Genomic DNA, 56,119 nt, shown 5'->3' with positions numbered 1-56,119 from the left:
GTCGGCCTGCACCTGGATCCGCGCCTGGATCTGCACCTGCCACTGGTCAGGCACGGTATCCCTGCGGCTCCGGATGCTGTCGAGCAGCGCCTGCGGCGACGGTGCCGTTTGGAGGATCTCGCGGTACTCCCCGTGGTCGGGGAACCCGTCACGGCACTCGGCCGCGCACACGATCGTCCCACCCGGGCGCACCACCTGGGCGGCAGCGGACATGCCCTTCACGGCCTGATAGAGATTCTGGTCGAGCGGATAGCCGGAGTTGGTGGTCACCACGACGTCGGCCGGCGCGTCGACCTCGCGCATGCTCAGCCGGCGGGCGTGGGACCGGGCGGCCGCGTGCATCTCGGCCAGGGCGCCGCCGTATGCCGCGACGATGCCCTTGTCGCGGTTGAGGATGACGTCCAAGGCGAAGTCGACTCCCGTCTCCGCCGCGATCGCGCGGATGTCGTCGTGCACCGGATTGCCCTCGCAGACTCCCCACCGTGCGTCCGGATGGCCGATCCGACGCGCGTCGTGCAGCACCATCACGGTCTCCAGCGCGGCCAGCCCGGGCGCGGCGAGTTTGGGTCCGCCGGAGAAGCCGGCGAAGAAGTGCGGTTCGACGAACCCGGTCGTGATGCGAACGCCGGCGTCCATCCACTCCCGGTTGAGCCAGACCGGTACGCCGTCGCCGCGCACACCGCACCACAGAAGCGTGCTCCGGTCCCGGGCGTCGTGGTTGACGACGCGGACCTGTCGCGGGATTTCGTCGCCGAGCATCTCCCGGATCTCCTCGGCCGTGTTTCCACGGTGGGTGCCCGTCGCGACGAGCACGACGACGTCGCGCAGCGGCACGAGCCCCTCGATCTCGTCGAGGATCGCCTGCACCATGGCTTGCCGGGGCTGCGGGCGGGTCAGGTCACACATCGATATCGCCACCGAGCCGCGGCCTCGGACGCGCTCTCGCAGGGGCGGGCCGGCGACGGGGCGGCGTAGCGCGTCGCGGAGCACGGCTTCCTGGTCGTCGGCCGCCCGCTCGAAGAGCGGCTCGATGACGGTCGCGTCGACCGGGACGTCGATGTCGAGCCCGTGCTCGCCGTAGGCGATACGAACGCGACGGGTGACGGCCGTCACCGGCGCTTGCCGCCGGCCGTGGCGGCAGCCAGGACGTAGTCGACGAGCAGCGCGATGTACTCGTCCGGGTTGTCGACCAGCTTCTGCCGATTGGCGCGGCTGCTGGAGCCCATCCGCATCATCATGGCGCCGCTGAGCATCTCGACGAGCAGGGTCGTGGAGGTGCCCGGCGGCACCTCGCCGCTGGCGACGGCCTTGCCGACCATCCCGCGGACCACGTCGAGAAGCGGGCCCCGAACCCGGGTCGAGTAGAGGTCCCCGAGGGCCGGCAGCTTGACCTGGTCCATCTGTAGCCGGAGGTACGCCGCGCCGGGGGTGTCGCCCCACCACTCGAGCTGTTCGCGGGCGATCCGGGTCAGGGCCTCGCGCAAAGTGGCGGCGTCGCCGACCACGGCGGCGGTGTCCATGCCGCGGATGGCCTCGATGACGAGATCCTCGCGGGTCGCCCAGCGTCGGTAGACCGCCGACTTGCCGACCCCGGCGCGCTTGGCGATCGCGTCGAACTGAAACCCGGCCCAGCCCTCCTCTGCGTAGATCTGCGTCGCCGCATCGCGGATCGCCCGGTCCACCCGCGGGTCGCGGGGCCGGCCCCCTGCCGGCCGCTGCCGCTGCGGCGGCTTCGACGAGACGTCCTCCTCAGGCGGCCCGTCGGAGTCCACGCCGTCGGCAGGCTGCTCCGGCTCGGGCGCCGGGGCCTCGTACGGCACCCGCTCGGGAGCCGCGCTGAACTGCACGGCGAGCGGAGACTCCTCGCGGGACATGGTGGTGCTCACCTTCTCGTGTCGAACGTTCAGCGCAACGGGACGGGCGGCGCGTCGAGGCGCGGCGCGGACCCCGGCGTGGTCATGTACCGGGCGGCGAAGCGCCAGCCGGCGTCGGTGTGACGAATCCTGTCGTGGTATCGGAACGTGCCTCCGAGGATGAACCCGTCGGGTCCCGGCAGGAGGGTGAACATGTCGGCCCACGCGTGTGCCGAGCCCGTGTCCACGAGGTCAACGACAGCAGGACCGGTCAGGTGCTTGCCGGGCGGGGTGGGCTGGATCGCCGCGACACCGCGGGCGATCTCTTCCGGCCCGTGCAGTGTCGTAGCGCCGAAGCACATGACCGCATCCTCGAGGAACAGGGCGGCCAGCGCGTCGTAGCGCTGGTCGTCCAAGAGGAAGCTGTAGACGGTCACCAGCCGCTGGATCTCCTCGAGATCAGACACCGGCAACTCCAGCGGTCTCGGCGAGCTCCGGCATGTCATCGAGGAGCAGCGACACGATCCGGCCTCGGTGCTCCTGCGGGCTCCCGAGGATCTCGCGGCTGCTGGCAGCACGCCGGTAGTACAGGTGAGCATGGTGCTCCCACGTGAAGCCGATGCCGCCGTGCACCTGGATGTGCTCGGTTGCCGCCTTCACGAACGCGTCGGAGGCGAACGCCTTGGCGGTGCTGGCCGCAACCGCCCGTTGGGCCGGGTCGACGAAGGCCCGCGCGGCCTCGGAGCTTGCTGACAGCGAACGCTCCACGTCGAGCGTCATGTCCGCGAGCTTGTGCTTGATCACCTGGAACGTCGCGATCGGCCGGCCGAACTGATGGCGCAGGCCGGTGTAGGAGAGCGCGGACTCCAACAGCGCCTCCATCGCGCCGCTCTGCTCGGCGGCCAGCGCCACCACGGCCGCGTCGAGAGCTTTCCGCAGCTGCTCGATGACGTCCTGCCCGGGCGCCGATAGCAGCCGGCCCGTGCATCCGTGGAACCGAACGGCAGCCACCCGGCGAGTGAGGTCGAGGGTCTCGAGCCGTTCGATCTCGACGCGCGGATCGTCGGCCGCGACCGAGACGAGGGCGAGTCCGTCCCCGGTGCGAACGACTACCAGCAGCACGTCGGCGACGAGTGCGTCGAGGACGTAATGCTTGGTGCCCTCCAACACGACCTCGCCGCCGCGCACGGTCGCCGGCAACCGGACGTCGTCGAGATTCCAGCTGCCGGACTCCTCGCAGATGGCGGGCGCGGCCACGAGCTCACCGGCCGCCAGCGCCGGGAGCAGGTGCCGGCGGGCCTCGTCGGTCGCCGCCTCGATCACCAGCGGCGTGGCCATTGCCGCGGAGGCGAAGAACGGGCCCGTCAGCAGGACCCGGCCGGCCTCGTGGAAGACCACGCGCAGGTCGTTCATGTCGCCGCCCGCACCGCCGTACTCCTCGGGCACGACGAGCGCGTGCAGACCCATCTCGGCCATCAGCTGCCAGAGGTCCTCGGAGTAGCCGCGCTCACTGTCGATGGCTGCACGCCGGCGATCCTCGTCCATGTGGGCGTCGAACAGGCTGCGTACCGCGGAGCGGAGCGCCTTCTGCTCCTCGGTCAGCGTGACAGGGATGTACATGTCGCTCCAGGAGGGTGTGGAGATCGGAAGAGAGCCGGTCAGCGGTCGCGTGGCATCCCGAGCAGGCGCTCGGCAACGACGTTCTTCTGGATCTCGGTCGTACCGCCGGCGATGCCCGGCTTCGGGAACTGCAGGACCTCGCGCATCCGCCGGGCAACCTGCCCGTCGTCGGGGCGCCAGGCGACACCCTCCATGCCCTCGATCTTGAGGGTCGCCTCCGCGACGGCCCGGGCGGCCATCGCGGTGCCCATCTTGCCGAGGGAACCGGCGGGGCCCTGGAGCTCGCCGCTCTCCAGCCCCTCCCGCATCCGGCGGCCCGTGATGTCGAGAATTCGCTGCTGCACGAAGACCTCGGCCAGGGTGTCGCGGACGTCCGTGCGGTCGAGCACCCCGCGGGCCCGCGCGAGCGCCACGAGTGCACCGAAGGCGTCGACGTCCATCCGGGCCCCGGCCGTGCCGGCGCTGAGCGCGATCCGCTCGTGACGCAGCATCGTGGTGAGCACGGTCCAGCCCTCGTTCTCCCGGCCGACGAGGTTGGCGACCGGAACCCGGGCCTCGTTCAGGAAGACCTCGTTGAAGGGCGCGTCGCCGGTCATGTCACGTAGCGGGCGGATGTCCACCCCAGGCTCCGAGAGGGGCACGATCAGCATGCTGAGCCCGCCGTGCCGAGGCCGCCCGGGGTCGGTGCGCACCAGCGCGAGCGCGTAGTCGGCCTCGACCGCGTCCGAAGTCCAGATCTTCTGGCCGTCGAGCACGAAGTCGTCGCCGTCGCGGATCGCCCGCACGCTCACCGCCGCGAGGTCGGAGCCCGCCCCAGGCTCGGAGAGCAGTTGCGTCCAGACCTCGTCGCCGCGCAGCATCCGGCTGATGTGCCTCGCCTGCTGCTCCGGTGTGCCGTGGTCGGCCATCGTGGGCGCACAGATGCCGACCGTCACCGACGAGTCCGGGATGGCCCATTCGAACCCGGCGACCTCGCGGTTGAAGACGGTCTGGTAAGTCGTGGGCAGGCTCCGGCCGCCCAGCTCGATCGGCCAGGTCATACCGAAGAGGCCCGCGTCGTACATGGCCGCGTGGGTCGCTGCACGGTCGGCGAACGTCGTGGCCGAGGGGGCGAGGTTCTCCGTCGCCGATCGCAGCCATCGGCGCAGCCGGGCCCCGAACTCCTCTGGGGTCTCGACGGGATGCCGGTCCTGGGCGACGTCTTCGGTCAGGGTCATACGAGGCTCCTCGAGCTGGTGGGATCGGAGCGGACCTCGTCCGCGTCGAGCGCTCCCGAACGCAGCTCCGCACGCAGTGCCGGCTTGTCGGGCTTGCCCGAGCCGAGCCAGGGGATGCGGTCCGTCGCGGTGACGAACCATCGGGTCGGGACCTTGTACGGCGCGAGCTCTCGTCGGGCCGCCGAGACGACGAGGGCCCGCTCGAAGTCGTGCCCGTCCTCCGTCACGACGACCGCGACGACCTCCTCGCCCCGGTCGGCGCTCTCCAGCCCGACGACGATGCCGTGTTTGATCTCGGGCAGCGCCTCGAGGGCGAGCTCGACCTCGCGCGGGGCGACGTTGGCGCCAGCCGTCTTGATCATTTCGGAGAAGCGGCCGACGTAGAACGGTGTTGGGTACCCGTCGAGCAGATAGGCGCGGTCCCCGGTGGCGTACCACCCGTCGGGGTCGAGCACCTCATGCCGCTCGTGGTTGTAGTAACCATTCATCAGGCCGGGACCGCGGACGTGCAGCTCGCCCTCGGTCCCGGCGGCGACCCGCTCCCCGGTCGTCGGGTCCACCACCCGGGTCTCGACGCCGGCGAATGTGCCCATCGTCTCGCTCATCCCGCGGTGCCGCGGCACGCCAGGGACCGGGACGTCTATCAGGGCGATCTCAGCAGGGCCCTCGAGCAGGTGCGGCAGCGACCGGAGGTCGCGGGTGGCGAAGTCGGGATGCGAGCGCATGGACTGGGTGACGGTCGACCAACCCATCAGGTGGGACGCCCGTTCCTGCTCGACCATCCGCAGCCCCTCGCCCGGTTCGACCCGGGGCATCGTCAAGAGGGTGGCAGGCGCCAGGACGGCCGACACCACGGTCAACACCCCGCCGACCCAGAAGAACGGCATCGCGCAGAGCACGCGCGCCGGATCACCCGAGGAGGTCACCCGGAAGTCGTCGCGGATCGGCACGCAGCCGCGTAGGACCGACCCGTGAGTGTGGACGACGCCCTTCGGTTCCGCGGTCGAGCCGGAGGTGTGCACGACGACTGCGAGGTCCGCGGGCACGACCGCCTGCTCGGCCGTCTCGACGAGGTGTCGCCCGGGCCCCGGGGCGGCATCGAGGTCGAGGAGTGAGGCCCAGGTCGGGGCCGTGTCCCCGGTCAGCCACACCCGCCGCAGGTATGGCGCGTCCTCGATCGCCAGCTCGGGCGAGCCGGAAGCGCCGATCGCGGGCAGTGCCTCGGCGAGTTCGTCGGCTACGCGCCGGCCGAGGAACGAGCCGGCCGCCAGCAGTGTGTCGACGTTGCCGCGCCGCACCAGCGCCCCCAGCTCGGCCGGCGTCGACAGCGTGCTCAACGGCATCGCCAGCGCGCCGATCCTCACGGCCGCGAGGAAGCACACCACCCACTCGTGGCCATAGGTGAAGAACAACCCGACCCGGGTTCCCTTGCCGACGCCCGCGGCCAGCAGGCGGCCGGCCAGGTTTCGGGACGCGGCGTCCACCTCGGTGAAGGTCATGCGCCGCTCCTGGCTCACGACCATCTCGAGGTCTCCGTGCGCAGCTACCGCGGAGCGCATCGCTTCGCCGAGGGTGAGACTCGCGGCGTCTGGGTTCGGTTGCCCCATGGTCAGCTCGTCGCCGTCCGGTCGGCCGCGCGGACGGTGCCCTTCTCTGCGGGCACGATCGGCAGTGCGTCGCGCCACTCGGGCATCCCGACCTCGGGGGTCGCGACGACGGAGCGGTCGGAGGTCATCGTCATCCAGTGGGCGTGCGCGACCTCGTGGATCGAGAAGCAGGAGGCGAGCGCGTTGGAGAAGCCCATCTGGTCGACGGTCTGGTTCACAGACTCTTTGATCAGCAGCGCGGTCATCGTCTGCACCGAGGCGATGCGGCGGGCGAACTCCAGGGTCCGATCCTCGAGCTCGTCGACGGGGAAGACCTTGCTGACCATGCCGAGGCGATGCGCCTCGTCGGCGTCGATGGAGTCGCCGGTGAGCAACAACTCCTTGGCCTTGCGCGGCCCGAACTCCCAGGGATGAGCGAAGTACTCCACGCCGCACATGCCGAGCCGGGTGCCGACCACGTCGGCGAAGTCGGTGTCGTCGGCCGCCACGATGAGGTCACAGCACCAGGCCAGCATCAGCCCCGCGGCGTACACCTGGCCCTGCACCGACGCGATCGTGATCTTGCGCAGGTCGCGCCAGCGCTTGGTGTTCTGGAAGAAGTGGTGCCACTCCTGCAACATCATCCGCTCGACGGGCCCACGGGTGCCGCCGTTGATGCCGAATGACGGGTGCTGGTCGGGACCGGGGGTCTCCTCGGCGACCGCGGCCGACGAGCCGAGGTCGTGGCCGGCGGAGAAGGTCGGGCCGGCACCGCGGAGCACCACGACGCGGACCTGGTCGTCTTCCTCGGCGCGCAGGAACGCGTCGTGGAGCTCCACGAGCAGCCCGCGGTTCTGGGCATTGCGCTGGCGCGGACGGTTCAGCGTGATCAGGGCGATCGTGCCGTCGTCCACAGTGTCGTAGGCGACGTACTTCGCGTCGGCCCGGTTGCTGTCGGTCATCGTGTCCCTCACTTGATGGCGAGCGGGGTGATCGGGGAACCGACCGATCCCGTGATGGTCAGGGGTGGCGCGGTGAGGAAGAACTCGTAGACACCGTCGGCGGCGCAGTCGGCCGCGAGCGCGTCGAGGTCCCACATCTCGCCGATGTAGATGCCGGCGTAGGCCAGCAGGATCACGTGCAGGGGAGCGACCACGTCGGGGGCCTCATAGGGCAGTGCCTCGATCCCCCAGGTGTCAGTCGCGACCGCGACCACGTCGCGGGGGCAGAGGAAGTCGGCGGTGCTCACACCCAGCCCAGGCGCCGGGCCACCGGAGAAGTCGCCCCAGGCGCCGCGGCGCTGCGTCATCTGGCCCGTCCGCACGAGGACGAAGTCGCCGGTGCCCACCTGGACGCCCTGTGCCTGCGCGCACGCCTCGAGGTGCTCGCGCTGGATGCTCTCGCCCGGCTCGAGCTCGCGGCCGACGAAACGGCCGACGTCGAGGAGCACCCCGCGGCCGGCGGCCCGGTCGGTCAGGTTCGTGATGCTGTTGTGGCGGGCACCCGTCACCGCGCCGACCGAGGAGAAGTCCCGGCCGTTGTAGGCCTGTCCGTCGTAGAAGATGTGGCAGAGCGCATCCCACTGCGTCGAGCACTGCAGTGCCATGTACACGGCGTCGTCGGAGAACCGGACCAGGCCGCCGTCGTCGAACATCTCCTCCGCCGGCGTCCGGAGCATCACGTGCTGCGGGTTTACCCGGCCGCCTGCGCCGAGCTGTGGTCCGTCGCCCTCGAGGGGAAGCGCCAACGGGAACACCGCACCCCGGCGCACCAGGCCGGCCGCGTGACGGACTGTCTCCTGGGTGACGTGATTGGCCGCGCCGAGCTCGTCGTCGGCGCCCCACCGGCCCCATGTCGAGTAGCGCCGGGCGAGCTCCTCCACGCTGGCTCGGGTGTGTGCACGCGGCTCCAGGCGCGCCTGCTGCAGGTCGGTGGTCATGGCCGGCCCGTTCACGCGTGCTCGGCGACGCGGCCGCCGGCGCCCACCGGGATCAGTTCACAGTCGCCGGCGTCGAAGGACCAGTACATCGCGATGTGCTCGGGCCGCTCGTAGGGAAACAGGACGGTGTGGCCGTCGGCGGCCGTGTACCAGTTCTCGCACTGCTTGGAACCCCACGTCGTGTGTGGAGCAGGAGCACGTACCCAGGACAGGTAGGTCTCCATCGCCTCGACGGTCGGCATCACGGCGACCTTGTGCTGCACCATGTAGTCGACGGCCTTCATGATGAAGCCGATCATGTCCTCGGTCGCGAGCGGTGTGTGGATGTTGTTGACCGGCGCGTAGGGCCCGTGGACGACGAAAAGGTTCGGGAAGCCGGGCATCATCATTCCGCGATAGGAACGCGGGTTGCCGTCCCAGAGCTCGCTGAGCTCCTCGGGACCGGTGCCGTAGATCTTGATCGGCTTGAAGTAGCCGTGTGTGTCGTAGCCGGTCGCCCAGGCGATGACGTCGAGCTCGTGCATCGTGCCGTCGTCGGTGACGAGGCCGCGCTCCTCGACGTGGTCGATCGAGCCGCGCACGATGGTGACGTTGCGACGCTGGATCGTGTCGTAGTAGCCCGGCGCCAGCGGGATGCGCTTGCAGCCGGGCAGGTCGCGCGGCCTCATCTTGGCCGCCAGTTCGGGGTCGCGGATCGACGCCAGGTCGGCCTGGAACGCCTGGATCGCCTCCTCCCGGCCGATACCGCGGTGCAGCCGCCAGTCGGTGCCGTACTTGGCCGCCCGCACGTTGGAGGTGAACCGTTCCAGGCGCTTCTTCTGCACCCAGCGACCGACAGCGGGTACCCGGTCGAAGAGCCGGCGGACCACCTGCGGGTTCTCGGGGTTCTTCACCGACCACACCCACTGCGGGGTGCGGATGAACTGGGTGACGTCGAGACCGCGCCTGCCCAGTGCGGTGGTGATCTGGATGCCGCTCGATCCGGTGCCGACCACCCCGATCCGCTTGCCCTCCAGCTTTACCGAGTGGTCCCACTTCGAGGTATGGAACCACGGGCCGGCGAAGTCCTCGATCCCCTTGACGTCGGGCATGGTCGGGACCCGGATGAACCCGGTCGCGACCACCAGGACATCGGCGACGGCGGAGGAACCGTCCGCGAACTCGATGGACCACCGACCGCCCTGCCAGCGGCACTCGGACACCTCGGTGTTGAACCGGATGTTGCGGCGCAGGCCGTACTTGTCCGCCACGCCGACGAGGTAGTCCTGGATTTCCCCGCCCGGGGCGAACTGGCGGCTCCAGTCGTACTTCTCCTCGAAGGGGAGGTTGTACCAGCCGCCCGGACTGTCCACGCCGATTCCGGGATAGGTGTTGTCGCGCCACGTGCCGCCCACCTCGGACGCCTTCTCGTATACGACGTGGTTGATCCCGCGGTCCTGGCAGACCTTGGACATGAACAGGCCCGACAGGCCGGCGCCGATGACCGCGATCGTCGGACGGGTTGTGGTGCGCGCGGGCTGCCCTGTGGTCATGGTGTGGGTACCTCCCGGAGTTCCTGCTGGGTCGGACTGGGACTGTCGACGATCCGGCGAGACGCCCTTCCGGGCGGGACGCAGGTGCGGGTGACACGGACGCCGGAGATTCGGACGTCCGCTTCCGTATCTGGCCGGAGGCTGTGACCGGTCAGTTGCGGACCAGTCAGTACCGTAACAGTGGCGCCGATCACCGACAAGCGGCTCGACATCTGAGAACTGGTCGACATCTCGGTGAAAGGGCTGCTCATCAGCGGCGTTATGGTCCACGTCTCGCCACGGACCGTTGCTAGTGACATGGGCCACTGATACGGTACCGACCCGTCCGCAACTCTCGAACCCACGCGCGCCACGGCCCCGTCCGCGTGCCGCCCGATCGGTTTCCAGTTCTCGCCGACACACCCGGTGAAGGGTGTTCGGTCGACCTCGTGCCCCTCCGGCCGCGACCTGCGCTCTGACCGGAGCTGCAAGAAAGGCAGGCCTCATGACGAGCGACGATGCACCTCCCCGGACGACCCCCGTCGTGACCCTCCGCGGATTGCGCAAGTCGTTCGGCCCCAACGCCGTCCTCGTCGGGCTCGACCTGACGATCCGCGAGGGCGAGTTCGTCGGTCTGATGGGCCCCAACGGCGCCGGCAAGAGCACGCTGATCAAGATTCTCGATGGCGTCCACGCCGCTGACGAGGGTGCGATCGAGTTCCGTGGCCGCCCCGTCGGCTCGTTCACGACACTGCCCGAGGTCGGCTTCGTCCACCAGGACCTCGGCATCGTCGACGACCTCACGGTCGTCGAGAACCTGCGCCTCGGGCTGCCCCCGCTACGACGCGCCGGCCCCCTGCTGGACCTGGGTGCGGAGCGTGGAGCGGCGTCCGAGGCCCTGCGACGGGTCGCCCTCGACGTGCCGCTGGATCTTCCCGCCCGTGAGCTCTCCGCGGGGGAGAAGGCGCTCCTCGCCGTCGCACGACTGCTGAGCACAGGCGCGCGGTTCCTGGTCATCGACGAGGCGACCTCGACGCTGCCCCCGAACGACGCCCGCCGGTTCATCGCGACCCTGAAGGACCTGACGAGCGACGGTGCGACGGTCCTCTTCGTATCCCACAAGCTCTCGGAGGTCCGCAGCTGCTGCGACCGTGTGGTGCTCCTCCTCGACGGCGCGATCGCCTTCGACGAGGAGTTGGACCCGGACAACGAAGGTCAGCTCGCCGAGATCCTCGGCCATCAGACGGCCGCACCCTCGGACACCGCCCGGGTCCGCCGTGCGGCGGACGGCCGGGCGGTCTTTGCTCTCGATCGGGCCTTTGTCGGCCAGGTGGGACCCGTCGACCTGCACGTCGAGCGGGGCGAGGTCGTGGGCCTGACGGGCCTGGTCGGCTCCGGCTTGCACGACGTGGCCTATCTCGCCGCCGGAATCGCCCGCCCGCGCTCGGGCGCGCGGACGTTCCACGGCCGAAGGTTGGCGATCGTCGCGCCTCAGCGCGAGACCGAGGGCACCATCGCCGACATCTCGGTGTCGGAGAACCTCACCCTCTCGGCCCTGCCACAGTGGCGCAGGCGGGGGCTGCTCTCGCTGCGTCGGGAGCGACGCGACGTCGAACACCAGGTCGATGCCCTCAACGTGCAGCCCCCGGACCCGGACCTGCCCCTCGGCGCCCTCTCCGGCGGCAACCAGCAAAAGGTCCTTTTCGGGCGGGCGCTCGTGACCGGTGCCGACTTCCTGATCATCTGCGAGCCGACCCGGGGCGTCGACATCGCGACCAGGCACGAGCTCTACCGGGTCATCCATGAACTCGCCGCCGGTGGCGTCGCGATCCTTGTCGTCACCTCCGACGCCGAGGACCTGTTCGCGGTCTGCGACCGGGTCGGCGTCCTGCACGAGGGCAGTGTCCGCGGACCGTGGCCCCGCAGCGAGCTCGACGCTGAGTCCATGGCACTCGTCCTCTGAGAACTGACCAGCCAAGGAGTTCCTCAATGTCCGCGACACTCGCGGTGACGCAACAACGCGCCGGTTCCGGCGCGAACCGGCTCGGCCTGTCGAACTTCCTGCGGTCGAGCATCACGTTCATCGTGTTCCTCGTGCTCTTCGCCGTGCTGAGCCTGTGGCTCGGCGGCTCGTTCCTGAGTGCGCAGGACCGCATCTTCGACCTCCACCAGAACGTGCCGCTGCTGGTGCTCGGCCTGGCCGCCGTGACGATCCTCAGCGTCAACCAGTTCGACCTGTCCATCGGTGGGATGGCGACCCTCACCGCGTACCTGAGCGCGGGGCTCTACGCCGACAACGGGTTTCCGATGTGGTTGGCCATCGTCGCCAGCCTCGCGGTGGGCGTGGTCGGCGGGTTGGTCAACGCCCTGCTCGTGGTGAAGATGCGGATCAACGCGTTCATCGCGACGATCGGCACCGGCGGCGTCTTCCTCGGCGCGTCCCGGGTGTACGGGAACGGCACGGTGCTCGTTCCGGACGAGGGTCTCCCGGGCTGGTTCGCCGGGCGCGAGTCGTTCGGGAGCTTCTCGTCGAAGGTGCCCGCCGTCGTGATGTGGGTGGTGCTCGCGCTGCTCCTCGTCGGTGCCGTCGCGTACGTGGTCCGCACCCTCCGGGCGCCGGCCGCGACCCCATCGCTCAGGTCGATCCGGGTCGCCTGTGTTGTTGTCGGCGCCGCCGTCGCGATCGCGATCTGGCCCACGATCACGGGTCTGGTGCCCCTTACTGTCGCGTTCGTCCTGTTGGTGGCAATCGTGATGTGGCTGATGTTCACCCGCACCGTCTTCGGGCGGTATCTGTACGCCACCGGCGGGAACCCGCGGGCCGCCCGGTTGGCCGGAGTCAAGGTGGAGCGTCAGACCACGATGGCGTTCGTCATCACCGGCCTGCTCGCGTCGGTCGCCGGCGTGGTCCTCGCCGCCAACCAGGGCTCGGTCGCGGTCGACGTCGCGCAGCCGATGCTGCTGCCGGCCTACGCCGCGGCCTTCCTCTCGACCGTCCTGCTCTCCACCGGCCGGCTGCACGTCTGGGGTTGCATCCTGGGCGGTCTGTTCGTGGTCTGGATCCGCCAGGCACTGATCATCGGCGGGGTCCCCTTCACCTGGGCCGAGGTCGTGAACGGCGGCGTGCTCGTCGCCGCCGTCGCCGCCTCGCGCCTACTCACGTCCAAGGACCGGCGTTGACCGGGCAACTCGCACCGACACACCATCGAAGGAGTCTCAACCGATGAACCATCCACGCGCCCGAATCGCGGCGGCGGTGTTCGCCACCGCCGGGATGCTCCTGCTGAGCGCATGCGGCTCCGGCGACCGGTCGGCCGCCGGTGACGCAACCGCCACCTCGGCGGCCGACCCTGCCAAGGCCGAGATCGTCGCCGCGGCCCAGCAGCGGATCGACCAGGCCCTGCGCACCACCGCCGACGACATCCAGAAGCCGCCGACCGAACCGTTCGACCCGGGCACGAAGAAAGTCATGGTGATCAGCTGCTCGCAAGCCGCCGCGGCGTGTGCCGCGGAGTCCGCAGCGGTCGTCGAGGCCGCGGAGCTGGCCGGCTGGACGCCCTCGCCCATCCTCGACTCCGAGTTCCGGGCGGACAAGGTGGCCGGCTTCGTGAACGAGGCCATCAATCAGAAGTACGACGCGATCGTCTACGCGAGCGCGAACCCGAACGACATCGTCGACACGGCCAGGGCCGCGGCCGACGCCGGTATCGTCCAGGTCGCCTTCAACAACCCGGTCGGCGACGCCCTGAAGGACGCCGTCATCCAGGTCACCCCGGACAACGTGCAGCGTGGTCATCTGATCGGCGACTGGATCATCACGCAGTCGAACTGCAAGGGCACGGTGCAGGTCTACGACGACCCGGCGTACCCCGTCAGCACACTGCAGGTCCACTCGGTTGTCGAGCAGCTCCAGCAGTGCGGCGACAGCATCGAGATGGACTCGACCGACATCGCGACCTCGGACCTGGCCAAGCCCGGCCCGCCCTTCTGGACCGCTGCGCTCGCGCAGAACCCGCGCGGCTCGATGGACTTCGCGGTTACGCCCTACGACTCGGTGTCGGCCCCGATGGCCCGCACGGCTGCCGACCAGGGCCGGGAGGACGTCAAGATCACTGGATTCGACGGTGCTCCGGAGAACGTCAAGCTGATCGCCAGCGGTGAGCAGGCCGTCTCCGTCACCTCGCCGTTCGGCTACCTCGGCTACGTCGCGATCGACCAGGCCGCTCGCAGGATGGCCGGCCTCCCGCTCTACGACGCGACTGCCGTCCCGGCACGTCTGGTCACCGCCGATAACGCTGCCTCGTTCCCGAACTTCTGGGAGCCGGAGGGATTCGACTACAAGGCAATGTTCGCCGGCATCTGGGGCAAGAAGTAAGACTTCAGGGTCAGCGCGGGCCTCGTCTGAAGATCGGGGCCCGCGCACCCCGGGAGGAGGGCCCGCGCAGCCCGGGTACGGATCCGCGACGCGGTGCCGGAGCTGTTCGCGGAGGGCGGGGTGGCGGGCCACCCCGCCTCCGGACCTGCGGAGCCGATGGTCCCCCGATCGGCCGGGGCAGCTGTCCACCGCCGCACCCTTCGGTCGACCGACCGCGGGCGGCGCCGGGGGACGGCACGGTGGTCGTAGCGGCAGCAGCCGCAACCACCGCGCCGGGGGACGCACCGCGACCCGGCGCCTCGAACCAGGAGTCGTCATGCGCATGATCACCACGTTCGGTGCCGCCACGGTGATGGCGGCCGCGCTGCTCGGGACGGCCGGGGTGTCCGCGGCCGCTGCCGCGCCCTCGACCGACGCCACAGGCGTCTCCCGGACGGCCGGGGTGGTCGACGGGAACGCGTCGTCGCGGGCCGTCTACCACCGGACCTTCACCGTGATCAACAACAGCAGCTACACGCTCGCGCTGGCGGGTTACGACCTCACCCATCCGGACGACGAACTCCCGTTCCCCGACGCGGTCGTGCATCCCCAGGAGGAGATCGCCTTCAACGTCACCTACCGGTTCCTGGAGCAGCGGGAGGTGGGGGTGTACTTCACGGTGATGGATCCGGCGGGCTCCATGGTGGGTGTCTACCACCCGGTGCTGAGGGTGGACGGCGGCGCGGGACTGGCGGGCGTCGAGGTGCGGGAGATCCCCGATCAGCTCGGCTGGCTCCCGCCGAGCAACGTGGTCGGGGAGCCCGAGATCACGGAGGTGTTCGACCGGGTCCCGTGGACGCCGCCGACGGACGCGCAGCGTCTCTGACCCGGTGGGCAGGGGCGGGGGGTGCGCCTGCGGCGCGGTCGGGCCGGAGCGCTGCGACGGCGGCGTGCAGGTCCGTCGCGGTGAGGGGGGCGGCGTCGGAGCCGAGGGCGCGCAGCAGCTCCCGTACCGCCGGCGCCCAGGCCGGTCCCAGCCGTGCCGACCGCAGGAGCTCGACGTCGGTGAGGGCGGCGTCGGCGGTCGTCGTGTGGACGCGGCCGTCGTGCACCACGGCGACCTCCTGCGCCCAGCGGTAGGCGAGGTCGACGTCGTGGGTCGACAGGACGATGGTGGTCCCGGCGCGGTGCAGGTCGTCGAGGGTGGCGACGAGCTCCTCGACGCCTTCGGGGTCGAGGCCGGCGGTGGGTTCGTCGAGGATCAGCACGCCCGGGCGCATGGCGACGGCCCCGGCGATCGCGACGCGCTTCTTCTGTCCGAAGGACAGCAGGTGGGTGGGGCGGTCGGCGAGGTTCGCGACGCCGAGCGCGGTGAGCGCGGTGTCGACGCGCTGCTCGACGTCGGCGCGCGGCAGCCCGAGGTTGAGCGGGCCGAAGGACACGTCCTGGGCGACGTCGGCGGCGAAGAGCTGGTCGTCGGGGTCCTGCAGGACGAGCTGGACGCGTTCACGCAGCCGGGTCAGGTCGGCGCGCTTGCGTCGCAGGGGGGTGCCGTCGACGATCACGGCGCCGTCGGTGGGTTCGAGGAGGCCGAGCAGGAGCCGGAACAGGGTGGTCTTGCCGCCGCCGTTGGGGCCGAGCACGGCGAGGCGGCGGTTCTCGTGGATCTCGAGGTCGGCCCCGACGAGGACGGGCCGGCCGGGTTCGTAGGAGAAGACGAGGCCGGCGGCCTGCAGTACGGGGGTGGCCATCAGGGTGCCAGGAGCAGGGTCGAGGCGACGATCGCGGCGAGCAGCGCGGTCGTCGCGATCAGGAACGGTGGCGAGATCGGGCGGGCCGGGACGAGGACGTGCAGCGCGCCGTTGTAGCCGCGGGACGCGAGGCCGTGTTCGAGGCGGCGGGCCCGGTCGAAGGCGCGGACGAAGACGGCGGCGCCCTGGCCGGTGAGGGACCGGAAGGTCGTCGGCCAGGTGCGGAAGCCGAGCCGGCCGGCCTGGGCGTCGCGGATGACCCGGATCGATTCCAGGAGCAGGAACAGCATGCGGTACATGAGCGACGCGATCTCCGTGACGGCGGGCGGGACGCCGAGTTTCTCGAGCCGGGGCAGGAGGTCGGCGAGTGGTGTCGTCGCCGCGAACAGCAGCAGGCACAGCAGTGCGGCGACGGCGCGGCCGCCGAGCTCGAGGGCTCTGGGCCAGCCGGTGGGGTCCCACGCGATCCAGGGTTGCCCGCCGATGGCGACGAGCAGTGGCAGCATGCCGGTGACGACGAACCCGAGCGGTACCCGCACGGCCCGCCACAGCGCCCGCGGTGCGAGCCCGGCCGGGCCGAGCACGAGGACGAGCGCGGCGACGCCGACGATCGCGGCGCCGGGCCAGGTCGGCAGGGCGACGGCGAGCACGAGCAGGCCCAGCGACAGCAGGGCCTTCTCGCCGGGGTGGCGGGTGCGCCAGCGGTTGGTGTAGGCGGCCGCGTCGAGCGGCAGCATCAGGAGTCGCGGGCGTCGACCGGCTGTGGACGGTCGGACTCACCCTCCGCCGCCGCGGCGGCGGCAGCGGCCTCGCGGGCGAAGCGGCGCTTCGTCCTGGCGACGCCGAAGTAGTAGCAGACGACGCCGGCGCCGATCGCGGCCTGCAGCGCGAACAGCCCCGACTCGATCTCGCCCGACGGCGGCTCGTACAGGGAGCTGAACCACGGCTCGTAGTCCGGGTGCGACTCGGTGATGGACTCTTCGGCGATGCCGTCGGCACCTCCGAACTCGCCTTCGATGAACAGCACCGGGATGGCGGCGAGGGCCACCACGGCCACGACGATGAGCCAGTTGAGCAGCGTCGACCGCTTCACGCGTCGACCTCCTTCGAGGCGGCGGGGGTGGCCGCGGGCAGGATGCGGAGGCGGCGCAGCTCGTCGGGGCTGATGCGGACGAGCAGGCGCACGACGAGCAGCGTCAGGAGACCTTCGCTGATCGCGAGCGGGATCTGGGTGATGGCGAAGATGGAGCCGAACTTGACGATCGCGCCGCCGATGCCGGACGCGGCGTCGGGGAACGCGAGGGCGAGCTGGACGCTGGTCACGCAGTAGGTGGCGAGGTCGCCGAGCGCCGCGGCGAGGAAGACGCCGAGGCCGAGGCCGCCGCCGAGGCGGCGGGTCAGCCGGTAGACGCCGTAGGCGACCCAGGGACCGATGATCGCCATCGAGAAGACGTTGGCGCCCAGGGTGGTGAGCCCGCCGTGGGCGAGCAGCACGGCCTGGAAGAACAGGACGATCGTCCCGAGCAGGGCCATGACGGGTGGTCGGAACAGGACCGCGCCGAGGCCGGTGCCGGTGGGGTGCGAGCAGGAGCCGGTGACCGACGGGATCTTCAGTGCGGAGAGGACGAAGCTGAACGCTCCGGCGGCGCCGAGCAGCAGCTTGGTGTCGGGCTCCTCGCGGACCTGCCGGACCACGGCTCGGGCGCCGTGGATCACGAACGGTGCGGCCGCCACTCCCCAGGCCGCTGCGTGCAGCGGCGGCAGATAACCCTCGGCGATGTGCACTACTGGTCTCCCAACGGGCAGAGCAAGGACGGGCGGGACCGTAAGGCGTGATACTTGCTGAGGTCAATACTTGACTATGTGCTCAATGGTGTGGTGGTCAGGCCAGTGATCGGCTCACGGGTGACGGTGGTCTCGCGGGCGTCAGGATCGCGTCAAGACCGCCGGTGAGGGCGTCAAGGTCGCGTCGGGAAACCGCTGCGGACCGCCGGCCGGACCGACACTCGGCGACGTCTGCGCCAGAGGGTCTGGCGAGGGTGTCCGAGGGAGTTGTCCGGTGGCCGATGTGCTGTACGCACTGCTGCTGGTGGGCGGGTTCGTCGTCCTGGTGCTGTGCCTGCGCGGTCTGGAGCGGCTGTGAGCACCGCCGACGTCGTGACGAACGTGGTGGGCGGCGTCGTCGCGCTCGCGCTGCTCGTGTACCTGCTGGTCGCGCTGCTGCGGCCGGAGAGGTACTGACGTGCGTCCCGACGTGCGCGGCCCCGCGGAGGGACTGTCATGAACGACACCCTCGCCGGTCTGCTCCAGGTCGCCCTGCTGCTGGTCCTGCTCGCGGCCTGTCGGGCTCCGCTGGGGGACTGGATGGCGACGGTCTTCACCACGCAGCGGCACTGGCGGGTCGAGGCGTTGATCTACCGGGTGGTGCGGGTCGACCCGTCGTCCGGGCAGCGGTGGCCCGTCTACGCCGCCGGCGTGCTGGGCTTCTCGTTCGTCTCGATCGTGCTGCTCTACCTGCTGCAACGGCTCCAGCCGCTGCTGCCCGCATCGTTCGACCGCGGCTCGGTGGGTCCGGCGACAGCGTTCAACACGGCGATCTCGTTCGTCACCAATACGAACTGGCAGTCCTACGTCCCCGAGCAGACGCTGGGCAACACCGTGCAGATGGCGGGCCTCACGGTGCAGAACGTGCTGTCGGCGGCGGTCGGCATCGCGGTGGCCGTGGCGCTGGTCAGGGGGTTCGTCGCGAGCAACACCGACCGGATCGGCAACTTCTGGGTCGACCTGACCCGCGCGGTCGTCCGCATCATGCTGCCGTTCGCGTTCGTCGCCGCCGTCCTGCTGCTGGTGATGGGTGTGACGATGTCGCTGCGCTCCGGTGCGGACGTGGGTGGCACCACGTTCCCGCTGGCTCCCACCGCCTCCCAGGAGGCGGTCAAGCAGCTCGGCACCAACGGCGGCGGCATCTTCAACGCCAACTCGGCGCACCCGTTCGAGAACCCGAACGCACTGTCGAACCTGTTCGAGATCTTCCTGATGCTGGTCATCCCAGTGTCGCTGACCCGCACGTTCGGCACGATGGTCGGCAACCGCCGGCAGGGCTCGGTCCTGCTGGCCGTCATGGGCGGCCTGTGGGCGATCATGCTGACGCTCGCCTGGCTCGCGGAGACGCACCCCACCGGCGCGGCGGGGATCGCGGCCGGAGCGATGGAGGGCAAGGAGACCCGCTTCGGGATCCCGTCGTCGATCCTGTTCGGGGTGTCGACGACCGGCACCTCCACCGGCGCGGTCAACTCCTTGCACGACAGCTGGTCGGGCGGCGCGGGCGGCGTGACGTTGCTCGACATGCTGCTCGGCGAGGTCGCGCCGGGTGGCGTGGGCGCCGGGCTCTACGGGCTGCTGGTGCTCGCGATCATCGCCGTGTTCCTGGCGGGGCTGATGGTCGGCCGCACCCCCGAGTACCTGGGCAAGAAGCTCGGCCGACGCGAGGTCACCGCCGCCGCGGTGTCGATCCTCGTGATGCCGACGGTCGTCCTCGTCGGCGCCGGCCTCGCGATCGCCCTGCCCGGCACCCTCGACGCGCTCAACAACGACAGTGCGCACGGCTTCTCCGAGGTCCTGTACGCCTACGCGAGCGCCGCCAACAACAACGGCTCCGCGTTCGCCGGGATGACCGTGACCAGCGACTTCTTCCAGTCGACGCTCGGGATCGCGATGCTGCTCGGCCGGTTCGTGCCGATCCTGGCGGTCCTCGCCCTCGCCGGTTCCCTCGCGCGGCAACGCCGCGTCGAGACGGACCCCGGGACCCTCGCGACCGACAAACCGCTGTTCGGTGTGCTCGTCGCCGGGACCGTCGTCCTCGTCGCCGCACTCACCTTCTTCCCGGCGCTCGCGCTCGGGCCCATCGCGGAGGCACTGGCATGACGACCACCCTGGAGAGACCCGCATCGGTGGACGCGGGGGCGTTCAGCCCGCGCAGCCTGTGGACCTCGGTCCCCGACGCGTTCGGAAAGCTCGACCCCCGCACCCAGCTGCGCAACCCGGTCGTGTTCGTCGTGTGGACCGGTTCGGTGCTGGTCACGCTCGACGCGATCTGGCAGCCGACGCTGTTCGGCTGGCTGATCGCCGGCTGGCTGTGGTTCACCGTGCTCTTCGCGAACCTCGCCGAGGCCGTCGCCGAGGGCCGGGGCAAGGCACAGGCCGAGTCGCTGCGGAAGACCAAGCGCGACACCGTCGCCCGGATGGTCGACGGCACCACCCGCGGCGCGTCGCAGCTCGCGGTCGGGGACCGGGTCGTCGTCAAGGCGGGCGAGACCATCCCCGGCGACGGCGACGTCGTCGAGGGCATCGCGACCGTCGACGAGTCGGCCATCACCGGCGAGTCGGCACCCGTCGTCCGGGAGGCCGGCGGCGACCGCTCCAGCGTCACCGGCGGGACGACCGTGCTGTCGGACCGCATCGTCGTCGAGATCACGACGAAGCCGGGGGAGTCGTTCGTCGACCGCATGATCGCGCTGGTCGAAGGGGCGTCGCGGCAGAAGACACCCAACGAGATCGCGTTGACGATCCTGCTGTCCGCCTTGACGATCATCTTCCTGCTGGCCGTCGTGGCGTTGCAGCCGATGAGCGCCTACGCGGGCGGGCCGCAGAGCGTCGTCGTCCTGGTGGCGCTGCTGGTGTGCCTCATCCCGACGACGATCGGTGCCCTGCTCTCGGCGATCGGCATCGCGGGCATGGACCGGCTCGTGCAGCGCAACGTCCTCGCCACATCGGGTCGCGCCGTCGAGGCCGCGGGCGACATCGACACCCTGCTGCTCGACAAGACGGGCACGATCACCTTCGGCAACCGGCAGGCCACCGAGCTGATCCCGGACGACGGGGTGTCGGTCACGGAGCTCGCGTCGGTGGCCCGGCTGTCGAGCCTCGCCGACCAGACCCCCGAAGGGCGCAGCGTCGTCGATCTCTGCGTGCGGGAGTTCGCGCTGCCCCGCGAGGCGTCGGCGGAGGAAGCGCGGGCCCAGTTCGTGCCCTTCACCGCCCAGACCCGGACGTCCGGGATCGACATCGGCGGGCGCCGGATCCGCAAGGGAGCGGTCACCGTCCCGGACCCCGTCACCGACGCCATCTCCGACGAGGGCGGCACCCCGCTCGTCGTCACCGAGAACGACCGCGTGCTCGGCGTCATCCGGCTCTCCGACGTCGTCAAACCGGGTATCGCGGACCGCTTCGCCGAGCTGCGGGCCATGGGGATCCGGACGGTCATGGTCACCGGCGACAACCCCCGCACCGCCCGCGCCATCGCCGCGCAGGCCGGCGTCGACGACTACATCGCCGAGGCCACGCCCGAGGACAAGATGGCCTACATCCAGCGGGAGCAGGAGGGCGGCCGGCTCGTCGCGATGACCGGCGACGGCACCAACGACGCGCCCGCGCTCGCGCAGGCCGACGTCGGCGTCGCCATGAACACGGGGACGGCCGCGGCCAAGGAGGCCGGCAACATGGTCGACCTCGACTCCGACCCGACGAAGCTGATCGAGATCGTCGAGATCGGGAAGCAGCTGCTCATCACCCGCGGTGCGCTGACGACGTTCTCGGTGGCCAACGACCTCGCGAAGTACTTCGCGATCCTGCCGGCGATGTTCGCGACGCTCTACCCGTCGCTGGGCGCGCTGGACGTGATGGGGCTGCACTCGCCGCAGTCGGCGATCCTGTCCGCGGTGATCTTCAACGCGCTGATCATCGTCGCGCTGATCCCGCTGGCCCTGCGCGGCGTGCGCTACCGGCCCACCTCCGCCGACCGGCTGCTGCGGCGCAACCTGCTCGTCTACGGACTCGGCGGCGTCGTGCTGCCGTTCGTCGGCATCTTCCTCATCGACCTGCTCGTCCGACTGATCCCGGGAATGTGACGTGTTCACCACGCTGCGCAGGCAGGCCGGCACCGGCCTCGCCGTGCTGATCGTCTTCACCGTGCTCTGCGGCCTCGTGTACCCGCTGCTCGTGTGGGGGGTGTCCCGGATTCCGGGGCTGTCCGCCACGGCCGAGGGGCAGGGCCCGGTCCCGGTGGTCGCCGTCGACCCCGTGGCCGCCGACGCCGCCGCCGACCCGTACTTCCACACCCGGCCCTCGGTGGCGTCGCTTCCCGCGTCCGGCGGGTCGAACAAGGCGCAGGACTCCGTCGACCTCCTGACGGTGGTGTCGCAACGCCGCGCGCTCATCGCCCAGCGCGAGGACGTCGCCCCCGCCGCGGTGCCCGCCGACGCGGTCGCGGCGTCGGCGTCCGGCCTCGACCCCGACATCAGCCCCGGCTACGCGGCGCTGCAGACCGTGCGGGTCGTGCGGGTGACCGGCCTGTCGGAGAACCGGGTTCAGCAGCTCGTCGCCGACGCGACGGACGGGCGGATACTCGGCTTCCTCGGCGAGCCCACGGTGAACGTGCCGGAGCTCAACGCCGCGATCGCGGCAGCGACGACGTCACGACAGGAGTGAGGATGACCGGGCCTCGCACACCGGGGGAGCTGCGCATCCACCTGGGCGCGGCGCCGGGCGTCGGCAAGACCTACGCCATGGTGTGCGAGGCCAGGCGCCGACGCGACCGCGGCACCGACATCGTCGTCGGCGTCGTCGAGACCCACGGCCGGGCGCGGACCGCCGAGCTGCTCGACGGGCTCGAGGTCCTGCCGCGGCGCGACACCCGCGTCGGTGGGGAGCTCGACGTCGCGGCCGTCCTCGACCGGCGCCCCGAGGTCGTCCTGATCGACGAGCTCGCCCACACCAACGCCCCCGGCAGCGTGCACGAGAAACGCTGGCAGGACGTCGAGACCATCCTCGCCGCCGGGATCGACGTCCTGTCCACTGTCAACATCCAGCACCTGGAGTCGCTCAACGACGTCGTCGAACGGATCACCGGCGTCCGCCAGCACGAGACCGTGCCCGACGAGTTCGTGCGCCGCGCCGAGCAGATCGAGCTCGTCGACATCACCCCGGAGGCGCTGCGGCGTAGGATCGCGCACGGCAACGTCTACGCCGCCGAGAAGGTCGACGCCGCGCTCGCCAGCTGGTTCCAGGTCGGCAACCTCATCGCGCTGCGCGAGCTGGCGCTGCTGTGGGTGGCCGACGAGGTCGACGTCGCCCTGCAGCGCTACCGCAGTGACAACCACATCCGCGAGACCTGGGAGACCCGCGAACGGGTCGTCGTCGCGCTCACCGGCGGACCCGAGTCGGAGACCGTCCTGCGCCGCGCCACCCGCATCGCGAAACGCGCAGGTCAGGCCGATCTCCTCGCCGTGCACGTGCTGCGCGGCGACGGCCTGGCCGGAGCCCCCGTCGGGGCCAGCACCGCGCTGCGGCGCCTCGCCGACGACGTCAGCGCCAGCTTCCACACCGTCGTCGGCGACTCCGGGGCCGCCGGGGTCGCCGACGCGCTGCTGGAGTTCGCCCGCGGCGCCAACGCCACCCAGCTGGTGCTCGGGACGTCGCGACGCTCCCGCTTCGCCCGGCTCTTCGACGCCGGCATCGGCGCCCACGTCGTCGCCGAGTCCGGGTCGATCGACATCCACATGGTCACCCACGGCGCCGCCGGGTCCGCCCTGCGCGTGCCACGCGTGCGCACTGCCCTGCCGACGAACCGGCGGCTCCTCGGCTGGGTGCTGGGCGTCGTCGGGCCGGTGGTCGCGACCGTCCTCGGCGCCACCCTCGGCGAGGTCATCGGCCTGTCGACCGACGTCGTGCTGTTCTTCCTGGCGACGATCGTCGCCGCCCTGGTCGGTGGCCTCGGGCCGGCCCTGCTCGCGGCGCTGCTCGGCGGCCTGCTGCTGAACTTCTTCCTCACCCCGCCGCGGTACTCGCTGACGATCAACGAGCCCGAGAACGCGGTCACCCTCGTCGTCATGCTGGTCGTCGCGGTGCTGGTCGCGCTCGTCGTCGACCGGGCCGCCCGCCGCGGCGAACAGGCCGCCCGCGCCCGGACCGAGGCGGCGCTGCTGGCCTCGTTCGCGCGCACCGTCCTGACCAGGGCAGACCCGGTGCCGCGACTCCTGGCCCAGGTGCGCGAGACGTTCGGGCTCGGCAGCGTCGCGCTGCTGGAACGCGACGGCGGTGACTGGCGGCGGGTCGCCGTCTCCGGGCCGCCCGACTGCGCCCGCCCCGAGGACGCGGACGTCGACGTCCAGGTCGAGTACGGGCTGCACCTCGTCGGGACCGGACGCTCCCTGCCCGCCTACGACCGTCGGCTGCTGGAGACCGTCGGCGGCCAGGCCCTGCTCGCCCTGCGCAGCCAGCGCTCGGACGAACAGGCCCGCCGCGCCCAGCGGCGCGCGGAGGCCAACGAGACCCGAAGCGCCCTGCTCTCGGCCGTCGGCCACGACCTGCGCACCCCGCTGACCTCGATCAAGGCTGCCGTCGGGAGCCTGCGCGACGCGTCGCTGCCGCTCTCCGGCGACGACCGGACCGAGCTCCTGGCGACCGTCGAGGAGTCGGCCGACCGGCTCACCGGACTCGTCGACAACCTCCTCGACTCGTCCCGGCTCGCCGCCGGCGCCGTCGACCCCCTGCTCGAACCCATCGGCTACGACGAGGTCGCCGCCCGCGCCCTGCTCGGGCTCACCGAGGCCGAGCGGGTCGTCGTCGAGCTGGCGGAGGACCTGCCCGACGTCGTCGCCGACGTCGGCCTGCTGGAACGCGTCGTCGCCAACCTCGTCGACAACGCGCTGCGCCACGGCCGCGGCGCCCCGGTCGTGCTGCGGGCCAGCGTCCACGACGGCCGCGCCGAGCTGCGCGTCGTCGACTCCGGCCCCGGCGTCCCGAAGAAGCAGCAGGACAAGCTGTTCGCGCCGTTCCAGCGGCTCGGCGACCGGCACGCGACCGGTGTCGGCCTCGGCCTGTCGGTGGCCCGGGGCCTCACCGAGGTCATGGGCGGCAGGCTGACCGCCGAGGACACCCCCGGCGGCGGCGTCACGATGGCGATCTCACTGCCGGCCGCCGGATGCCCTGTGAGTGGCGATAGTCGCTATAGCGACTATCGCCACTCACAGGGCAGTTCCAGCACGGTCACGGTCAGGGGCGGGCCTCGAAGACGTTGTTGAACGGCGTCTCGGCAACCCGCCGGAACCGGGTGAACCCCGCGTCCCGGGTGACCGCGGCGATCGCGGCCTCGCCCGCCTGGGCCCCGAGCGAGTAGCCGCCCGGCTGCGAGAGCCCGTTCGGGACGCACAGGAAGCTGGAGAACGAGTAGTACACCCGGCCGACCGGGTTCAGGTTGCCCTCCACGGTGTCGGTCGCGGCCGGCTCCACGATCATCCAGGTGCCGTCCGGCTCCAACGCCTCCCGGACGTGGCGGGCCGCGCCGACGGGATCACCCATGTCGTGCAGGCAGTCGAACGTCGTCACCAGGTCGAAGCCGGTCCCGGTGAACGACTGCGCCGCCGCCACCTCGAACGACACCCGCCCCGCGACGCCCGCGTCCGCCGCCCGCTTGCGCGCCTGCTCGATCGACCCCGCGTGGTAGTCCGACGCCGCGACCGTCGACCGCGGGTACTCGGCGGCCATCAGGACACTGGAGGCGCCCAGCCCGCAGCCGACGTCGGCGATCCGCGCGCCCGCCGTGAGCTTCCCGACGACGCCGTCGAGCGCGGGCAGCCAGCTCCCGACCAGGTTGGCGACGTACCCGGGCCGGAAGAACAGCTCGCAGCCGTCGAACACGTCGTCGTCGTGGGTGTTCCAGCCGACCCCGGCGCCGCTGCGGAACGCCTCGGTGATCCGCGGTTCGGCCTTCAGCGCGCCGAGGGCCAGGACGAACGCGCCCGGCAGGTACACCGGTCCGTCGGGGTTCGCGAGGGCGAACTCCTGCTCCTCGGTCATGGCGAACCTGCCGGCGTCCGCGTCGTAGGTGAGGTAGCCGCCGGCGGCCTGCCCGCGCAGCCATTCGGCGAGGTAGCGGGGGTGGCAGCCGGTCCGGTCGGCGAGCTCGTCGGCGGTGGCGGGGCCGTCGGCCAGAGCCCGGTAGAGCCCGAGCCGGTGCCCGACGACGACGTTTCCCGCCGCCATCGTCGCGCCCAGGTCACCGGCGAACCTGAAGACGAAATCCATCAGTTTGTCCTGGTCGAGTGCCATCGACGTGCCCCCTGTCGTATCGGTCGTGTGCCGGGGAAGCGTCCGGACGGTGGTTGCGCCGGGATTGCAATGGGCCTGCAATGGCCGCGCCGACACTGGCACCGGGAGGTGGGCGATGCGCGCGCTGCAACCCGACATCGCGGGGTTCGTCGAGCGGGACGGCTACCGGCTGGGCTACGAGGTGTTCGGCGCGAAGTCGGCCGGACCGACCGTCTTCCTCGTTCCGCCCTGCCCGATCGTCGACTCACGCCTCTGGAAGGCCCAGGTGCCGTTCCTGGCGCGCCACCACCGGGTCGTGACGGTCGACCCACTGGGCAACGGGCGCTCCGACCGGTGCACCGACCCCGCGCGGCTCGGTCTCGACGCCCTCGTCGCGGACCTGGTCGCGGTGCTCGACACCGCCGACGTCGAGCAGGCGGTCCTGGTCGGGCACTGCTCGGCGGCATGGCGGTGCATCGTCGCCGCGGCCCGGCACCCGGAGCGGGTGCTCAGGGTCGTCGCGATCTGCCCGAACCCGGTCGCGCTCGCGCCCGGGCTGCCCGCCCGCTCCGTCCACGACCACCGGGCACCGCTGGACACCGACGACGGATGGGCGAAGGACAACTGGCACTACTGGCGACGTGACCTGCGCGGATTCCTCGAGTTCTTCTTCGGGGAGCTGCTCGTCGAGCCGCATTCGACCAAGGTGTGGGAGGACGGCGTCGAGTGGGGGCTCGGGACCTCGGCCGAGGTGCTGATCGTGGTGGGCCGGGCCCCGGGCGCGCTCGACCTCGCCGCGACCCGTGCGGTGGCGCGGTCCGTCGAGTGCCCGGTGCTGGTGATCACCGCGACCGAGGACCGCTGCGTGCCGCCCGAGCGCGGCGAACGGCTCGCCGAGCTCGTCGACGGGCAGCTGCTCGTCCTCGACGGTGCCGGGCACCTGCCGATGGCGCGGGAACCCGTCGTCGTGAACACGGCCATCCGGGGGTTCGCGGCCCGCTTCGAGCCACCGCAGCCGGTCCGGCGGTGGCGGCGCCCGCTCGACCGGCCGAAACGCGCCCTCCTGGTGTGCTCGCCGATCGGTCTCGGGCACGTCCGCCGCGACCTCGCGATCGCCGCCGAGCTGCGCCGTGCCCGGCCCGGCCTGCAGATCGACTGGCTCGCCCAACCACCGGTCGCCGGCGTCGTCGCCGAGGCAGGGGAACGCGTGCACCCGGCGAGCGCGTGGCTCGCGGGGGAGTCCGCGCACATCGAGGCCGAGGCCGGCGAGCACGACCTGCGCGTCTTCGAGGCGGTGCGCCGGATGGACGAGATCCTCGTCGCCAACTTCATGGTCTTCGCCGACGTCGTCCGCGACGACCCCTACGACCTGTGGATCGCCGACGAGGGCTGGGAGGTCGACCACTTCCTGCACGAGAACCCCGAGCTCAAGACGGCCGCCTACGCCTGGCTGACCGACTTCGTCGGCTGGCTGCCGATGCCCGCGGGCGGCGGCAGGGAGGCCGCGCTGACCGCCGACATGAACGCCCAGATGCTCGACCAGGTGGCGCGGACGCCGCGGCTGCGCGACCGCGCGGTGTTCATCGGGGACCCCGACGACGTCGTGCCCCTCGACTTCGGCCCCGACCTGCCGCCCATCCGCGAGTGGACCGCCCGCAACTACGACTTCGGTGGGTGGGTGTCCGGGTTCGAACCGGTCACCGATCGCGACGCGCTGCGCGCCGAGCTCGGCTGGGGTGGCGACGACCGGGTCTGCGTGGTGAGCGTCGGCGGCTCCGGGGTGGGCCTGCACCTGCTGCGCCGGGCCCTGGACGCCCACGCCGCGATCGCCCGGGCGATCCCGGGGCTGCGGATGGTCGTCGTCGCGGGCCCGCGGATCGACCCTGCGGCGCTCGCCGCGCCGCCGGGCGTCGAGGTTCACGGCTACGTTCCCGACCTGCACCGGTACCTCGCCGCGTGCGACGTCGCGCTCGTGCAGGGCGGGCTGACGACGACGATGGAGCTCACGGTGAGCGGGCGCCCGTTCGTCCACGTGCCGGTACAGAACCACTTCGAGCAGAACATCCACGTCCGGCACCGCCTCGACCGGCACGGAGCCGGCCGTCGCCTCGACTACGCCGACACCGGCCCCGAGCAGCTCGCGGCCGCGTTGGCCGGCGAGCTGGCGCGCGACGTCCACCCACCGCCGGTCCGGTCGGACGGAGCGCGGCGGGTCGCGGAACTGCTCGCGGAGCTGGTCTAGTCCGCGCCGGCCCGGTCAGTGAGGTCCGCGCCCGCCCGGTCGGCGACGGCGCGCGCGAGGGGTTCGAGCGCGGTCCATCCCTCGTCGCGTGACGCCGTGAGCAGCGGCGCGACCGCCGCCGCGGCCCGGTCACGGTCGCCGCGGGCGAGGTGGGCCCGCCCGATCGAGAGGTAGGCGTCGCACCCACCGAACCAGGCCGAGCCCGGCGGCGCGTCGATCGAGCCGAGCAACGCGTCGGCGTCGGCCAGGACGGTCGCCGACCCGGTCACCTCCGCCAACGGGCCGAGGCAGCGCAACAGGTGCGCCTCGGCGCCGTTGGGGCCGGCCCGCTCCAGCGACCGCTCCAGCACCCGGACGGCCTCGGCCCGCTCACCGGCCTCGATCAACGTCGCACCGAGCACCGCGCCCGCGTCGGAGACGAACCACCGGTGCGACAGCGACGAGGCCAGCGCGACGGCCCGCCGACCGTGCGCCAGCGCACCGTCGATGTCACCCCGCAGACGGGCGACCCAGCCGAGATGGGCGACGAACCACGACTCGTGCACGGGGTGCCCGCTGCGTCGGTTGACGACCAACGCGTCGTCGATGCGGCACTGCGCGGTCGCCCAGTCGCCGCGCGCCACGGCCGGGAAGGCGGACTCGAACACGCACCACTGCAGGAGCTCCAGATGACCCGACCGGCGCAGGAGGGGTTCGAGCTCGGCCAGCACGGGCGGGAGCTCGGCGAACCGCCCGAGGTAGGTCAGGGCGTTCTTGCGCCCGTCGAGGGCCACCGCCAGCGCCGTGTCCGATCCCGACCTCCTGGCCGCCGCGACGGCCCGTTCGCTCGACGCGAGCGCATCGGCGAACCGCAGCCGGTTGGTGGACAGCACCGCCGACCAGCCGAGGATCTCCGCCGTCACGGCGTCGTCGCCCAGAGACTCCGCGATCACCAGCCCGGCCCGCAACGACCGCGCGCACTCGGCGGCCGGCACCCCGATGGCCAGCGACGCGTGCCCGCCCAGCGCCCGCAACGCCAGCATCTCGCTGTGGCGGTCACCCACGTCACGGGCCGTCGCGAGCGCGGCGTGGTCGTCGCCGGCCGCGCGCCGGTACTCACCGATCGCCTCCCGGACCCGGCCCCGGGCCAGGTACACGCGGGCGACGTCGCCGGTCGCCCGGGCCTGCTCCGCGTGGCTCAGCGCGCGGCCCAGCAGGATCTCGGCGTCGGTCATGGCACCCCGTCGGGTCGCCTCCGCGGCGGCCGCCTCCAGGGCGCGGGCCGCGCGGACCAGGTCGTGTACCGCGGCCGCGTGCACCGCGACCGCCTCAGGTGTGTCCGCGAGCAGGTCGGCGGCACGGTGGTGGTGGGCACGCCGCAGCGGCTCCGGCGTCGTCGCGTAGAGGATCTCGTGGAGCAGGTCGTTCGCGAACTCGTACCGCGACCCTGCGGGCACGAGCAGCCGCGCGGCGACGGCCCGCTCGCACCGCTGCACCGCGACGTGCGCCGCCACGCCGAGCATCCCCGCGACGACCTCGGGGTCGACGCTCGCCCCGACCACCGCGGCCGCCCGCAACAGGTCGGTGGTGTCGGCACCCGCAGGCTCCAGCCGGTCGACGACCGCCGACCGCAGCGACGCCGGCACGTCCGACGCCCCCGCGCGCAGCCCGCCGAGCGTCTCGACGACGAACAGCGTGTGCCCGCCGGTGCGGGCCAGGATCGCGTCGGCCATCGGGGCGTGCCCCGCCGCAGCGGCGAGCGTCGCGACGGCGGCGGCGTCGAGCGGGCCCACCGCGAGCTGGGACCCGACCGGCCCCAGCAACGCCAACACATCGTGGCCCTCCTCGACGCGCACCGTCGCGACGACCAGCAGCGGCGTGTCCGCGGTGCGCCGGGCGAGGAAGTGCACCAGCTCGACCGTCGCGGCGCCGGCGTTCTGCAGGTCGTCGAGCACGAGCAGCGTCGGTTGCCCAGCGGCGAGCGCGGCGAGGACGCCGGTCACGGCCTCGAACGTGCGGCGCGTGGCGACGTCGGTGCTGGTCCGTTCCGCGGCCGGCGGGCCGAGCACGGGCGCGAGCGGGGGGAACAGGTCGACGAGGGCGGACGCGTGGAGGCCCGCGGCCGCTACCAGGTCGGGTGCGGACATCCCGGACAACGTCGTCGTCAGCGCGTCGACGAACGGCTGCAGGAACAGCGACCGCTCCGCCGCGTAGCAGCGGGTGAACAGAACCCGCCCGCCCGTCGACGTGGCGGTGTCCCGGAGCCGGTCCGCCAGCGTCGTCTTCCCGATCCCCGCCTCCCCGACGAGCAGCACCAGCCCGCCCCGGCCGGCCACGGCCGCGGTCCACGCATCCAGGAGGACCTGGGACTCACGGTCTCGGCCCGTCGGGGGCCGGCCCGTGGGCGGCCTCGTCGGCGGTGTCCGGCCCGGGGGCGCGCGCCGCCCGCGGACCAGGGCCAGGTGCAGCTCACGCGTCTCCGGCGCGGGATCGACGCCGAGCGAGTCCGCGAGCGCGACGCGCAGCCGCTCGAACACCGCGAGCGCGTGCGCGGGCTCGCCCGACGCCTGGTGGGCGGCCATCGCGAGCCGGGCCGCGGACTCGTCGAGCGGGTCGTCGGCCAGCGCCGCGGCCGCGGCGGCCACCGCGGTGACGTGGTCCCCGCAGCGTGTCGACGCGTCCGCCGCGACCAGCCGGGCCGCGCGCAGCAGCCGTTCCGCCTCGGCCCGCGCCGGTGCCGCCCAGTCGGCGTCGGCCTCGTCGACCAGCACGGCGCCCGTCCCCAGCAGCCGCAACGCCTGCTGCGCCGCCGCGGCCGCGAGACCCGGCTCGGTGGCCGTCCGGGCGGTGGCCTCGGCGACGAACCGTGCCGCGTCGTCGACGTCGACACGGACCTCGGGCGGGCCGCCGAGGCGGTACCCGTCCCGCCCACCCAGCACCACGGCCGGTCCCACCGCCGCCCGCAGCCGGCTGACCAGCGTCGCGACGTTCTCGACCGGCCGGGCCGGCGGCGCGTCACCCCACAGGACGTGGACCAGCTCGTCGGCGGGAACGGTCCGGGTGCGGTGCACGGCCAGCGCCGCGAGCAGCCTGCGTGCCTTCCGGCTGCCGAGCGTGACGTCGGCGGAACCGTGCGACTCCACCGCGAAGCTGCCGACGATCCTCACCACGACGGCAGCCACCGCCGGAGTGTCCCGCCGACCGGCCCCGAGGAGAAGCGCCCGACGACCCGACCCTGATCGGGTGCGTACGGCGACGGATCCGTCGCTTCACGCACCCGATCGACGATCTCCAGCACGGTCGATCGCGGCGGCGGCGACGACCGTCATGACCACGGCCAGGCAGAATCCGCCGATCGTGTCGGTCGGGTAGTGGGCCCGCTCCGCGACCAGCCCGACCGCGACGACCACCGCCACCGCGACGGTCAGCAGCGCGCCGACCGTCAGCGCGAGTACGCGACGCTCCCGCACCACCCCGGCGACGACGAGCGTCAGAGCCAGCACGAGAGCCGTCGCCCCCGCCGTGTGGCCGCTGGGGAACGCCAGGTCGCCGGTGGCGATCGTGCGCCCCACCAGCGGTTTGAGCACCAGCTCGGCGATACCCGTCAGCCCCGGACCGGCCACGACGACCGCGGCGGGGCGCCACCGCCGCCGCCACGCGCACCACGCCCCGACGAGGACCGCGACCGCGACCACGAACACCGGCTCGCCCGCGGCGACGGCGACATCGGTCCAGCCGTCGGGAAGCACGTGCAGGCCCCGAACCAGGTGCTCGCCCCACGCGTCGAACGACGTCGGCGCGGCCGTGTGGGCCACGAGCACGCCGAGCAGCACGAGCGCCACCGCGCACCCCGCCGCGACGACGGCGGCGGATCGGCGCAGGCCCGTCGGCAGCAATCGGGGGTCGACGAGAACGGGGGAGGGTGCCGGGGGCGTGACGATCACATCACCGAGGTTATGGAGCGGACCGGAAGCGGATCACCAGCCGAAAGCCAACGCCCGGCAAACGATTCGGGGGCGCCGGTTAGGGTCCGACGGTGACAGGCCTCGACCCCCGCCAGACAGCGCTGCTGCAGGCCTGGCTCCCCGGCGCGGAGCTGGTGCGCGACCTGTCGTGGGGGATCGTCGGCACCACGGTCCTGCAACTGCGCCACGAGGGTCGCGACGTGATCGTCAAGGCGGGCGACGACGCCGATCACCACATCGCGCGGGAGCTGCGCGCGCACCAGGAGTGGCTGCGGCCGTGGCGGGGCAGCGCCCCGGAACTGCTGCACGGCGATCCCGCCGCGAAACTGCTGGTCACCGCGTACCTTCCGGGGGAGCTCGTCGAGGGCCGGCCCGAGGAGACGGACCCGGACACGTACCGGCAGGCGGGACGGTTGCTGGCGCGGCTGCACGAGCAGGCCAGCACCGTCGACACCGGTTACGAGCGCCGGATGCGCGAGCGGTCGCAAGCGCACCTCGACTCCGCGCACCGCGTCGACCCCGAGACCGCGGCCCGGCTGCGCTGCGAGGTCGCGGCGTGGCCCGACGAGCCCGCGACGCTCGTCCCCACCCACAGCGACTGGCAGCCGCGCAACTGGCTCGTCCACGACGGGGTCGTCGCGGTGATCGACCTCGGCCGCGCCGACCTGCGGCCCGCGCACACCGACCTCTGCCGGCTCCAGGTGCAGCAGTTCCGCGGCCGGCCCGACCTGGAGGCGGCGTTCGTCGACGGCTACGGCCACGACCCGCGGACGCAGCCCGGGTGGCGACGGGAGCTGCTACGCGAGGCCATCGGCACCGCGGTGTGGGCGTTCCGGGTGGGCGACGAGGCGTTCGAACAGCAGGGACACCGCATGATCGCCGACGTCCTCGGCGCGTGAAGGACGGCCCATGGTCGCAACGTTCGTCCTGCTCGGGTCGGGCTGCTGGTCGTCTGCGGGGGTGCGGGGGAATACTCCGACCGTCGACGCCGCCGACCCTGGGGAGCCATGACCGCGAGTTCCACCGACGTCCAGGATCTCCTCCGCCGCATGTTCGATGCGTTGTCGGCCTGCGACGAGGCCGCGCTGGCCGAGGTGATCCATCCCGACGCGACCAACCGGGAGGCCGTCCGCGAGCCCCTCGCCTGCCGCGGCCGCGGCCCGGCGGCGTTCGTGGCCACGGCCCGCTGGCTCGCCACCGCGCACTCGGGGCTGCGGTGGGAGGTGCGGGAGGTCGTGCAGGAGGGCGACCTCGTCGTCGCCCACACGACGATGAGCGGCAGGCAGACCGGCCCATTCCACGTCCACACCGCCGACGGCGCGATCGAAACCGTGTTCCCGGCGACGGGCCGCGCCTTCGCGGCTCCGCAGACGCACTGGCTGCGGCTCGTCGACGGCATGGTGGTCGAACACTGGGCCAACCGCGACGACATGGGCATGGCCAAGCAACTGGGCTGGGTGCCGCCGGGGCCCGTCTACCTGGCGAAGATGGTGCTGGCGACGCGCCGGGCCCGCGCCGCGGCCTGACCCGTGGCCGCGACATCGGCAGAATGCCGGGGGTGGCACGCACTCTCGCCGATCTGCCCTGGCCCGTCACGACGGAACGGTTGTCGCTGCGCGCGGCGACGATCCTCGACGTGGCCGCGGTCTTCGGCTACCGACGGCTCCCCGAGGTCGGGCAATGGCTGACCCGGCTGCCCGACGACCTCGACGCATGGCGGGTCCGGTTCGCCGAGCGGCTGCCGACGACGATCATGATCGAGGAGGACGGCGACGTCATCGGTGACCTGTACCTACGGGTCCAGGACGGGTGGGCGCAGCACGAGGTGAAGGAGCAGGCCGCGGGCGCGGAGGCGGAGATCGGCTGGTCGCTCGACCCGCGGTTCGCCGGCCACGGCTACGCCACCGAGGCCGCCCGTGAGCTGCTGCGGATCTGTTTCGACGACCTCGGGTTGCGGCGGGTGTTCGCGTCGTGTTTCGCGGCGAACGAGCCGTCGTGGCGGCTCATGGAGCGGCTGGGGATGCGGCGTGAACAGTACGCGGTGGCCGACTCGCTGCACCGCGACGGCCGCTGGCTCGACGGCATGACCTACGCCCTGCTGGCCGACGAATGGCGCGCCGCCCGGTAGCGGCCCCTTCCCCGGTTCCCCGCCGCCGAACGCCACGGTTGACGGTGCCGGTCCGCCCCGCATCCTGGTCGGGAGCGGAGGCGAGGATGCCGGCCATCTCGATGACGACCCGCGCCCGGGACGAGGCGCAGGAGGCGGTCGCGCGCGTCTACTTCCCGCACCGGCTCGCGGTGCTCGAGGAGGGCGCCGGGTTCGCGATGTCGCTCGCAGCGGTGACACTGGGGTCGGTGTCGGCCGGGCTGCTCGCGTACTCGGGCGAGGTCAGCCTGGAGACCGGCGAGCTGGAGACCGGCTACGAGGTCAACGTGCCGCTCGACGGCGACCTGCGGACCTGGACCGGGCATGCCGATGTCTGCGTGTCGCCGCAGGTGGCAGCCGTGTACCGGCCCGACGGGCGGACCCGGCTGCACGGCTGGGCCGGGGGTGGGCGGCTGTTCGGGCTGAAGATCGAGCGCGACGCGTTGGAGTCAGCGGTGGCGGAGCTCAGCGACCGGCCCGTCCGCGCGGTGGTGCCGCTGGAACCGCGGCTGGACCTCCGGTCGCCGGCGGGACGGCAGTGGTGGGCGCTGGCACGCAGCCTGGTGGCGCTGGTGGAGGAGCCGGAGGGCCCGCTGGCGTCGCCGATGGTGACGCGGCCGTTGGCGCGCACCGTGCTGGTATCGCTGCTGCACGCTCTCGACCATCCGTACCGGGACGCGATGGCGGTGCGGCCGGCAGCGCCGCGGTCCTCGACGGTGCGGGAGGCGGTCGAGCTCCTGGAGGCCGAACCGGCGACGCCGTGGACGGTGGCCGACCTGGCGCGCCGCGTCGGGGTGGGGACACGGGCCTTGCAGGACGGGTTCGCCCGCCACGTGGGCGAGACACCGACGGCGTACCTGCGGCAGGTGCGGCTGCGCCGCGCGCACGCCGATCTGGTGGCGGCCGACCCGGCGTGGACATCGGTGACCGAGGTCGCCGCGCGCTGGGGGTTCACGCACACAGGCCGGTTCGCAGGCGAGTACCGGCGCCGGTACGGCTGCGCGCCGTCGGAGACGTTGCGCCGCGCCTGAGCTGCGGGAATCGGATCGCCGATCTGCGCCTAACGGATCGACCGTGACCGGGATCACTTCGTAGCGTCGCTCGACGCCGCCCCCACCACGGAAGGTGCCCGTCGTGACCACCACCGAGACGTCCGTCGACGACGCCGCGTTCGACTTCAACCCCATGGTCAGCCCGCACCGGGAGGACCCGCACCTGTTCTACCGCTCGGCCCGGGAACGTCCGCCCGCGCTGAGCGCGACCCTCGGCGCCTACATGGTCACCCGCTACGAGGACCTGCTCACGGTCATCGACGACCGGGAGACGTACTCGTCGAAAGCCGCGCTCCCGATGATCTACGACAACCCGCCCGAGGTCGTCGAGGAGCTGCGCCGGGGCGGGGTGCCGGAGACGACGATGGTCGTCAACGAGGACGAGCCCGACCACGAACGCTTCCGCCGCGTGTTCGACGCCGGCTTCACCGGCGCCCGGGTCCGCGCCATGTTGCCCACGATGCGCGCCCGCGCCGACGAGCTGATCGACGGGTTCGCCGGCGACCAGGCCGACCTCGTCGCCGGCTACGCGATCCCGTTCGTGCAGACCGTCATCAGCGCGATCATCGGCTTCCCGGCCGAGGACACCGCCCGTGTCCAGGGCTGGACCGACGACGTCAACACCTTGTGGAACCCGCTGGCGCCAGTCGCCGACAGGGTGACCTCGGCGCGCCGGATGGCCGAGTACACGCGCTCCTGCAGGCGCTGATCGACGACCGGCGCAGCCGGCCCCGCGAGGACCTGCTGTCCGATCTCGTCCACGGCGCCAACGGCTTCCCTGGCCTACCCGACGAGTACGTCCACAACATCGTCCGCGGCGCCGCCCGGGTCGCCGGGTTCGACACGACCCGCGACGCGATCACCGCGACGGTCCTGCTGATCCTGCAGAACGACGACGTCCGCGCACGGCTGCTCGCCGACCCGGTGAAGACGATCCCGAAGGCCACCGAGGAGGCGCTGCGCCGCGACGCCCCGCACCGCGGCCTTTTCCGGATCACGACGCGCGACACCGAGCTGGGTGGGACGGCTCTGCCGGCGGGGGCACCGTTGCTGCTGCTGTTCGGGTCGGGCAACCGCGACGAGTCCCGCTTCCCGAAGCCCGACCAGGTCGACCTCGACCGCCCGAACGTGCGCGACCACCTCGCCTTCGGTCGGGGACTGCACGTGTGCCCCGGTGCGCCGATGGCGCGAGCGGAGATCCGGGTGGCGCTGGAGACGTTGTTCCACCGGCTGCCCGACGTCCGGCTCACCGACGGGTTCGAACCCACCTACATCGCGAGCTTCTTCTTCCGCGGCCTGGAGTCCTTGCAGGTCAGCTGGTGAGGCCCGGCGGGCCGGTGAGTGGGTTACAGGCCGACCGACTTCGCCCCGTGTGCGGCCTGGGCCGCTGTGAACCCTTCGTACTTGAGCTGCGCGATCAGCCCGTCGCGGGAGAACGCCTGGAGCTCCATGTACTCGGCGGCCTTCTTGTCCGCCTGTTCGGTCGGCCGCCGAGAACTTCTCGTACTGGAGTTGCTTGATCAGCCCCGTCCGCGAGAACGCCATCAACTCCAGGTAGTTGTTCGCCATGCGGACCGCGTTGGCCTGGGACGTGGTCATGGCCGGGGTGGTGGGTGCCGGCGGAGCCTCGACGACGGGCACGGTGGTGGTGACCGCAGGCGTGGTGGTGACGGCGGGCGTGGTGGTGACGGCGGGCGCGGTGGTGACAGGGGGGACGCTGGCCGCCGCGGGGGTCGTCGGCGTGCTGGTCGGCCCGGCACCACAGCCGGCAACGCAGAGTGCGACCCCCGCGGCCAGGCCGAAGGCGGCCGGCGACCATCGACGGGTCCTGCGGGTACTGGGCGTGGTGGTCATCGTGGGTCCCCCTCACAGAGGTGTTCGAGTCGTCGAACCGGCCGCCCTGTGTGTGGGGCTGCAAGAACCATTCGGACACGTGCGATCTGGTGTTACGTCCCGCGCGGGTGGATTGTCGTCAACACACAGGGCGGCCCGCCGGCAACGTCCCTCGGGAAAGGACGCGGTAAGCGGCGGTGCAGGACGTCGGGCTTGGCCGGCGGGTCAGCTTCAGCAGCGACCGCCCGGGGCGGGCAGGTTCATCGGTCGGCGGTCGCTCCGGGCTCGTCCGGGTTCTCGGAAGGGCCCGGGCCGGCCGACTTCCGGTCCGCGCGGTCGTACAGCCGGATCACGACGCCCGTCGACAGGCCGTGGACCACGATGCTCGCCACGATGGTCACGACGGTGACGGCGAGGACGAAGTCCTTGTCGCCGGGGAGCTCGACGACGGCGAGCATCCCGAACACGAGGGTCGCGATCCCGCGCGGCCCGACCCAGCCGATGGTGAACCGGTCGGGCACCCGGACGTCGGTGCCGATCAGCGACAGCACGACGGGTACCACCCGCACCACGGTCAGCGCCAGCAGCGCGTAGACGACGACCCGCCAGGTGATCGCGCCGCTCGAGACCACCTGGTTGACGATCGTGCCGAAGATGAACCACAACGCCAGCGACAGCATCTCGCCGATGTCCTCGGCGAGATGCAGGGTGCCCGTGGGCAGCCGTCGGGCGGCCGGCTCGAAGAACACCCCGGCGACGAAGGCGGCGACGAACCCGTTACCGGTCAGGAGGATCGCGGTGCCGTAGGCGAGCAGCGGCAGCGCGAGCACCGCGATCCGCAGCGCCGAGGGCAGTGTCCACCCGCGGTCGAGGGCTTTCCCGAGCAGCCACGCCGCGGCGGTGCCGATCACCGCGCCGACGACGACCGCGACGGCGAGGGAGGGGATCGCGTCGGCGGCGGCGTCGGCCAGGCTGTCCTCCCCGTGCGCGGCCGCGCCGGCGATCGCGAGGAGGAAGACGGGGGCGACGAGGCCGTCGTTGAGACCGCTCTCGACGTTGACCAGGCGGCGTAGTCGTTCCGGCACGCGGCGGTCGCGGATGAACGCGGCGGCGGGTGCGAGGTCGACGGGCATGACGATCGTCGCCAGCACGGCGAGCAGCCACAGCCCGGTGCCGCCGAACAGGGCGATGCCGGCGACCCACGCGATGACCAGCGACAACGGTAGCGCGATGAGCAGCAGCCGCAGCATCACGCGGGGTTCGCGGCCGAAGATCCCGCCCGGGACCTCGGTGGCGTCGACGAAAAGCAGGATCGCGAGGATCCCCTCGACGATGTGTTCGCCCGCCTCGAAGTCGATGATGAAGACGAAGTAGGGGTCGGAGCCGGAGGTGAGCAGGATGCCGGCGAGGAGCAGCGCCAGCGGCATCGTCACGCTGACCCGCGCGAGCCGGCCCGCGACGAGCCCCCACACGAGCAGGATCAGCATGATGGCGACGAGCGCTGTCACGCGTCCTCCTCTCCGGGCCGGTGGTCATCCTCGGCGGCCTGGGGAGATCGCACAACGATGCGCGGGTGTCGAGGGGGATCGATGGAGTTGTTCGCGGGGGTGTCGGTCAGCGACCTGGAGCGGGCCGTCGGCTGGTTCGACCGGCTGTTGGGCGACGTGGAGACGTTCGTGCCCAACGACGTCGAGCACGTGTGGACGATCGCCGAGCACCGCTACGTCTACGTGCTGGTCCGGCCCGAGGCGGCGGGGCATTCGGTGGTGACGCTGTTCGTCGACGACCTCGACGGGTTCGAGGCCGCCGCGGCGGGCCGCGGGGTCGAGCCGGTGTCGCGGGAGACCTACGGCAACGGCGTCCGCAAGCTGCTGTTCGCCGACCCCGACGGCAACGAGATCGGCGTGGGCGGCGGGCCCGGCTGAGGGCGCGCCGGGCCCGAGATGGGGTGTGCCGCCGGAGATGTGGGGTGCCGCACCCGACGCGATCCATGGGGGCCGGCTCATAGCGTCCTTCTCATCGACCACCGCGGCTACCAGGCGGAACACGACGAGGAGACGACGATGAGCATCACGACCGATCCCGCCGCCGACCGCGCCGTCAAGGCGAGGCACCGGGCGATCTGGGCCATGGGGGACTATCCCGAGGTCGCGATCGAGCTGATCCCCGAGCTGGGCCCGGTCCTGGTCGAGGCCGCCGGCATCCGCGCCGGTGACCGCGTCCTGGACGTGGCCGCCGGCACCGGGAACGTCGCGGTGCCGGCCGCCGCGACGGGTGCCCGGGTGGTGGCGTCGGACCTGACGCCGGAGCTGTTCGTCGCGGGCCGCGAGTACGCCGCGCGCCACGGCGTGACGGTCGACTGGCAGGAGGCCGACGCCGAGAACCTGCCCTACACCGACGGCTCCTTCGACGTCGTGACGTCGTGCGTCGGCGTCATGTTCGCGCCGGACCACCAGCGTTCGGCCGACGAGCTGGTCCGGGTCGTCCGCCCCGGCGGCACGATCGGTCTGATCAGTTGGACGCCCACCGGGTTCGTCGGGGAGCTGTTCCGCACGATGAAGCCCTACGCGCCGCCGTCCCCGCCCGGGGCGCAGCCGCCGCCGCTGTGGGGCGACGAGGACCACGTCCGCGCGCTGCTCGGCGACCGGGTCACCGACGTGACGGCCCGCCGGCAGGTGCTGAGCACCGACCGTTGGGCGACGCCGGAGGCGTGGACGGCCTACTGGAAGACCGTGTACGGCCCGACGATGGCGATCTACCGCCACATCGCCGACAACACCGACGACGTCGCCGCGCTGGACGCCGACCTCACCGCCCTGGCGGCCCGCTACGACCGCGGCACCCCGGGCGCCATGGTCCTGAACTGGGAGTACCTGGTGGTGACGGCCCGCCGCAGCGCCTGACCGACAGCCGGGACCCGGCCGCTGCGACGACGTCCGGAAAATTCTTCGGGGTGGTTGTCGATCCGGGGCCAGCGCCGTTCGACCTGTGGGTGAGAGGGTCCGCACGGGACCCGACGAACAGGGAGAACCACCGTGAAGTACATGCTGATCATGCGGGCCACCGACGAGTCCTGGGCCGCCATGGGCGACGTCGACTTCGGCGAGATCATCGACTCGATGGGTCGCTACAACGACGAGATGATCCGCGCCGGCGTCCTGGTCGCCGCCGAGGGTCTGGACGACGCCGCGAAGGGCGTGGTCGTCGACTACTCGTCGCAGCCGCCCGTCGTCACCGACGGGCCGTACGGGGAGACGAAGGAACTGTTCGGCGGCTACTGGATCCTCGACGTCGCCTCCCAGGAGGAGGCCGTGGAGTGGGCCAGGCGCGCCCCCATGCAGGGCCCGGGCGTCAAGGCCGAGATCCGACGGGTGACGTCGATCGACGAGTTCCCGCAGGACAACGAGTGGATCAAGAAGGAGCGGGCGTGGCGAGAGGCGACGGGCCAGCTCTGAACCCGGGCCGCGAGGCCGTCGCGGCGGTCTGGCGGATCGAGTCGGCGCGGATCGTCGGTGCGCTCGCGCGCTACACCGGCGACTTCGCGCTGGCCGAGGACCTCGCCCAGGAGGCGCTCGCCGAGGCGCTCGTCTCGTGGCCCCGCGACGGGGTGCCGCGCAACCCGGCGGGCTGGCTGCTGACCACGGGCCGGCGGCGTGCGATCGACGCGTTCCGCCGCCGGTCCGCCCGCGACGAGCGCTACGCCGCCCTCGCCCACGGGCTGGCCGAGGGCGGTGTCGTGACGGGTGCCGCGGACCCGGTGGAGGTGACCGACGACGTGCTCTGGGACCCCGACCAGATCGACGACGACGTCCTCGCGCTCATGTTCACGGCCTGCCATCCGGTGCTGTCGCCGGAGGCGCAGGTGGCGCTCACCCTGCGCGTGGTGGGCGGCCTGACCAGCGACGAGATCGCGAAGGCCTTCCTGGTGCCGACGGCCACCGTGCAGGCCCGCATCACCCGCGCGAAGAAGACGCTCGGCGCGGCGCGGGTGCCGTTCGCGCTCCCGCCCGCCGACGAGCGGCGCACCCGGCTCGGGTCGGTGCTCAGCGTCGTCTACCTGATCTTCACCGAGGGCTCCTCGGCCAGTTCCGGCGACGACCTCATCCGCCTCGACCTGGCCGCGGAGGCCCAGCGCCTCGCCCGCGTCCTGGCTCGGCTCGTCCCGGCCGAGCCGGAGGTCCACGGGCTGCTCGCGCTGCTGGAGCTGACCGCGGCCCGGTTCCCCGCCCGCACCGGCCCCGACGGCGAACCGGTGCTGCTCGAGGACCAGGACCGCCGTCGCTGGGACCGGTCCGCGATCGCCCGCGGCCGCGCCGCACTGGTGCGCGCCGGGCAGGTCGGCACGGGCCTGGGCGCCTACGGGGTGCAGGCGGCGATCGCGGAGTGCCACGCGGTCGCCGCATCGGTGGCCGACACCGACTGGGACCGTGTCGTCGTCCTCTACGAGGCGCTCGGGCGGCTCGCGCCGTCGCCGGTCGTGGAGCTCAACCGGGCCGTGGCCGTCTCGATGGCCCAGGGTCCCGCCGCGGCGCTCGTCATCGTCGACGGCCTCGCCGACGACGCGCTCGCCGGCTCCCACCTGCTGCCGACGGTCCGCGGCGAGCTGCTGCGCCGCCTCGGCCGCACCGACGACGCCCGCACCGAGCTGCAACGGGCGGTGTCGTTGTGCGCCAACGCCCGTGAACGGACGGTGCTGGAGGGCAAGCTCGCCGAACTGGGTTGATGTCCTCGGTCGCTCGGCGCGATGCCGGGCTGAGCCCCGGTCAGGCGCTGCGCGGGCCGTAGGTCAGGTGCACGACCTGGTTGGTGTACGACTCGCAGCCCAGCAGGCTCAGCGTGTTCTCGGTGCCCTCGGGGAAGAGCTTCGGGCCGGTGCCGAGCGCGACCGGGTAGACGAACAGGTGCAGCTCGTCGACGAGCCCGTCGGCGAGCATCGCCCGGACCAGGGTGCCGCTGCCGCTGACGTAGACGTCGCCCTCGTTGTCCGTCTTGAACGTGCGGATGGCGTCGGCGTCGTAGCCGCCGAGGAGGTGGGAGTTGTTCCAGCCCTCGGCGCTGGTCAGCGTGCTGGAGACGACGTACTTGGCCGTGTTGTTGAAGAAGGGGACGCCCGGGTCGTCCGCCATGCTGCGCGACGACCAGGCCGGGCCCATCTCGACCCAGGTGGTCCGGCCGAACAACAGTGCCGTCGCGGTGCCGGTCAACGCCCCGACCGACGCCGTCATCTCGTCGGTGAACGGGTAGTCGAACGTCCACATCGGAGCGCCGATGCAGCCGTCGAGGGTGATGAACTCGTGGACCTTGATGGCGCCCATGGGAATGCTCCTCGATCGGGGATGCTGATGTTGTCAGAGCAGACCGGGTCCGGCGCCGCAACTCATCGGTCCCGCGTTGACGCGAAAAGGTCTGATGTTTAGCGTCGCGTGCGGGCCCACCGTCGGACTCGACCGGAAGGAGTCCTCATGGCCACCGGACGTCTCGCGTACATGCCGAAGCCCGGGAGCGTGGAGCTCCGCGAGTACGACCTCCCGACGCCCCGGCCGGGCGCGCTGCTGATCGAGACGGTCGCGGCCGGGGTGTGCGGCTCCGACGTGCACATGTTCGCCGACAAGCACCCGCTCAAGTCGATCGTGCTCGGGCACGAGGTCATCGGCCGCGTCGTCGACCCCTCCACGCGGCCCACCGACTCCGCCGGCCAGGAACTGCACCCCGGCGACCTGGTGTCCGTCGTCTACTTCGCGTTCTGCCAGCACTGCCGGCAGTGCCAGGCCGGGCGCACCCACCTGTGCGAGAACTCCTACAACCACTGGATCGCCTCGCCCGACGACTTCCCGCACTTCACCGGCACCTTCGGCACCCACTACTACGTCGGCCGCTTCCAGCACGTGTTCAAGGTGCCCGGCAACGTCGACCCGCTCGCCGCCGTGAGCGCGAACTGTGCGCTGGCCCAGGTGTCGGCGGGCATCGACCGCGGTGGCGTCACGGCAGGCGACACCGTCGTCATCCAGGGCGCGGGCGGGCTCGGGCTGTGGGGCGTCGCCGTCGCGAAGGAGCGCGGCGCGCACGTGGTCGTCGTCGATGCCGTGCAGCGCCGCCTCGACGCGGCGAAGGCCTTCGGTGCCGACGAGACCGTCTCCTTCGACGAGGCTCCCGAGGCTGCCGACCGGATCGCCCGGGTCCGGGAGCTCACCGACGGTGGCGCCGACGTCGCGCTCGAACTGACCGGTGTCGGTTCGGCCGTCCCGGAGGGCATCGAGATGGTCCGGCCCGGCGCCACCTACATCGAGATCGGCAACGTCATGCCCGGTGTGGAGATCACCCTCGACATCGGCTCGATGACCCGGCGTGCCGTCACGATCCACCCTGTCATCCGCTACCACCAGCGCTTCCTCAAGGCAGGGCTGGAGTTCATCTCGCGCAACGTCGGCAGGCTGCCGTTCGACAAGCTCGTCGACGCCACCTACCCGCTCGACGACGTCCTGCAGGCGATGGAGGACTCCAAGGCGCGCAAGGTCAACCGGGCCGCGCTGGTGATGGACCGGTAGCGGTCAGCCCGTGCGCCGCCGGCCCGCCCCGCCCCGGGCCCGGAAGGTCACTCCGGCGTCCTCCAGCAGCCGGCGCACCCGGCCGATGCTGTAGCCGGTCTCGGCGCACAGCTCACGGACGCTCTTGCCGGTCTCGTACCGCTTGAGCAGCTCGGCGCCGATCGTCGAACGTTGCGCGTCCGACAGGCGCTGGCCGCGCTTCAGGTCCGGAGTCTTGGCCATGGCGCGGATCTTCCACCCGCGACGACCACGGATCCAGTGTTGGGCGAGGTCAACGGTATGCCGGGTAGACACGGCCGCGTGGAGTGATCTCCGCGTCCGACTCGTTGCCCCAGACGGTCCATCCCGGGCGCGGGTAACGGGCGAACAGCTCCAGGTAGGGGCCGGGGGAGCAGTCCTCGATCAGCCCGTACGCCTCGTCGGGCTTGCGGGAGTGCTCCCGCTTGCGGGTCTCGATCATGTTGACCTGCCGACGGCCGGGATCGAGCGTCCGTAGCGTGCCGCGCACCCCGAACAGGATCAGCTCGGTGACGTTGCGGAAGTAGAACCCGACGCCACGGCCGTCGGGACCTCCGTCCTTGCGACGCTTGGCCCACACGATGTTCGACACGTAGCGGTAGCCCCACGCCTCCATCACCGCGAGGCCGTCGGGCAGCAGCGCGTTGGGCACCCACAGGTACAGGTGCGAGTTCGCGGCGGCGACCTCGGCGATCGGCAACGCCTCGATCTGCGGGGTCGTCATCGTGTCGTAGCGGTCGAGGCGGCGGTGCTCGGGCGCGACCTTCCCCGTCCGGTTCGCGAACCGCCACGGCGGGTCGGCGTAGACCGTCGCCCAGCCGCCGTCGACCCGGGGGAGCGCCGCGACCTCGGTCGGGCCGGCGTCGACGCGCAGCGGCGCGACACGACGCCGGCCGGTGGTGGGGTCGTCGACGGTCGTCACGGGCTCGATTGTCACCGAGATCCGGTGCGCGCGGGGGATGTGGACGCGGCGAGCCGCTGCGCGAGTACGTCGAGGCGCTCCCGGATCTCCTGTGGAGCGTCGATGGTGCGGGGTTCCGCGACGGCGGCGACCGTCGCGACGTCGTGCACCACCAGGTCGGCCGATTCCGCGCTGATCCGCACCCGCGCCCCCGTGCCGTCCTCCTCGACCTCGCCCACCAGTGCGGCCGGGAGACGTTCCCGCAACTCGGCTGTATCGATGTCGACGGTGACGACGGCTGTCCACCGGTACGTGGCCGTCGCGAACGACCGGGCCAGCGACGCCGCCGCGTCCTGCGCCGGGAGCTCCCGGGGCGTGAACGTGCGGTGCGTCGTCGCCGGTTCGGCGATGCGGTCGACGCGGAAGCTGCGCCAGTCGTCGCGGTCCGGGTCGAACGCCAGCAGGTACCAGCGGCCCTTCACCGTGACCAGCGCGTGCGGCTCGACGCGGCGCAGCGTCGGCGCGCCGGCCCGGCTGCGGTAGCCGAACGTCGCCAGCTCGTGGTCGCGCGCGCAGGAGGCGAGGACGGCGAGCACGGCCGGGTCGGCGGGCGGAACCTCGCCGCCAGGCACCGCCTCGGTGGCCGACGTCAGTGCCGCCAGCCGCGGCCGCAGCCGCGCCGGCAGCACCCGTTCCAGTTTGCCCAGCGCCCGCATCGAGGCGTCCTCGATCCCGGCGACGTTGCCGCCGGCCGTCGTCGACAGCCCGATCGCGACGGCCACGGCCTCCTCGTCGTCGAGGACCAACGGCGGCAGGTTGCTGCCGGACGTGAGCCGGTACCCGCCCGCGGTGCCGGTCGTCGCGGCGACGGGATAGTCGAGTGCGCGCAGGCGGTCGACGTCGCGGCGGATCGTCCGGGTCGTGACGCCGAGTCGTCCGGCCAGCTCGGGACCGGGCCACTCGCGGCGTGTCTGCAGCAGCGCGAGCAGCCGCAGCAGCCGGGCGGGCATGTCCCTGCGCTCTGTCACGCGTCCCAGACTGGCACGGAACGAGGACGTTCAGTGTCCGCAAGGGGTCATAGCGTCGATGCCATGATCACTGACACCCTCCTGGGGTTCCAGCGCGCTGCCCGTCACGAGCCCGACCGCGTGCTCGTGGCGACCTCCGCCGACGACATCCGGTCCGCCCTCGCCGTCGACGACCTGCCCGTCGCCGTCATGAGCAGCGGGCACGGCCAGGGCCGCGTCCTCGACGGCGGCATCCTGATCTCGACGCACGCCTTCACCGGCGTCACCGTCGACCCCGCCCGCAGGACGGCCTGGGTGGAGGCAGGGGCGTCGTGGCAGAACGTCGTCGACGTCGCGGCGCCGCACGGGCTCGCCCCGCTGTCGGGCAGCTCCCCGGGCGTCGGCGCGATCTCCTACACCCTCGGCGGCGGCACCGGCCTCCTCGCGCGTCGGCACGGGTTCGCCGCCGACCACGTCCGGCGCATCGACCTCGTCGCCATGGACGGCACCCCGCGGACCGTCACCGCCGAGTCCGACCCCGAGCTGTTCGCCGTTCTGCGCGGCGGTGGCGCCGGCCTGGGCGTGGTCACCGGGATGGAGATCGATCTCGTCAACCTGACGGATATCCTCGGCGGTGGGCTCTACCTGCCTGCCGCGCCGGACGTCCTCGACGGGTGGCGCCGCTGGACCGAGAACGTCCCGGAGGAGATGACCTCCGCCGCGGCCATGCTCGTCTTCCCCGACCTGCCGATGGTCCCCGAGCCGCTGCGCGGCCGGCACGTGGCCCAGATCCAGCTGGCCTGGTGCGGTGACCCCGCTACCGGTGCGGACGTGATCGCACCCCTGCGCGACCTCGGCACCGTGCTGCGCGACACCGTCCGCGGGCTCCCCTTCACCGAGTCGGCCACCGTGTTCGACGAGCCCGACCGGCCCCACGCGTACCGCTCCGCCAACCGCCTCGTCAGCGGCCTCGACCCCGCCGCGCTCGGCGAGCTGGCCGGGCTCGCCGGACCGTCCGCGCCGGTGATGACCGTCGTCGGCATCCGGCACCTCGGCGGCGCCCTCGCCCGGCCGCCCGCCGTACCCAACGTCGTCGGGCACCGCGACGCCGCCTACTCCGTGATGGTGCTGTCGCCACTGGAAGCGCCGGGCGACGCCGCGGTCGTCGAGGGCCTGCACTCCACGGCGCTCGCGCTCGTCGACGACGTGACGCTCGGCCGCTCGCTCAACTTCAGCTACGGCGCCATGACGCCCGAGCAGGTGCGCGAGTGCTGGTCACCGGCCGACGCCGACCGCATCGCCGCCGCCACCGCCGCACTGGACCCCGCCGGCCGGCTGCTGTCGCACCAGCCGATGCCCCGCTGACCAGATACCGCGGGTGAACGGTTCGGGGGTCGCCCCTGCACACGCGAGAACGGCGCGTCCTGCCGCCGGCCACAACGCTGGGGCCCGCGGCAGGAACGCGCCGTTCGCGAAACGGGCCCGGGTCAGCTGACGCCGAGGCCCTGGACCTGCGTCGGGTTCGCCGCGAGGGCCGCGACCTGCGCCGGGTCGACCGTCGGCGGGGTGGGGACGACCGCGTTGCTGTTGACGAAGTCGGCCGGGCTGATCGCCGTCGGGTCCGGGAGACCGGTGCCCTCCGCGTTGACGACCGGAGCCAGCGCCTCGGGGCCGGGGAGCGGAGGCAGCGGCAGGTCGGCCGGGCCGGGCAGCGACGACACAGCCTCGGTGCCGGGGACCGGCGGGAGCTGCGGGACGCCCGGGAGGGCGCTGTTCACGGCGACGTCGTCGGCCGACGAGGCGTCCGCGTCATCGGCGTCCGCGGCATCCGTGTCGGCGTCGGCGTCGGCATCCGCGGCGTCGGCGGCGTCGGCGTCGGCGGCGTCGGCCGAGGTGTCGACCGTCGGCGCCTCGAACGTGAACGCGGGCGGCAGCGCATCGGCACCGGGGGCGGCGTCGGCACCCGGGACCGTGGACAGCGCGTCGGCACCGGGGAGTGCGTCGGCGCCGGGGAGCGACGGGACGGCAGGCAGGGCCGGGGCCGCGAAGGCCGGGGCCGCCAGGCCCGCACCGAGCGCCGCGATGCCCGCGGCGGTCACGGTGGTGCGCAAGGTGCGCCGAGCAAGGCTGCTCATCGCAGGTGGATCCTTCCGATCGGGGGTCTCGGACGTTGCGACGGTGATCTGCACGCCCAACGACACCCCCCGCCTACGGTTGTCCCCGCAACTTGGTTTTCACCCGTTCCGGTGGCGGTGAAAGCGCAGGTCGGAGCGTTTCCACCGAACCGTATGACCGTGTGCGACGTGACGTGAGGGATCCACGCGACCGCGCGGCCCCGACTGCGTCATCATCGGGGTGTGCGGGGGAACGGATGGCTGCGGGCCGGCATCGCCGGCGTCGGTGCCGGGCTGGGCGCGGGAGTGCTCGGCGTCGGCTGGTTCTACTCGAGCGTCCTGCTCGACACCCGGCAGAAACTCGTGCTGCCCGAACGCGTCGTCGACGCCGGCGACGGCACCGTCACGCTGCGCCGCTCACGGCTCGTCGAACAACCCGGGGTATGGGGCCTGCGCTGGGCCGACGGGCTCGCCGTCATGGGGCCGGTGCTGCGCACCGAACGCGACATCGTCGTCCGGGCCCTCGACGAGGGGCCCGTCCCGGCGCCCGGCACGGCCGCCGTCGTCGACACCGGGCCCTACGACCCCGACCCCGGCGCCCGCGGGCTCGCGTTCACCGAGGTCGCGATCCCGACCCCGCTCGGCCCCGCGCCCGCCTGGTCGGTCCCGGCCGCCGACCCGGGCGCCCCCTGGATCGTGCACGTCCACGGCCGCGGCGGCGCCCGACGCGAAGCACTGCGCATCCTGCCCGCGCTGCACCGCGCAGGGTGGTCACAGCTCGTCATCTCCTACCGCAACGACGACGTCGCCCCACCCAGCCCCGACGGTCACTACCACCTGGGCGACACCGAGTGGGAAGACCTCGAGGCCGCTGTCCGCCACCTCGTCGCCGGCGGGGCGTCACGGCTGTCGCTGTTCTGCTGGTCGATGGGCGCCGCCATCTCCGGCGCCTTCCTCGACCGGTCGACCGAGGCAGGCCGGATCGACGCCGCCGTCTGGGACGCCCCCCTCGTCGACTGGCGCGCCACCCTGCGCCAGCAGGCCCGCAACCGGAAGCTGCCGCCCGCCCTCACCCCGGTGGCCGCGGGCTGGACCAGCCGCCGCATCGGCATCGACTTCGACCGGTTCGCCCTGCGCGAGAGCCCGCCCGCAGTCCGCCCACCGACGTTCATCGTGCACAGCACGCCCGACACTGCCGTGCCCGTCACGTCGAGCCGGATGTTGGCGCAGGCCGCGCCGAGCATCGGCTGGGAGGTCGAACTGCTCGAGGTGCCCGGCGTCGAGCACACCTCGTCGTGGAACGCCGACCCGGCGCGCTACGAACGCGCCGTCGTCGAGTTCCTGGGCAGACACAGGAGCTGAGCCGCTCCCGGGGCTCAGCCCGAGCTGTGGCCGTTGCGCGCCGCGGCAGAGGGCGTCGGCGTCGCCGGGGCCGCCTGCGACCCACCCCCACCACCCGGCGACGGGGGCTCCGGCACCGCGCGGATCGGCTCGTCGACCTGCTGCGGACGCCGCGACAACACCGCCCACAACGCCACCGCGACCGCCGCCGCGATCCCGCCGGCGAGGAACCACCGCCACTTCCGCGACGGCTTCTCCGGCTCGATCCGGGCGACCAGCTCCTCGCGGGCATCGCTCAACGCGTCCGCCGCGACCTCCACGAGCCGCCGCGCCCCCTCGGCCACGGCACCGCCCCCCACCTCCACACGGTCCCGCACGTCCGCGAACGCATCCGCCGCCAGCTCGCCGAGCTCCTCACCGATCGCGGCGAGGTGGTCGGGGGCATTTCTGGTGGTCCTCATGCTCGCCATCATCCTCGACCTGCTTCCCGCGTGGGCGTCCATTTACGGTGCTGGCACGATGGGCCATGTGACTGACCCAGGCAACTCGAAGCAGATCGCGACCCTGCGGACGTCCGAGGGCGACATCCGGATCAACCTGTTCCCGGACCACGCCCCCAAGACCGTCGGCAACTTCGTCGGTCTCGCGACGGGCACCAAGGACTACAGCCAGCCCAACGCCGGCGGTGGCGACAGCGGACCGTTCTACGACGGCTCCGTCTTCCACCGCGTGATCAGCGGCTTCATGATCCAGGGCGGCGACCCCACCGGCACCGGCCGCGGCGGCCCCGGCTACCAGTTCGCCGACGAGTTCCACCCCGAGCTGCAGTTCGACCGGCCCTACCTGCTGGCCATGGCCAACGCCGGCCCCGGCACCAACGGCTCGCAGTTCTTCATCACCGTCGGCCCGACGCCGCACCTCAACCGCCGCCACACCATCTTCGGCGAGGTGGCCGACGCCGAGTCGCGCGCCGTCGTCGACGCCATCGCCACCACCTCCACCGACCGCTCGGACCGCCCGCTCACCCCGGTCGTCATCCAGCGCATCGAGGTCGGCTGAGAGCGGTAGCGCCCCCGACGTGACCGACCCCGCAGGTCCCCCGCACGACCGGCCCGGTCCGCCGCCGGGCGCACCCGCCCCGGCGGTGTGCGTCCGGCACCCGGACCGGCCCACCGGCCTGCGCTGCACCCGGTGCGACCGCCCGGCCTGTCCGGAGTGTCTGCGGGAGGCGTCGGTCGGCTACCAGTGCGTCGACTGCGTCGCGGAGGGCCGCCCGGCGGCCCGGCGCACCGTCCGGCCGGCGGCGCGGCCCTCCCGCGTCCCGGTCGTCACGACGTCGCTGATCGCCGTCAACGTCGTCGTCTTCCTGCTGACGGTCGTCCAGGCCGGCAGCCTCAACCAGAACAGCTCGTCCCCGCTGTTCCGCGACTGGTCGCTCATCCCCGCGGCCGTCGCCGGCGGCGAGTGGTGGCGCGTCGTCACCGCCGGGTTCCTGCACTTCGGCCCGCTGCACCTGCTGTTCAACATGCTGGCGCTGTGGGTCATCGGCCGCGACATGGAAGTGTTCCTCGGCCGCGCCCGGCTCCTCGGCATCTACCTCGTCGCCCTGCTCGGTGGCTCCGCCGCGGCCCTGCTGTTCTACGGGCAGACCGTGCAGGTCGCAGGCGCCTCCGGCGCCGTGTTCGGGCTCATGGGCGGCCTCGCCGTCGTCCTGCGCCGGATGAACATCCCTGCCACGCAGGTCATCGTCGTCATCGGTATCAACATCGTCCTCAGCGTCACGCTGCCCGGCGTCTCGCTGATCGGGCACGTCGGCGGTCTGGTCGTCGGCGCCGTCGCGACGGCCGCGGTCGTCTACGCCCCCGCCCGCAACCGCAACGCCATCCAGGCCGGCGCTCTCGCCCTCCTCGCGGTGCTCTCGATCGTGCTGATGCTCATCGCAGCCTGACCCTCCGCGCGCCCGGGGCCCGGCTCCGCTCGACCAGCAGCGGGGCAGACCGGGGGCGACCACGATCCGCCCGCAACCTCACTGCTCTGAATCCGGCGCCGGACAGCAGTCAGGTTGCGCGCGATCTGTCCGCTCGGAACGGAGTCCCGCAGCCGCCGCGCGGTTCCGGCGCACACCGGCTGCGTTGTCGGGTGGCCGCGCGTCCTTCCGGACGTGAGACGACCGGAGAAGGTGCGCGTCGACCCAAGGAACCGCATCGCGCCGTCCCTGCCGCTGCCCGCCGCGGAGGTCGTGCCGAGTGCTTCCCGGCCCGGACCGGTGCGGTCTGTGCAGACGGCGCAAGCGGCGCAGGCGGCATAGACGGCGCAGACAGCGCAGACGGCGTGGACGGCGTGGACGGCGTGGACGGCGCAGACAGCGCAGACGGCGTGGACGGCGTGGACAGCGCAGACAGCGCAGACGGCGCGCGTCCGGGATCGCCGCGCGGTTTCTGTGGACGTCCGCCATGTTGTCGGGTCGGAGCCCGTCCTGCAGGGTGCTGAGCGACGAGGGAAGTCGCGCGCCGATCGTGAGAACCGCGTGACGCGGTTCGGCTGGCGCCGCGGCCGGTGGCGTAGGTCGCAGCCGCCCTCGCGCGAGGGGATCGCCGCGCGGTCTCTGCGGCTGCCGGTCGGGTTGTGGGGCCCGCGCCCGCCCTGCAGGGCACCAGGTGATCGGGGATGGCGCGCGTCGACCGTCAGAACCGCGCGGCGTTGTTCCTGGCCGTGCAGGCGCAGGCCGTGCGAAACGCCCCGTGCTCGTCGTCTGGGCTCGCCGGACAGTTTCTGCGCACGTCGGCTGCGTTGTTGGGTCGGCGCCTGTCCTGCAGGGTGCTGGGCGACCGGGGAAGTTGCGCGTCGACAGTGGGAACCGGGTGGCGCGGTCCTCTGCCGGTGCGCGGTGGCCCGGCGCCCGGGCGGGGCACATCCGCCGGACAGCGGCGCGGAAGACCACGATCCGCGCGCAACCTCACTGCTCCGAATCCGGTCCCCGACAGCGCTGAGGTTGCGCGCGGAGCTGGGTCAGTGGCGGGCGGCCATGACGGTGGCGGCGACGTCGACGGGGTCGGCGCCGAGGTCGAGGCGGCCGAAGATCAGGAGGCGTTCGCCGTCGAGGGCGGCGTCGTCGCGGACGTCGACGCCGAGGAGGAAGGTCTCGCGGCCGAGTCTGCGGGCCTGGACGACCCGGACGTCGGTGACCGTCGACCACGGGTAGCTGCGGCGGTGCAGCAGCCCGCGGACGTGGACGCCCTCGGGGGTGACGGCGAGCCGCGGCCGGGCCCGGCTGGCCCAGACGGAGGCCACGAGGAGACCGAGAGTGGCGACGGCGGCGAGCAGCGAACCAGTGGGATCCGAGTGAGTGACGAGCAACACAGCGAGCCAGCCGGCGGCGGCAGCTGTGCACAGCCACGCGACGACGACGAGGCCCGCCGGGGTACTCCACGAGCGGGCGGGCAGATCGGCGGCGTCACCTGCGGGTTCGCCGTCACCCATGATCACGAAGAGTAGTTCTTGTGAGGTTGTCCACAGCGTTCATCCACAGTGTGGACTGCTTACAGGGGTGTGTTTCCGCTGGTCAGCGCCATCTCATCGTCATCAGCAAGCCGACTACGATGAGTGAGAATCCGACGAGGAAGTTCCAGGAGCCGAGCGCGGCGAAGAGCGCGATCTTGTCGCCCGCGATGTAGTTGACGACCAGCCACGCCAGCCCGACGAGCATCAGTCCGAGCATGACGACCACGTAGACCGGACTGGTCGGCCCGGCCTCCTTCGCGGCCGAGCGCTGCGCCGGCGGCGTGTAGGTGGCGGCCTTCTTCCGGACCTTGGACTTGGGCATCGAAACCTCGCGAGACGGTTGTGCGCGTCCGGAACGGCGCGCCCGGGCGTTCCTCCACCGTAACGTGAACCGCCTGTGGCGTGCGCGAACGCCCGATCCGGCGCTGATTCGTGACCGGCCCGCGAGCCGGGCGGCGGGTGGTCAGGCCTGCTGGGCGCCCAGGGCCGCGACCTCGGCCGTCAGCTCCGTGACCAGCGCCTCCGGCACGGGATGGCCGGCGGAGCCCATCCAGTTGGCCAGCAGCCGGTGCCCGCCCTCGGTGAGGACCGACTCGGGGTGGAACTGCACACCCTCCAGCGGGGCGTCACGGTGGCGCAGCGCCATGATCACCCCACCGTCGGTACGGCCTGTGACCTCGAGCTCGGGCGGCAGCGTCTCGGAACGGATCGACAGCGAGTGGTAGCGGGTCGCGACGAACGGGTCGGGCAGGTCGCGCAGGACGCCGACCCCGTCGTGGTGCACCAACGACGTCTTGCCGTGCAGCAGTTCGGGGGCACGGTCGACGACGCCCCCCCAGGAGACTCCGATCGCCTGGTGGCCGAGGCACACCCCGAGCAGGGGGAGGTTGCGCTCGGCGCACGCCTTGATGACGTCGACGCTGCGCCCGGCCTCCTCGGGGACGCCGGGGCCGGGGCTGATCAGGACGCCGTCGACGTCGTCGAGCTCGTCGAGCTCGACCTCGTCATTGCGGCGCACCGTGTTCTCGGCACCCAGCTGCGCGAGGTACTGCACCAGGTTGTAGACGAAGCTGTCGTAGTTGTCGACGACGAGAACGCGCATGTCAGTTGCCGCCGCTGCTACCGACGCGGCCGACCCCGAGGACGACCTGCTGGTCCTTGTCGACGGTCTGACCGGCTCGCGGAGTCTGTGCCACGACCTTGCCGTTCTGTGTGGGGTCGGTGACGGGGACGCTCTGCTGGCTCAGCCTCGTCAGGCCTGCCTGCTGGGCGGCCGCCTGTGCTGTCTGCAGGTCCATACCGCTGAAGTCGGGCACCTGGACCTGGTCGCTCGAACTCATCGTGATCGTGACCGTGGTGCCCTTGGCGACCTTCGTGCCCGCCGACGGGTTGGTACTCGCGACGGTGGCGTCGTTGCCGGTGTCGCCGGAGACCTTCACCTGGAAGCCGGCCTGCTTGAGCGTCGTGCTCGCGGCGTCGGCGCTCTGCCCGGTGACGTCGGGGACCGACACGGTCGACAGCTCCTTGCCGACGACGACGTTGACCGCGCTGCCCCCGGGCGCGTTCGCCCCGGCCTGCGGGTCGGAGGAGATGATCTTTCCGACGTCGGAGGAGCTGCTGGTCTCCTGCTCGGTCTGTTTGCCGAGGGTGAGGCCACGTTCGGTGAGCAGCTGCTGCGCCTGCGCGACCGTCTGCCCGATGAGCGGTGGGACGGCAGCCTGGGCCGGGCCCTTCCCGATGAACATGGTGACGGTCTTGTTCTCGTCGATCTGGGAGCCGCCGGCGGGGTCGGTCCGGACGACCTTGTTGACCTGGTCGACGGGGGACTCGTCCTGTTGGACGTTGACCTGCAGCCCGGCGGCGACGATCGCGGCGCGGGCGGTGTCCTGCGGCTGGCCGACGACGTTGGGGACGGCGACCTGCTTGACCGAGGGGCTGCCGAAGAACTGGAACGCCACGAACGCGATGAGCCCGAGGACCACGGCGATACCGACGCCGATGGCGACCTTGCGGCCGGTGCCGGCGCCCTGGTCGTCGTCGTCGCGCCAGGCGGGGACGGCGCCCGGGGGGATGGTCTGGCGGCCGCCGGCGGCCGGGTTCATCCGGCGGGTGGGTCCCGCGTCGGACGCGAGCAGGGCGGTGCGCTCGTCGTCGCTCATCACCAGCGGCGCCTGCGGGCGCTGGCCGTTGCGGACGCGGATGAGGTCGGACCGCATCTCGGCCGCGGACTGGTATCGGTTGACCGGGTTCTTGCTCAGCGCCTTGAGGACGATCGCGTCGAGCTCGGGCGGCACCCCGGGGTTGAGCTGCGAGGGGTGCCGCGGGTCCTCGCGGACGTGCTGGTAGGCGACGGCGACCGGGGTGTCGCCGGTGAAGGGCGGGTCGCCGGTGAGCAGCTCGAAGAGCACGCAGCCTGCGGCGTAGACGTCGCTGCGCGCGTCGACGGCCTCGCCGCGGGCCTGCTCGGGGGAGAGGTACTGGGCGGTGCCGATGACGGCGGCCGTCTGCGTGACGTTCTGGCCCTCGCCCAGTGCGCGGGCGATGCCGAAGTCCATGACCTTCACCGCGCCCTGGGTGTTGATCATGATGTTGGCGGGCTTGACGTCGCGGTGGATGATGTTGTGCCGGTGGCTGAAGTCGAGCGCCGCGCACACGTCGGCCATGACGTCGACGACGCGGGCCTGGTCGATCGGGCCCTGCGTCTTCACGATCTCGCGCAGCGTCTGCCCGTCGACGAACTCCATGACGATGTAGGGCAGCGGACCGAACTCGCTGACCGTCTCGCCCGTGTCGTAGACCGCGACGATCGCCGGGTGGTTGAGCGCCGCGGCGTTCTGCGCCTCACGACGGAACCGGAGCTGGAACTGCGGATCGCGCGCAAGGTCGGCACGCAGGACCTTGACGGCCACGTCGCGGCCCAGGCGCGTGTCGAGGCCGCGGTGAACCTCGGACATGCCGCCGTAGCCGAGCGTGTCGCCCAGCTCGTAGCGCTCGGACAGCAGGCGGGGGGTGGTCATCGGTGCCGGTTCCTGAGTCGTGTCGAGGGTCGGATCATCATGCCTGGTCGCGCCGCGCGTCGGTCCGCTCGCTCGGCGCGCGGTCGCCGGACAGCGTGTTCCCGGGGCTCACCGGACATTCTCCGTGACATCGTTCCCGGTCCCTCCGTCCCGATGCGCCGTCCAGCCCATCGCGACGCCCTCCTGGCGGGACACGCTACCCGGGGCGAACCCGGACGGCTCGGACATCGCGCTCGTCGACCCGATGAGCCGGGGCAGCAGGAGCAGCAGGGTGACGAGCACGGCGACCACGGCGAGCACCACGAACAGCACGACGAGCGCGGTGTGGCGCGACCGGGACCGCGGGGTCAGCGACACGGGTTCCGATCCCGGGGCGCGTGACGGCGTGTCGCCCGGCTCGCGGACGTCGGCCGGTGCGTCCCAGGTCGGGTCGTGGTCGTCGGCCAGCCGGTGGGCACCGGCGGGGCGGTCGGGTGTGGCGACCGGGCCGGTGGCAGCGAGGCGCGCCGACGTCGCGGTGGTCTCGACGGTCGTCTCGACC

At 72.3% G+C, this 56,119-nt stretch carries 53 protein-coding genes and 2 pseudogenes (1 of these 55 cut by a window edge); 25 read left to right on the top strand and 30 right to left on the bottom strand.

Going from position 1 to position 56,119, the window contains the following annotated elements:
- The 9 genes in view from larA to PSU4_RS15945 are tightly spaced (at most 50 nt apart) and all read right to left on the bottom strand, a layout consistent with a single transcriptional unit that may run on beyond the window.
- Positions 1 to 1,113 carry the 5' portion of a nickel-dependent lactate racemase gene (gene larA, locus PSU4_RS15985; RefSeq protein ID WP_147108809.1) on the bottom strand. 174 nt of this gene lie to the left of the window's left edge, so only the first 1,113 of its 1,287 coding nucleotides appear in the window; its start codon is at positions 1,111 to 1,113; its stop codon lies beyond the left edge, outside the window.
- Positions 1,110 to 1,874: a TetR/AcrR family transcriptional regulator gene (locus tag PSU4_RS15980; protein ID WP_147108806.1), complete on the bottom strand. Its 765-nt coding sequence runs from the start codon at positions 1,872 to 1,874 to the stop codon at positions 1,110 to 1,112. Before PSU4_RS15980 ends, larA begins: the two co-directional genes overlap by 4 nt.
- A gap of 29 nt (positions 1,875 to 1,903) precedes the next feature.
- Positions 1,904 to 2,320: a nuclear transport factor 2 family protein gene (locus PSU4_RS15975; protein WP_186816988.1), complete on the bottom strand. Its 417-nt coding sequence runs from the start codon at positions 2,318 to 2,320 to the stop codon at positions 1,904 to 1,906.
- Positions 2,313 to 3,473, bottom strand: coding sequence for an acyl-CoA dehydrogenase family protein (locus PSU4_RS15970; RefSeq protein ID WP_147108800.1), 1,161 nt, complete (start codon positions 3,471 to 3,473; stop codon positions 2,313 to 2,315). Before PSU4_RS15970 ends, PSU4_RS15975 begins: the two co-directional genes overlap by 8 nt.
- Positions 3,474 to 3,511: 38 nt before the next feature.
- Entirely contained in the window at positions 3,512 to 4,690 is a 1,179-nt protein-coding gene (locus PSU4_RS15965; protein WP_186816987.1) for an acyl-CoA dehydrogenase family protein, read from the bottom strand.
- The gene (locus PSU4_RS15960) at positions 4,687 to 6,249 is read right to left on the bottom strand and encodes a class I adenylate-forming enzyme family protein (RefSeq protein WP_281290688.1); all 1,563 of its coding nucleotides are present in this window, start codon (positions 6,247 to 6,249) and stop codon (positions 4,687 to 4,689) included. Before PSU4_RS15960 ends, PSU4_RS15965 begins: the two co-directional genes overlap by 4 nt.
- A gap of 50 nt (positions 6,250 to 6,299) precedes the next feature.
- Entirely contained in the window at positions 6,300 to 7,238 is a 939-nt protein-coding gene (locus PSU4_RS15955) for an enoyl-CoA hydratase (protein ID WP_147108791.1), read from the bottom strand.
- Positions 7,239 to 7,246: 8 nt separating this feature from the next.
- The gene (locus PSU4_RS15950; RefSeq protein WP_147108788.1) at positions 7,247 to 8,215 is read right to left on the bottom strand and encodes a cyclase family protein; all 969 of its coding nucleotides are present in this window, start codon (positions 8,213 to 8,215) and stop codon (positions 7,247 to 7,249) included.
- Between the two features lie 11 nt (positions 8,216 to 8,226).
- Positions 8,227 to 9,747 (bottom strand): flavin-containing monooxygenase, encoded by a 1,521-nt coding sequence (locus PSU4_RS15945; RefSeq protein WP_186816985.1) that lies wholly within the window; start codon positions 9,745 to 9,747, stop codon positions 8,227 to 8,229.
- A 523-nt stretch (positions 9,748 to 10,270) separates the two neighbouring features.
- On the opposite strand from PSU4_RS15945, the gene PSU4_RS15940 reads away from it, so the two are divergent.
- The 4 genes from PSU4_RS15940 (at position 10,271) to PSU4_RS15925 (ending at position 14,966) form a co-directional block, all read left to right on the top strand.
- Positions 10,271 to 11,689: an ATP-binding cassette domain-containing protein gene (locus tag PSU4_RS15940; RefSeq protein WP_186816984.1), complete on the top strand. Its 1,419-nt coding sequence runs from the start codon at positions 10,271 to 10,273 to the stop codon at positions 11,687 to 11,689.
- A gap of 26 nt (positions 11,690 to 11,715) precedes the next feature.
- Entirely contained in the window at positions 11,716 to 12,906 is a 1,191-nt protein-coding gene (locus tag PSU4_RS15935) for an ABC transporter permease (protein WP_147108780.1), read from the top strand.
- 43 nt (positions 12,907 to 12,949) lie between these two features.
- Positions 12,950 to 14,101 carry a sugar ABC transporter substrate-binding protein gene (locus tag PSU4_RS15930; RefSeq protein WP_147108777.1) on the top strand — a complete coding sequence of 384 codons (1,152 nt, stop codon included), beginning with the start codon at positions 12,950 to 12,952 and terminating at the stop codon, positions 14,099 to 14,101.
- Between the two features lie 316 nt (positions 14,102 to 14,417).
- Positions 14,418 to 14,966 (top strand): hypothetical protein, encoded by a 549-nt coding sequence (locus PSU4_RS15925; RefSeq protein ID WP_147108774.1) that lies wholly within the window; start codon positions 14,418 to 14,420, stop codon positions 14,964 to 14,966.
- Here PSU4_RS15925 and PSU4_RS15920 read toward each other — a convergent pair.
- Genes PSU4_RS15920 through PSU4_RS15905 form a run of 4 tightly spaced genes read right to left on the bottom strand, consistent with a single transcriptional unit; the run spans position 14,908 to position 17,616 of the window.
- Complete coding sequence (locus tag PSU4_RS15920; protein WP_147108772.1) at positions 14,908 to 15,831, bottom strand: energy-coupling factor ABC transporter ATP-binding protein; 924 nt, start codon at positions 15,829 to 15,831, stop codon at positions 14,908 to 14,910. The genes PSU4_RS15925 and PSU4_RS15920 overlap by 59 nt on opposite strands.
- On the bottom strand, positions 15,831 to 16,568 hold the full coding sequence (gene cbiQ, locus PSU4_RS15915) for a cobalt ECF transporter T component CbiQ (RefSeq protein ID WP_147108769.1): 738 nt from the start codon (positions 16,566 to 16,568) through the stop codon (positions 15,831 to 15,833). The genes PSU4_RS15920 and cbiQ overlap by 1 nt, the downstream gene beginning before the upstream one ends.
- A complete protein-coding gene (locus tag PSU4_RS15910; protein WP_147108766.1) occupies positions 16,568 to 16,924 on the bottom strand; it encodes an energy-coupling factor ABC transporter substrate-binding protein in 357 nt (118 codons plus the stop codon). Before PSU4_RS15910 ends, cbiQ begins: the two co-directional genes overlap by 1 nt.
- Positions 16,921 to 17,616 carry an energy-coupling factor ABC transporter permease gene (locus PSU4_RS15905; protein WP_147108765.1) on the bottom strand — a complete coding sequence of 232 codons (696 nt, stop codon included), beginning with the start codon at positions 17,614 to 17,616 and terminating at the stop codon, positions 16,921 to 16,923. Before PSU4_RS15905 ends, PSU4_RS15910 begins: the two co-directional genes overlap by 4 nt.
- A 354-nt stretch (positions 17,617 to 17,970) precedes the next feature.
- Here PSU4_RS15905 and kdpF point away from each other — a divergent pair, with 354 nt between their 5' ends.
- Genes kdpF through PSU4_RS15880 form a run of 5 tightly spaced genes read left to right on the top strand, consistent with a single transcriptional unit; the run spans position 17,971 to position 24,911 of the window.
- Positions 17,971 to 18,072 (top strand): K(+)-transporting ATPase subunit F, encoded by a 102-nt coding sequence (gene kdpF / locus PSU4_RS15900; protein ID WP_147108762.1) that lies wholly within the window; start codon positions 17,971 to 17,973, stop codon positions 18,070 to 18,072.
- A gap of 39 nt (positions 18,073 to 18,111) precedes the next feature.
- Positions 18,112 to 19,755, top strand: a complete 1,644-nt coding sequence (gene kdpA, locus PSU4_RS15895; protein WP_147108760.1) for a potassium-transporting ATPase subunit KdpA — start codon at positions 18,112 to 18,114, stop codon at positions 19,753 to 19,755.
- Positions 19,752 to 21,737, top strand: coding sequence for a potassium-transporting ATPase subunit KdpB (gene kdpB, locus PSU4_RS15890; protein WP_147108757.1), 1,986 nt, complete (start codon positions 19,752 to 19,754; stop codon positions 21,735 to 21,737). The genes kdpA and kdpB overlap by 4 nt, the downstream gene beginning before the upstream one ends.
- 1 nt (position 21,738) lies before the next feature.
- A complete protein-coding gene (locus tag PSU4_RS15885) occupies positions 21,739 to 22,317 on the top strand; it encodes a potassium-transporting ATPase subunit C (RefSeq protein ID WP_147108754.1) in 579 nt (192 codons plus the stop codon).
- A 2-nt stretch (positions 22,318 to 22,319) separates the two neighbouring features.
- Positions 22,320 to 24,911, top strand: coding sequence for a DUF4118 domain-containing protein (locus PSU4_RS15880; RefSeq protein WP_147108752.1), 2,592 nt, complete (start codon positions 22,320 to 22,322; stop codon positions 24,909 to 24,911).
- Here PSU4_RS15880 and PSU4_RS15875 read toward each other — a convergent pair.
- On the bottom strand, positions 24,883 to 25,914 hold the full coding sequence (locus PSU4_RS15875) for a class I SAM-dependent methyltransferase (RefSeq protein WP_246115148.1): 1,032 nt from the start codon (positions 25,912 to 25,914) through the stop codon (positions 24,883 to 24,885). The two genes, PSU4_RS15880 and PSU4_RS15875, sit on opposite strands and share 29 nt — an antisense overlap.
- A gap of 139 nt (positions 25,915 to 26,053) precedes the next feature.
- Between PSU4_RS15875 and PSU4_RS15870 the strand changes: the two genes are divergently transcribed.
- The gene (locus tag PSU4_RS15870) at positions 26,054 to 28,159 is read left to right on the top strand and encodes an alpha/beta fold hydrolase (RefSeq protein ID WP_147108746.1); all 2,106 of its coding nucleotides are present in this window, start codon (positions 26,054 to 26,056) and stop codon (positions 28,157 to 28,159) included.
- Here the strand turns inward: PSU4_RS15870 and PSU4_RS15865 are convergent.
- Both PSU4_RS15865 and PSU4_RS15860 read right to left on the bottom strand, forming a co-directional pair.
- Positions 28,156 to 31,320, bottom strand: a complete 3,165-nt coding sequence (locus tag PSU4_RS15865) for an ATP-binding protein (RefSeq protein ID WP_147108743.1) — start codon at positions 31,318 to 31,320, stop codon at positions 28,156 to 28,158. The genes PSU4_RS15870 and PSU4_RS15865 overlap by 4 nt on opposite strands.
- 87 nt (positions 31,321 to 31,407) lie before the next feature.
- Positions 31,408 to 32,082, bottom strand: coding sequence for a phosphatase PAP2 family protein (locus PSU4_RS15860; RefSeq protein WP_147108740.1), 675 nt, complete (start codon positions 32,080 to 32,082; stop codon positions 31,408 to 31,410).
- A gap of 92 nt (positions 32,083 to 32,174) precedes the next feature.
- Between PSU4_RS15860 and PSU4_RS15855 the strand changes: the two genes are divergently transcribed.
- From PSU4_RS15855 to PSU4_RS32400, 6 genes are all read left to right on the top strand, one after another.
- Complete coding sequence (locus tag PSU4_RS15855; RefSeq protein ID WP_147108737.1) at positions 32,175 to 33,002, top strand: phosphotransferase; 828 nt, start codon at positions 32,175 to 32,177, stop codon at positions 33,000 to 33,002.
- Between the two features lie 108 nt (positions 33,003 to 33,110).
- Positions 33,111 to 33,629 carry an ester cyclase gene (locus tag PSU4_RS15850; protein ID WP_147108734.1) on the top strand — a complete coding sequence of 173 codons (519 nt, stop codon included), beginning with the start codon at positions 33,111 to 33,113 and terminating at the stop codon, positions 33,627 to 33,629.
- A gap of 32 nt (positions 33,630 to 33,661) precedes the next feature.
- Positions 33,662 to 34,231, top strand: coding sequence for a GNAT family N-acetyltransferase (locus PSU4_RS15845; RefSeq protein ID WP_222596276.1), 570 nt, complete (start codon positions 33,662 to 33,664; stop codon positions 34,229 to 34,231).
- Positions 34,232 to 34,317: 86 nt separating this feature from the next.
- Complete coding sequence (locus PSU4_RS32795; protein WP_186816983.1) at positions 34,318 to 35,280, top strand: AraC family transcriptional regulator; 963 nt, start codon at positions 34,318 to 34,320, stop codon at positions 35,278 to 35,280.
- A 103-nt stretch (positions 35,281 to 35,383) separates the two neighbouring features.
- Positions 35,384 to 36,010 (top strand): cytochrome P450 family protein, encoded by a 627-nt coding sequence (locus tag PSU4_RS32405; protein WP_246115147.1) that lies wholly within the window; start codon positions 35,384 to 35,386, stop codon positions 36,008 to 36,010.
- The gene (locus PSU4_RS32400) at positions 35,929 to 36,624 is read left to right on the top strand and encodes a cytochrome P450 (RefSeq protein ID WP_246115146.1); all 696 of its coding nucleotides are present in this window, start codon (positions 35,929 to 35,931) and stop codon (positions 36,622 to 36,624) included. The genes PSU4_RS32405 and PSU4_RS32400 overlap by 82 nt, the downstream gene beginning before the upstream one ends.
- A gap of 23 nt (positions 36,625 to 36,647) precedes the next feature.
- Here the strand turns inward: PSU4_RS32400 and PSU4_RS31880 are convergent.
- From PSU4_RS31880 to PSU4_RS15825, 3 genes and pseudogenes are all read right to left on the bottom strand, one after another.
- Positions 36,648 to 36,770 (bottom strand): annotated as a pseudogene (locus tag PSU4_RS31880) (Ltp family lipoprotein); the annotation flags it as partial.
- Positions 36,771 to 36,798: 28 nt separating this feature from the next.
- Positions 36,799 to 36,900, bottom strand: a pseudogene (locus PSU4_RS33030) (Ltp family lipoprotein); the annotation flags it as partial.
- 494 nt (positions 36,901 to 37,394) lie between these two features.
- Positions 37,395 to 38,642, bottom strand: coding sequence for a cation:proton antiporter domain-containing protein (locus PSU4_RS15825; RefSeq protein ID WP_147108725.1), 1,248 nt, complete (start codon positions 38,640 to 38,642; stop codon positions 37,395 to 37,397).
- 81 nt (positions 38,643 to 38,723) lie between these two features.
- Here PSU4_RS15825 and PSU4_RS15820 point away from each other — a divergent pair, with 81 nt between their 5' ends.
- From PSU4_RS15820 to PSU4_RS15805, 4 genes are all read left to right on the top strand, one after another.
- A complete protein-coding gene (locus tag PSU4_RS15820) occupies positions 38,724 to 39,059 on the top strand; it encodes a VOC family protein (protein ID WP_147108722.1) in 336 nt (111 codons plus the stop codon).
- Positions 39,060 to 39,197: 138 nt separating this feature from the next.
- A complete protein-coding gene (locus PSU4_RS15815; RefSeq protein ID WP_147108718.1) occupies positions 39,198 to 40,037 on the top strand; it encodes a class I SAM-dependent methyltransferase in 840 nt (279 codons plus the stop codon).
- Between the two features lie 132 nt (positions 40,038 to 40,169).
- A complete protein-coding gene (locus PSU4_RS15810) occupies positions 40,170 to 40,589 on the top strand; it encodes a YciI family protein (RefSeq protein ID WP_147108715.1) in 420 nt (139 codons plus the stop codon).
- The gene (locus tag PSU4_RS15805; RefSeq protein ID WP_147108711.1) at positions 40,562 to 41,857 is read left to right on the top strand and encodes an RNA polymerase sigma factor; all 1,296 of its coding nucleotides are present in this window, start codon (positions 40,562 to 40,564) and stop codon (positions 41,855 to 41,857) included. Before PSU4_RS15810 ends, PSU4_RS15805 begins: the two co-directional genes overlap by 28 nt.
- A 40-nt stretch (positions 41,858 to 41,897) precedes the next feature.
- Here the strand turns inward: PSU4_RS15805 and PSU4_RS15800 are convergent, their stop codons facing one another.
- The gene (locus PSU4_RS15800) at positions 41,898 to 42,449 is read right to left on the bottom strand and encodes a dihydrofolate reductase family protein (protein ID WP_147108708.1); all 552 of its coding nucleotides are present in this window, start codon (positions 42,447 to 42,449) and stop codon (positions 41,898 to 41,900) included.
- 147 nt (positions 42,450 to 42,596) lie between these two features.
- Here PSU4_RS15800 and PSU4_RS15795 point away from each other — a divergent pair, with 147 nt between their 5' ends.
- The gene (locus PSU4_RS15795) at positions 42,597 to 43,679 is read left to right on the top strand and encodes a zinc-binding dehydrogenase (protein ID WP_147108705.1); all 1,083 of its coding nucleotides are present in this window, start codon (positions 42,597 to 42,599) and stop codon (positions 43,677 to 43,679) included.
- A gap of 3 nt (positions 43,680 to 43,682) precedes the next feature.
- Here PSU4_RS15795 and PSU4_RS31870 read toward each other — a convergent pair whose 3' ends face one another.
- From PSU4_RS31870 to PSU4_RS15785, 3 genes are read right to left on the bottom strand one after another with little or no spacing between them, the layout of a single operon-like run.
- Positions 43,683 to 43,901, bottom strand: coding sequence for a helix-turn-helix domain-containing protein (locus tag PSU4_RS31870; protein ID WP_222596274.1), 219 nt, complete (start codon positions 43,899 to 43,901; stop codon positions 43,683 to 43,685).
- A 49-nt stretch (positions 43,902 to 43,950) separates the two neighbouring features.
- Positions 43,951 to 44,619, bottom strand: a complete 669-nt coding sequence (locus PSU4_RS15790; protein WP_246115145.1) for an MT-A70 family methyltransferase — start codon at positions 44,617 to 44,619, stop codon at positions 43,951 to 43,953.
- A gap of 11 nt (positions 44,620 to 44,630) precedes the next feature.
- Positions 44,631 to 45,608, bottom strand: coding sequence for a helix-turn-helix transcriptional regulator (locus PSU4_RS15785; RefSeq protein ID WP_147108840.1), 978 nt, complete (start codon positions 45,606 to 45,608; stop codon positions 44,631 to 44,633).
- 81 nt (positions 45,609 to 45,689) lie between these two features.
- On the opposite strand from PSU4_RS15785, the gene PSU4_RS15780 reads away from it, so the two are divergent.
- Positions 45,690 to 46,970, top strand: a complete 1,281-nt coding sequence (locus PSU4_RS15780) for an FAD-binding oxidoreductase (protein ID WP_147108701.1) — start codon at positions 45,690 to 45,692, stop codon at positions 46,968 to 46,970.
- Between the two features lie 122 nt (positions 46,971 to 47,092).
- Here the strand turns inward: PSU4_RS15780 and PSU4_RS31335 are convergent, their stop codons facing one another.
- A complete protein-coding gene (locus PSU4_RS31335; protein WP_186816982.1) occupies positions 47,093 to 47,740 on the bottom strand; it encodes a hypothetical protein in 648 nt (215 codons plus the stop codon).
- Positions 47,741 to 47,962: 222 nt separating this feature from the next.
- On the opposite strand from PSU4_RS31335, the gene PSU4_RS15770 reads away from it, so the two are divergent.
- On the top strand, positions 47,963 to 49,081 hold the full coding sequence (locus PSU4_RS15770) for an alpha/beta hydrolase family protein (protein ID WP_246115144.1): 1,119 nt from the start codon (positions 47,963 to 47,965) through the stop codon (positions 49,079 to 49,081).
- A gap of 14 nt (positions 49,082 to 49,095) precedes the next feature.
- Here PSU4_RS15770 and PSU4_RS15765 read toward each other — a convergent pair whose 3' ends face one another.
- Positions 49,096 to 49,521, bottom strand: coding sequence for a hypothetical protein (locus PSU4_RS15765; protein ID WP_147108698.1), 426 nt, complete (start codon positions 49,519 to 49,521; stop codon positions 49,096 to 49,098).
- Between the two features lie 58 nt (positions 49,522 to 49,579).
- Here PSU4_RS15765 and PSU4_RS15760 point away from each other — a divergent pair, with 58 nt between their 5' ends.
- Together PSU4_RS15760 and PSU4_RS15755 are read left to right on the top strand one after the other, a co-directional pair.
- A complete protein-coding gene (locus PSU4_RS15760; RefSeq protein ID WP_147108695.1) occupies positions 49,580 to 50,119 on the top strand; it encodes a peptidylprolyl isomerase in 540 nt (179 codons plus the stop codon).
- 19 nt (positions 50,120 to 50,138) lie between these two features.
- Positions 50,139 to 51,008, top strand: a complete 870-nt coding sequence (locus tag PSU4_RS15755; RefSeq protein WP_147108691.1) for a rhomboid family intramembrane serine protease — start codon at positions 50,139 to 50,141, stop codon at positions 51,006 to 51,008.
- Positions 51,009 to 52,069: 1,061 nt separating this feature from the next.
- Here PSU4_RS15755 and PSU4_RS15745 read toward each other — a convergent pair.
- The 5 genes from PSU4_RS15745 to PSU4_RS31330 all read right to left on the bottom strand — a co-directional run.
- On the bottom strand, positions 52,070 to 52,540 hold the full coding sequence (locus tag PSU4_RS15745; protein WP_147108685.1) for a PH domain-containing protein: 471 nt from the start codon (positions 52,538 to 52,540) through the stop codon (positions 52,070 to 52,072).
- An 82-nt stretch (positions 52,541 to 52,622) separates the two neighbouring features.
- On the bottom strand, positions 52,623 to 52,883 hold the full coding sequence (gene crgA, locus PSU4_RS15740) for a cell division protein CrgA (protein ID WP_147108682.1): 261 nt from the start codon (positions 52,881 to 52,883) through the stop codon (positions 52,623 to 52,625).
- A 141-nt stretch (positions 52,884 to 53,024) separates the two neighbouring features.
- Positions 53,025 to 53,663 (bottom strand): aminodeoxychorismate/anthranilate synthase component II, encoded by a 639-nt coding sequence (locus PSU4_RS15735; RefSeq protein WP_147108679.1) that lies wholly within the window; start codon positions 53,661 to 53,663, stop codon positions 53,025 to 53,027.
- A 1-nt stretch (position 53,664) separates the two neighbouring features.
- Complete coding sequence (gene pknB / locus PSU4_RS15730; protein WP_147108677.1) at positions 53,665 to 55,578, bottom strand: Stk1 family PASTA domain-containing Ser/Thr kinase; 1,914 nt, start codon at positions 55,576 to 55,578, stop codon at positions 53,665 to 53,667.
- 108 nt (positions 55,579 to 55,686) lie between these two features.
- Positions 55,687 to 56,119, bottom strand: a 433-nt coding sequence (locus PSU4_RS31330; protein WP_186816981.1) for a hypothetical protein, incomplete at its 5' end; no start/stop codon positions are given.

The organism is Pseudonocardia sulfidoxydans NBRC 16205 (assembly GCF_007989085.1).
Taxonomy (GTDB): domain Bacteria; phylum Actinomycetota; class Actinomycetes; order Mycobacteriales; family Pseudonocardiaceae; genus Pseudonocardia; species Pseudonocardia sulfidoxydans.
The sequence above is the reverse complement of the archived record's forward strand: the minus strand, read 5'-3'. Positions and strand labels throughout refer to the sequence as shown.

Excerpts from the sequence above, each read along its gene's own strand:
- PSU4_RS15950 (WP_147108788.1), bottom strand. The coding sequence starts at position 8,215 with ATGACCACCGACCTGCAGCAGGCGCGCCTGGAGCCGCGTGCACACACC.
- PSU4_RS15965 (WP_186816987.1), bottom strand. The coding sequence starts at position 4,690 with ATGACCCTGACCGAAGACGTCGCCCAGGACCGGCATCCCGTCGAGACC.
- PSU4_RS15780 (WP_147108701.1), top strand. The coding sequence starts at position 45,690 with ATGATCACTGACACCCTCCTGGGGTTCCAGCGCGCTGCCCGTCACGAG.
- PSU4_RS15785 (WP_147108840.1), bottom strand. The coding sequence starts at position 45,608 with ATGCCCGCCCGGCTGCTGCGGCTGCTCGCGCTGCTGCAGACACGCCGC.
- PSU4_RS15875 (WP_246115148.1), bottom strand. The coding sequence starts at position 25,914 with ATGGATTTCGTCTTCAGGTTCGCCGGTGACCTGGGCGCGACGATGGCG.
- PSU4_RS31335 (WP_186816982.1), bottom strand. The coding sequence starts at position 47,740 with ATGAGCAGCCTTGCTCGGCGCACCTTGCGCACCACCGTGACCGCCGCG.
- PSU4_RS15760 (WP_147108695.1), top strand. The coding sequence starts at position 49,580 with ATGGGCCATGTGACTGACCCAGGCAACTCGAAGCAGATCGCGACCCTG.
- PSU4_RS15970 (WP_147108800.1), bottom strand. The coding sequence starts at position 3,473 with ATGTACATCCCTGTCACGCTGACCGAGGAGCAGAAGGCGCTCCGCTCC.
- PSU4_RS15935 (WP_147108780.1), top strand. The coding sequence starts at position 11,716 with ATGTCCGCGACACTCGCGGTGACGCAACAACGCGCCGGTTCCGGCGCG.
- PSU4_RS15765 (WP_147108698.1), bottom strand. The coding sequence starts at position 49,521 with ATGAGGACCACCAGAAATGCCCCCGACCACCTCGCCGCGATCGGTGAG.
- crgA (WP_147108682.1), bottom strand. The coding sequence starts at position 52,883 with ATGCCCAAGTCCAAGGTCCGGAAGAAGGCCGCCACCTACACGCCGCCG.
- PSU4_RS31870 (WP_222596274.1), bottom strand. The coding sequence starts at position 43,901 with ATGGCCAAGACTCCGGACCTGAAGCGCGGCCAGCGCCTGTCGGACGCG.
- PSU4_RS15880 (WP_147108752.1), top strand. The coding sequence starts at position 22,320 with ATGACCGGGCCTCGCACACCGGGGGAGCTGCGCATCCACCTGGGCGCG.
- PSU4_RS15815 (WP_147108718.1), top strand. The coding sequence starts at position 39,198 with ATGAGCATCACGACCGATCCCGCCGCCGACCGCGCCGTCAAGGCGAGG.
- cbiQ (WP_147108769.1), bottom strand. The coding sequence starts at position 16,568 with ATGCTGCCGCTCGACGCGGCCGCCTACACCAACCGCTGGCGCACCCGC.
- PSU4_RS15960 (WP_281290688.1), bottom strand. The coding sequence starts at position 6,249 with ATGCGCTCCGCGGTAGCTGCGCACGGAGACCTCGAGATGGTCGTGAGC.
- PSU4_RS15930 (WP_147108777.1), top strand. The coding sequence starts at position 12,950 with ATGAACCATCCACGCGCCCGAATCGCGGCGGCGGTGTTCGCCACCGCC.
- PSU4_RS15745 (WP_147108685.1), bottom strand. The coding sequence starts at position 52,540 with ATGGGTGACGGCGAACCCGCAGGTGACGCCGCCGATCTGCCCGCCCGC.
- PSU4_RS15955 (WP_147108791.1), bottom strand. The coding sequence starts at position 7,238 with ATGACCGACAGCAACCGGGCCGACGCGAAGTACGTCGCCTACGACACT.
- PSU4_RS15945 (WP_186816985.1), bottom strand. The coding sequence starts at position 9,747 with ATGACCACAGGGCAGCCCGCGCGCACCACAACCCGTCCGACGATCGCG.
- PSU4_RS32795 (WP_186816983.1), top strand. The coding sequence starts at position 34,318 with ATGCCGGCCATCTCGATGACGACCCGCGCCCGGGACGAGGCGCAGGAG.
- PSU4_RS15925 (WP_147108774.1), top strand. The coding sequence starts at position 14,418 with ATGCGCATGATCACCACGTTCGGTGCCGCCACGGTGATGGCGGCCGCG.
- PSU4_RS15920 (WP_147108772.1), bottom strand. The coding sequence starts at position 15,831 with ATGGCCACCCCCGTACTGCAGGCCGCCGGCCTCGTCTTCTCCTACGAA.
- PSU4_RS15980 (WP_147108806.1), bottom strand. The coding sequence starts at position 1,874 with ATGTCCCGCGAGGAGTCTCCGCTCGCCGTGCAGTTCAGCGCGGCTCCC.
- PSU4_RS15820 (WP_147108722.1), top strand. The coding sequence starts at position 38,724 with ATGGAGTTGTTCGCGGGGGTGTCGGTCAGCGACCTGGAGCGGGCCGTC.
- kdpA (WP_147108760.1), top strand. The coding sequence starts at position 18,112 with ATGAACGACACCCTCGCCGGTCTGCTCCAGGTCGCCCTGCTGCTGGTC.
- PSU4_RS15870 (WP_147108746.1), top strand. The coding sequence starts at position 26,054 with ATGCGCGCGCTGCAACCCGACATCGCGGGGTTCGTCGAGCGGGACGGC.
- PSU4_RS15850 (WP_147108734.1), top strand. The coding sequence starts at position 33,111 with ATGACCGCGAGTTCCACCGACGTCCAGGATCTCCTCCGCCGCATGTTC.
- PSU4_RS15795 (WP_147108705.1), top strand. The coding sequence starts at position 42,597 with ATGGCCACCGGACGTCTCGCGTACATGCCGAAGCCCGGGAGCGTGGAG.
- kdpB (WP_147108757.1), top strand. The coding sequence starts at position 19,752 with ATGACGACCACCCTGGAGAGACCCGCATCGGTGGACGCGGGGGCGTTC.
- PSU4_RS15735 (WP_147108679.1), bottom strand. The coding sequence starts at position 53,663 with ATGCGCGTTCTCGTCGTCGACAACTACGACAGCTTCGTCTACAACCTG.
- pknB (WP_147108677.1), bottom strand. The coding sequence starts at position 55,578 with ATGACCACCCCCCGCCTGCTGTCCGAGCGCTACGAGCTGGGCGACACG.
- PSU4_RS15800 (WP_147108708.1), bottom strand. The coding sequence starts at position 42,449 with ATGGGCGCCATCAAGGTCCACGAGTTCATCACCCTCGACGGCTGCATC.